Annotated in this window: 46 protein-coding genes, 1 tRNA gene and 1 riboswitch (1 of these 48 running past the window's edge); of the genes, 21 read left to right on the forward strand and 26 right to left on the reverse strand. The window is 65.6% G+C overall.

The features are described from left to right. Window positions 1-359: the 5' portion of a DJ-1 family glyoxalase III gene (locus P7A97_RS13980; RefSeq protein ID WP_277690568.1), read on the reverse strand. It extends 199 nt beyond the left edge of the window; the window shows 359 of its 558 coding nt (coding positions 1-359); its start codon is at window positions 357-359; its stop codon lies beyond the left edge, outside the window. 198 nt (window positions 360-557) lie between these two features. On the opposite strand from P7A97_RS13980, the gene P7A97_RS13985 reads away from it, so the two are divergent. The 3 genes from P7A97_RS13985 (at window position 558) to P7A97_RS13995 (ending at window position 3,780) form a co-directional block, all read left to right on the forward strand. After that, complete coding sequence (locus tag P7A97_RS13985) at window positions 558-1,853, forward strand: NCS2 family permease (protein WP_277690569.1); 1,296 nt, start codon at window positions 558-560, stop codon at window positions 1,851-1,853. Further along, window positions 1,850-2,935 (forward strand): tRNA (uridine(54)-C5)-methyltransferase TrmA, encoded by a 1,086-nt coding sequence (gene trmA, locus P7A97_RS13990; protein ID WP_277690570.1) that lies wholly within the window; start codon window positions 1,850-1,852, stop codon window positions 2,933-2,935. Before P7A97_RS13985 ends, trmA begins: the two co-directional genes overlap by 4 nt. 134 nt (window positions 2,936-3,069) lie before the next feature. After that, the gene (locus P7A97_RS13995; RefSeq protein WP_277690571.1) at window positions 3,070-3,780 is read left to right on the forward strand and encodes an endonuclease/exonuclease/phosphatase family protein; all 711 of its coding nucleotides are present in this window, start codon (window positions 3,070-3,072) and stop codon (window positions 3,778-3,780) included. Between the two features lie 96 nt (window positions 3,781-3,876). On the opposite strand, the gene adeC is transcribed toward P7A97_RS13995, so the two are convergent. The 3 genes from adeC to P7A97_RS14010 are packed head-to-tail and all read right to left on the reverse strand — an operon-like array spanning window position 3,877 to window position 9,605. Then, window positions 3,877-5,319 (reverse strand): AdeC/AdeK/OprM family multidrug efflux complex outer membrane factor, encoded by a 1,443-nt coding sequence (adeC, locus tag P7A97_RS14000; RefSeq protein ID WP_277690572.1) that lies wholly within the window; start codon window positions 5,317-5,319, stop codon window positions 3,877-3,879. Continuing rightward, window positions 5,316-8,453: an efflux RND transporter permease subunit gene (locus tag P7A97_RS14005; RefSeq protein WP_277690573.1), complete on the reverse strand. Its 3,138-nt coding sequence runs from the start codon at window positions 8,451-8,453 to the stop codon at window positions 5,316-5,318. The genes adeC and P7A97_RS14005 overlap by 4 nt, the downstream gene beginning before the upstream one ends. Before the next feature lie 12 nt (window positions 8,454-8,465). Continuing rightward, window positions 8,466-9,605, reverse strand: coding sequence for an efflux RND transporter periplasmic adaptor subunit (locus P7A97_RS14010; protein WP_277690574.1), 1,140 nt, complete (start codon window positions 9,603-9,605; stop codon window positions 8,466-8,468). A gap of 172 nt (window positions 9,606-9,777) precedes the next feature. Between P7A97_RS14010 and P7A97_RS14015 the strand changes: the two genes are divergently transcribed. Further along, on the forward strand, window positions 9,778-10,413 hold the full coding sequence (locus P7A97_RS14015) for a TetR family transcriptional regulator (protein ID WP_277690575.1): 636 nt from the start codon (window positions 9,778-9,780) through the stop codon (window positions 10,411-10,413). On the opposite strand, the gene P7A97_RS14020 is transcribed toward P7A97_RS14015, so the two are convergent. Then, entirely contained in the window at window positions 10,399-10,785 is a 387-nt protein-coding gene (locus tag P7A97_RS14020) for a DUF4345 family protein (protein ID WP_277690576.1), read from the reverse strand. The two genes, P7A97_RS14015 and P7A97_RS14020, sit on opposite strands and share 15 nt — an antisense overlap. Before the next feature lie 128 nt (window positions 10,786-10,913). Between P7A97_RS14020 and P7A97_RS14025 the strand changes: the two genes are divergently transcribed. Together P7A97_RS14025 and P7A97_RS14030 are read left to right on the forward strand one after the other, a co-directional pair. Continuing rightward, window positions 10,914-11,345, forward strand: a complete 432-nt coding sequence (locus P7A97_RS14025) for a DUF411 domain-containing protein (protein WP_277690577.1) — start codon at window positions 10,914-10,916, stop codon at window positions 11,343-11,345. A 69-nt stretch (window positions 11,346-11,414) separates the two neighbouring features. Then, window positions 11,415-12,299: a neutral zinc metallopeptidase gene (locus P7A97_RS14030; protein WP_277690578.1), complete on the forward strand. Its 885-nt coding sequence runs from the start codon at window positions 11,415-11,417 to the stop codon at window positions 12,297-12,299. Window positions 12,300-12,388: 89 nt separating this feature from the next. Here the strand turns inward: P7A97_RS14030 and P7A97_RS14035 are convergent, their stop codons facing one another. From P7A97_RS14035 to P7A97_RS14055, 5 genes are all read right to left on the reverse strand, one after another. Then, on the reverse strand, window positions 12,389-12,802 hold the full coding sequence (locus P7A97_RS14035) for an endonuclease domain-containing protein (protein ID WP_277690579.1): 414 nt from the start codon (window positions 12,800-12,802) through the stop codon (window positions 12,389-12,391). An 82-nt stretch (window positions 12,803-12,884) separates the two neighbouring features. Continuing rightward, window positions 12,885-13,439 (reverse strand): HAD family hydrolase, encoded by a 555-nt coding sequence (locus P7A97_RS14040; RefSeq protein WP_277690666.1) that lies wholly within the window; start codon window positions 13,437-13,439, stop codon window positions 12,885-12,887. Window positions 13,440-13,471: 32 nt separating this feature from the next. Next, on the reverse strand, window positions 13,472-14,341 hold the full coding sequence (gene tesB, locus P7A97_RS14045; RefSeq protein ID WP_277690580.1) for an acyl-CoA thioesterase II: 870 nt from the start codon (window positions 14,339-14,341) through the stop codon (window positions 13,472-13,474). A gap of 3 nt (window positions 14,342-14,344) precedes the next feature. Continuing rightward, window positions 14,345-15,952 (reverse strand): SagB/ThcOx family dehydrogenase, encoded by a 1,608-nt coding sequence (locus tag P7A97_RS14050; protein ID WP_277690581.1) that lies wholly within the window; start codon window positions 15,950-15,952, stop codon window positions 14,345-14,347. Continuing rightward, window positions 15,942-16,526: a GNAT family protein gene (locus tag P7A97_RS14055; RefSeq protein ID WP_277690582.1), complete on the reverse strand. Its 585-nt coding sequence runs from the start codon at window positions 16,524-16,526 to the stop codon at window positions 15,942-15,944. Before P7A97_RS14055 ends, P7A97_RS14050 begins: the two co-directional genes overlap by 11 nt. Between P7A97_RS14055 and P7A97_RS14060 the strand changes: the two genes are divergently transcribed. Together P7A97_RS14060 and ampC are read left to right on the forward strand one after the other, a co-directional pair. Beyond that, window positions 16,525-17,445, forward strand: coding sequence for a histone deacetylase (locus tag P7A97_RS14060; RefSeq protein WP_277690667.1), 921 nt, complete (start codon window positions 16,525-16,527; stop codon window positions 17,443-17,445). The two genes, P7A97_RS14055 and P7A97_RS14060, sit on opposite strands and share 2 nt — an antisense overlap. 58 nt (window positions 17,446-17,503) lie before the next feature. After that, on the forward strand, window positions 17,504-18,667 hold the full coding sequence (gene ampC / locus P7A97_RS14065) for a class C beta-lactamase (protein WP_277690583.1): 1,164 nt from the start codon (window positions 17,504-17,506) through the stop codon (window positions 18,665-18,667). A gap of 10 nt (window positions 18,668-18,677) precedes the next feature. Here the strand turns inward: ampC and P7A97_RS14070 are convergent, their stop codons facing one another. Next, the gene (locus tag P7A97_RS14070; RefSeq protein ID WP_277690584.1) at window positions 18,678-19,811 is read right to left on the reverse strand and encodes an aminotransferase class V-fold PLP-dependent enzyme; all 1,134 of its coding nucleotides are present in this window, start codon (window positions 19,809-19,811) and stop codon (window positions 18,678-18,680) included. Between the two features lie 108 nt (window positions 19,812-19,919). On the opposite strand from P7A97_RS14070, the gene P7A97_RS14075 reads away from it, so the two are divergent. Then, window positions 19,920-21,155 (forward strand): TIGR03862 family flavoprotein, encoded by a 1,236-nt coding sequence (locus tag P7A97_RS14075; protein WP_277690585.1) that lies wholly within the window; start codon window positions 19,920-19,922, stop codon window positions 21,153-21,155. Between the two features lie 97 nt (window positions 21,156-21,252). Here P7A97_RS14075 and P7A97_RS14080 read toward each other — a convergent pair whose 3' ends face one another. The 4 genes from P7A97_RS14080 to P7A97_RS14095 form a co-directional block, all read right to left on the reverse strand. Then, complete coding sequence (locus P7A97_RS14080) at window positions 21,253-22,170, reverse strand: transglutaminase family protein (protein WP_277690586.1); 918 nt, start codon at window positions 22,168-22,170, stop codon at window positions 21,253-21,255. After that, window positions 22,167-24,659, reverse strand: a complete 2,493-nt coding sequence (locus tag P7A97_RS14085) for a circularly permuted type 2 ATP-grasp protein (protein ID WP_277690587.1) — start codon at window positions 24,657-24,659, stop codon at window positions 22,167-22,169. The genes P7A97_RS14080 and P7A97_RS14085 overlap by 4 nt, the downstream gene beginning before the upstream one ends. Before the next feature lie 113 nt (window positions 24,660-24,772). Beyond that, window positions 24,773-28,087: a transglutaminase family protein gene (locus P7A97_RS14090; RefSeq protein ID WP_277690588.1), complete on the reverse strand. Its 3,315-nt coding sequence runs from the start codon at window positions 28,085-28,087 to the stop codon at window positions 24,773-24,775. 299 nt (window positions 28,088-28,386) lie between these two features. Beyond that, window positions 28,387-30,690, reverse strand: coding sequence for a YgiQ family radical SAM protein (locus P7A97_RS14095; protein ID WP_277690589.1), 2,304 nt, complete (start codon window positions 30,688-30,690; stop codon window positions 28,387-28,389). A 252-nt stretch (window positions 30,691-30,942) separates the two neighbouring features. On the opposite strand from P7A97_RS14095, the gene P7A97_RS14100 reads away from it, so the two are divergent. Beyond that, the gene (locus P7A97_RS14100; RefSeq protein WP_277690590.1) at window positions 30,943-32,790 is read left to right on the forward strand and encodes a diguanylate cyclase; all 1,848 of its coding nucleotides are present in this window, start codon (window positions 30,943-30,945) and stop codon (window positions 32,788-32,790) included. A 21-nt stretch (window positions 32,791-32,811) separates the two neighbouring features. Here the strand turns inward: P7A97_RS14100 and alr are convergent, their stop codons facing one another. The 8 genes from alr to rnr form a co-directional block, all read right to left on the reverse strand. Beyond that, window positions 32,812-33,891 carry an alanine racemase gene (gene alr / locus P7A97_RS14105; RefSeq protein ID WP_277690591.1) on the reverse strand — a complete coding sequence of 360 codons (1,080 nt, stop codon included), beginning with the start codon at window positions 33,889-33,891 and terminating at the stop codon, window positions 32,812-32,814. Window positions 33,892-33,974: 83 nt separating this feature from the next. Then, window positions 33,975-35,369 (reverse strand): replicative DNA helicase, encoded by a 1,395-nt coding sequence (gene dnaB, locus P7A97_RS14110; protein WP_277690592.1) that lies wholly within the window; start codon window positions 35,367-35,369, stop codon window positions 33,975-33,977. A gap of 153 nt (window positions 35,370-35,522) precedes the next feature. Continuing rightward, window positions 35,523-35,969, reverse strand: a complete 447-nt coding sequence (rplI, locus tag P7A97_RS14115) for a 50S ribosomal protein L9 (protein WP_277690593.1) — start codon at window positions 35,967-35,969, stop codon at window positions 35,523-35,525. A gap of 21 nt (window positions 35,970-35,990) precedes the next feature. Next, a complete protein-coding gene (locus P7A97_RS14120) occupies window positions 35,991-36,884 on the reverse strand; it encodes a hypothetical protein (RefSeq protein ID WP_277690594.1) in 894 nt (297 codons plus the stop codon). 36 nt (window positions 36,885-36,920) lie between these two features. Next, a complete protein-coding gene (gene rpsR / locus P7A97_RS14125; protein WP_043310391.1) occupies window positions 36,921-37,151 on the reverse strand; it encodes a 30S ribosomal protein S18 in 231 nt (76 codons plus the stop codon). A 28-nt stretch (window positions 37,152-37,179) separates the two neighbouring features. Continuing rightward, window positions 37,180-37,596: a 30S ribosomal protein S6 gene (gene rpsF, locus P7A97_RS14130; protein WP_277690595.1), complete on the reverse strand. Its 417-nt coding sequence runs from the start codon at window positions 37,594-37,596 to the stop codon at window positions 37,180-37,182. A gap of 217 nt (window positions 37,597-37,813) precedes the next feature. Then, window positions 37,814-38,566, reverse strand: coding sequence for a 23S rRNA (guanosine(2251)-2'-O)-methyltransferase RlmB (gene rlmB, locus P7A97_RS14135; protein ID WP_277690596.1), 753 nt, complete (start codon window positions 38,564-38,566; stop codon window positions 37,814-37,816). Then, window positions 38,563-41,067, reverse strand: coding sequence for a ribonuclease R (rnr, locus tag P7A97_RS14140; protein ID WP_277690597.1), 2,505 nt, complete (start codon window positions 41,065-41,067; stop codon window positions 38,563-38,565). Before rnr ends, rlmB begins: the two co-directional genes overlap by 4 nt. 199 nt (window positions 41,068-41,266) lie before the next feature. Between rnr and P7A97_RS14145 the strand changes: the two genes are divergently transcribed. Next, a tRNA-Leu gene (locus P7A97_RS14145) sits at window positions 41,267-41,353 on the forward strand. A 97-nt stretch (window positions 41,354-41,450) separates the two neighbouring features. Here the strand turns inward: P7A97_RS14145 and P7A97_RS14150 are convergent. Continuing rightward, on the reverse strand, window positions 41,451-43,385 hold the full coding sequence (locus P7A97_RS14150; RefSeq protein WP_277690598.1) for a methyl-accepting chemotaxis protein: 1,935 nt from the start codon (window positions 43,383-43,385) through the stop codon (window positions 41,451-41,453). A 146-nt stretch (window positions 43,386-43,531) separates the two neighbouring features. Beyond that, window positions 43,532-44,977, reverse strand: coding sequence for a TolC family outer membrane protein (locus P7A97_RS14155; RefSeq protein ID WP_277690599.1), 1,446 nt, complete (start codon window positions 44,975-44,977; stop codon window positions 43,532-43,534). A 223-nt stretch (window positions 44,978-45,200) separates the two neighbouring features. Next, a riboswitch (TPP riboswitch) is annotated at window positions 45,201-45,307 on the forward strand. A gap of 85 nt (window positions 45,308-45,392) precedes the next feature. Here P7A97_RS14155 and thiC point away from each other — a divergent pair. Continuing rightward, complete coding sequence (gene thiC / locus P7A97_RS14160) at window positions 45,393-47,279, forward strand: phosphomethylpyrimidine synthase ThiC (protein ID WP_277690600.1); 1,887 nt, start codon at window positions 45,393-45,395, stop codon at window positions 47,277-47,279. A 41-nt stretch (window positions 47,280-47,320) separates the two neighbouring features. Here thiC and P7A97_RS14165 read toward each other — a convergent pair whose 3' ends face one another. Continuing rightward, entirely contained in the window at window positions 47,321-48,064 is a 744-nt protein-coding gene (locus P7A97_RS14165; RefSeq protein WP_277690601.1) for a DUF3298 domain-containing protein, read from the reverse strand. A gap of 294 nt (window positions 48,065-48,358) precedes the next feature. Between P7A97_RS14165 and P7A97_RS14170 the strand changes: the two genes are divergently transcribed. The 9 genes from P7A97_RS14170 to P7A97_RS14210 all read left to right on the forward strand — a co-directional run bounded on the left by P7A97_RS14170 (window position 48,359) and on the right by P7A97_RS14210 (window position 57,646). Then, entirely contained in the window at window positions 48,359-48,958 is a 600-nt protein-coding gene (locus tag P7A97_RS14170; protein WP_277690602.1) for an NUDIX domain-containing protein, read from the forward strand. After that, window positions 48,949-49,401: a DUF1249 domain-containing protein gene (locus P7A97_RS14175; RefSeq protein WP_277690603.1), complete on the forward strand. Its 453-nt coding sequence runs from the start codon at window positions 48,949-48,951 to the stop codon at window positions 49,399-49,401. The genes P7A97_RS14170 and P7A97_RS14175 overlap by 10 nt, the downstream gene beginning before the upstream one ends. A gap of 96 nt (window positions 49,402-49,497) precedes the next feature. Next, a complete protein-coding gene (gene cpdA / locus P7A97_RS14180; RefSeq protein ID WP_277690604.1) occupies window positions 49,498-50,313 on the forward strand; it encodes a 3',5'-cyclic-AMP phosphodiesterase in 816 nt (271 codons plus the stop codon). A 62-nt stretch (window positions 50,314-50,375) separates the two neighbouring features. Then, window positions 50,376-50,984 (forward strand): YqiA/YcfP family alpha/beta fold hydrolase, encoded by a 609-nt coding sequence (locus P7A97_RS14185; RefSeq protein ID WP_277690605.1) that lies wholly within the window; start codon window positions 50,376-50,378, stop codon window positions 50,982-50,984. A gap of 18 nt (window positions 50,985-51,002) precedes the next feature. Continuing rightward, window positions 51,003-52,901 (forward strand): DNA topoisomerase IV subunit B, encoded by a 1,899-nt coding sequence (parE, locus tag P7A97_RS14190; RefSeq protein ID WP_277690606.1) that lies wholly within the window; start codon window positions 51,003-51,005, stop codon window positions 52,899-52,901. After that, the gene (locus P7A97_RS14195) at window positions 52,898-53,890 is read left to right on the forward strand and encodes an esterase-like activity of phytase family protein (protein WP_277690607.1); all 993 of its coding nucleotides are present in this window, start codon (window positions 52,898-52,900) and stop codon (window positions 53,888-53,890) included. The genes parE and P7A97_RS14195 overlap by 4 nt, the downstream gene beginning before the upstream one ends. Further along, window positions 53,887-54,408 carry a TIGR02281 family clan AA aspartic protease gene (locus tag P7A97_RS14200; protein WP_277690608.1) on the forward strand — a complete coding sequence of 174 codons (522 nt, stop codon included), beginning with the start codon at window positions 53,887-53,889 and terminating at the stop codon, window positions 54,406-54,408. Before P7A97_RS14195 ends, P7A97_RS14200 begins: the two co-directional genes overlap by 4 nt. Before the next feature lie 10 nt (window positions 54,409-54,418). Beyond that, window positions 54,419-56,680, forward strand: a complete 2,262-nt coding sequence (gene parC / locus P7A97_RS14205; RefSeq protein WP_277690609.1) for a DNA topoisomerase IV subunit A — start codon at window positions 54,419-54,421, stop codon at window positions 56,678-56,680. A 258-nt stretch (window positions 56,681-56,938) separates the two neighbouring features. Next, the gene (locus tag P7A97_RS14210; protein ID WP_277690610.1) at window positions 56,939-57,646 is read left to right on the forward strand and encodes an ABC-type transport auxiliary lipoprotein family protein; all 708 of its coding nucleotides are present in this window, start codon (window positions 56,939-56,941) and stop codon (window positions 57,644-57,646) included. Window positions 57,647-57,671 lie beyond the last annotated feature (25 nt).

Consider the following 57,671-nt stretch of genomic DNA (forward strand, 5'->3'; position numbering starts at 1 on the left):
CGCTGCCTGAGCACACCATAGTCCTGCAACGCCAGGGCCGGGGCGGCGCAGATGGCGGCGAACAGCTTGCCGGCCTTGGCCTGCGCCCGCACTTTCTCGGCCAGCGGCGCGTGCTCGGCCAGGTGCTGAGCCCCAGGCATGCCGCCAGGCAGCACGATCAGATCGAAATCCTGGGCCAGCACGTCGACCAGCATGGCGTCGGCGGTCAGCCGGGTGCCACGTGCGGCAGTAAACATGCGCCGGTTTTCGATACTGGCCACCACGGTTTCCACCTCGGCGCGGCGCAGCACGTCAATCAGGGTCACGGTTTCCAGGTCTTCCACGCCGTCGGCGACGGCGATCAGGGCTCGGGCAGTCATGGCGATGCTCCTCCTCGAACGGAAACCGACACAGTCCGTCCGGTCATAAATTCACCGTGCGAGGGTGAACTGGTATAGTGCGCGGCTTTTCCGGACCCAGCCAAAATTAGCCCTCGTCACTCTTCGAGCTGGCCGCCTTTGTGCTTTGCTTTTCGCAGTCCGCAGATCATTGCCGCACCAGCCCCAGGGGAGCTCACCATGCTGGAAAAGCTGTTCCAACTCAAGGCACACAACACCACGATCCGTACCGAGATCCTGGCGGGTGTCACCACCTTCCTGACCATGGCCTACATCCTCTTCGTCAACCCCAGCCTGCTGGCCGAGACGGGCATGGATCACGGCGCGGTCTTCGTCGCCACCTGCCTGGCCGCGGCCATCGGCTCGGCGATCATGGGCCTGGTCGCCAACTACCCGATCGCACTGGCGCCGGGCATGGGGCTCAATGCCTTCTTCACCTATACCGTGGTGCTGACCATGGGCTATAGCTGGCAGACCGCCCTGGGTGCGGTATTCCTCTCGGGCGCGATCTTCTTCGCCCTGTCGATCTTCAAGATCCGCGAGTGGATCATCAACAGCATCCCGCTGGCCCTGCGCTCGGGAATCGCCGCCGGTATCGGCCTGTTCCTGGCGATCATCGCCCTGAAGAACGCCGGCATCGTGGTCGACCACCCGGCCACCCTGGTCACCCTGGGCGACCTCAGCAGCGGCGGCGCCCTGCTCGCATGCCTGGGCTTCTTCGTCATCGCCGGGCTGTATTACCGCAAGGTCACCGGCGCGGTGATGATCGGCATCCTCCTGGTCACCGGTCTGTCCATCGCTCTGGGCCTGTCCAAGCTGGACGGCGTGGTGTCGATGCCGCCCAGCCTGATGCCGACCCTGCTGCAGCTGGATATCGCCGGCGCGCTGGATATCGGCCTGGTCAGCGTGATCTTCGCCTTCCTGTTCGTCGACCTGTTCGACACCTCCGGCACCCTGGTCGGCGTCGCGCAGAAAGCCGACCTGCTGGACAAGGACGGCAAGATGCCGCGCGTCGGCCGTGCCCTGCTGGCCGACAGCACCGCGACCATGGCCGGCGCCGCGCTGGGCACCAGCACCACCACCAGCTACATCGAATCCGCTGCCGGCATCAGCGCCGGCGGGCGTACCGGCCTGACCGCCGTGACCGTGGCCGCCCTGTTCCTGCTGGCGCTGTTCTTCGCCCCGCTGGCCGGCGCCGTGCCCGCCTTCGCCACCGCCCCGGCACTGCTGTTCGTTGCCGTGCTGATGACCAGCAGCCTGGCCAAGATCGACTGGGACGACCTCACCGTCGCCGCGCCGGTGGTGGTTGCCGCCCTGGCCATGCCGCTGACCTTCTCCATCGCCAACGGCATCGCCTTCGGCTTCATTGCCTGGACCGCCATCAAACTGCTGGCCGGTCAGTGGCGTGAGCTGAACCCGGCCCTGTGGATTCTCTCCGCGCTGTTCGTGGTCAAGCTGGGCTTCTTCAGCGCATGATCAGGATCGGTGACCAGGCGGCCTACGCCGCCCAGCTGGACGAGAAAGTCGCCCGCCTGCGCGAGCTGCTGGCGCCTTTCGCCGCCCCGGAGCCTGCGGTATTCGACTCACCGCGCGAGCACTACCGCCTGCGCGCCGAGTTCCGCCTGTGGCGCGAGCAGGAACAGCGCCACTACGCGATGTTCGAAGCGGGCGACAAGCACACGCCGATCCTGATCGAGCAGTTCCCCATCGCCAGTGCCCGCATCAACGAGCTGATGCCCCAGCTCAAGGCGGCCTGGCAGGCGAGCAAGGCCCTGTCGTTCAAGCTGTTCCAGGTCGAGTTCCTCACCACCCTGAGTGGCGACGCACTGATCACCCTTTGCTACCACCGCCCGCTGGATGCCGAGTGGCAGGCCGAGGCCGAGCAACTCGCGGCCAAGCTGGGTGTCAGCCTGGTCGGTCGTTCGCGCGGCCAGCGCCTGGTGATCGGCCGCGATTACGTCGAGGAAGAGATGAGCGTGGCCGGTCGCACCTTCCGCTACCGCCAGCCGGAGGGCGCTTTCACCCAGCCCAACGGCACGGTCTGCCAGAAGATGCTGCAGTGGGCCTATGACGCCCTCGGTGAGCGCCAGGACGACCTGCTGGAGCTGTACTGCGGCAACGGCAACTTCACCCTGCCGCTGTCCACCCGCGTGCGCCAGGTGCTGGCCACGGAGATCAGCAAGACCTCGGTCAACGCCGCACTGGCCAACCTGGCCGACAACGGTATCGACAACATCGAGCTGGTACGCCTGTCGGCCGAAGAGCTGACCCAGGCCCTCAACGAAGTGCGCCCGTTCCGCCGTCTGGCCGACATCGACCTGAAGTCCTATGACTTCGGCACGGTATTCGTCGACCCGCCGCGCGCCGGCATGGACCCGGACACCTGCGAACTGACCCGGCGCTTCGACAACATCCTGTACATCTCCTGCAACCCGGAGACCCTGGCGGCCAACATCGCCCAGCTGGGCGATACCCACCGTATCGAGCGCTGCGCCCTGTTCGACCAGTTCCCCTGGACCCATCACATGGAAGCCGGGGTGTTGCTGGTGCGGCGCTGAGCGCTCATCTGTCAGGCACTACACACTGTTTCGTGGGAGCGGCTTCAGCCGCGATGCTTTTGGCTTTCCACCATCGCGGCTGAAGCCGCTCCCACGATAAAGCAGCACCGTAATGCCAGGGGAATGTCGCCTGAATGAGAATTGTGAGCTGGAACTGCAACGGCGCCTTGCGGAAAAAACTCCACCTATTGGAAGAGCTGAGCGCAGACATCCTTGTCATTCAGGAGTGTGAAAATCCAGCTCAGACTCAGGATGCTCACTACAAGCATTGGGCAACCAATTACCTCTGGACTGGGGATAACAAGAACAAGGGACTAGGTGTCTTTGCAAAGCCGGACGTCCGTTTAGAGCGGCTGAATCTCGACTCAGGGGGCTTGCAGCTATTTCTGCCGCTTATAGTCGATGAAATCACGCTTCTAGCGGTTTGGACAAAAGAAGCAGACTCCCCAACGTTCAAGTACATCGGCCAACTGTACAAATGGCTTGAAGTCCACAAAGCTCGCTTGGCTACACCTAAAGCTGTCGTGATCGGGGATCTCAACAGCAATGCCTGTTGGGATGTTTGGGATCGTTGGTGGAACCACTCTGATGTGGTTAGAGAGCTTGAGCACCTGGGTCTTCATAGTCTCTACCACGCACAAACTGGTGAAGCCCAGGGCGCCGAGGCCCAGCCAACATTTTTTCTGCACCGAAAGCGAGAGAAGCCGTATCACATCGATTACGCATTCCTGTCTGAAATGCTTCAGATCGGCGCACGCATATCAATCGGAGCGACAGAGCACTGGCTAGAGCACAGCGACCATCTGCCACTCATCGTCGATATCACACCCGATAACGCCAAGTAACCCATTGAGGCCAATGGCATTAGGTCTCTGCTACACAAAGACGACGACAATGAAAAAGCCCCGGCATGCCGGGGCTTTTTCGTTTCAGGCAAACACTCAGTCCGCAGACGCCGTGGCCACCTGAGTCTGCTCGTGCCAGCCGCCGCCGAGGGCCTTGTACAGGTTGACCTCGCTGGTCAGCTGGTTGAGGCGGTCGCTGATCAGCTGCTGCTTGGCGCTGAACAGCTGGCGCTGGGCGTCGAGCAGGGTCAGGTAGCTGTCCACGCCTGTGCGGAAGCGGCGCTCGGCGAGGCGGTAGTACTCCTCGCTGGTTTCCACCAGGGCGCGCTGGGCGTCCAGCTGCTGGGCGTAGGTGGTGCGCGCGGCGAGGCCATCGGCGACTTCCTGGAAGGCGGTCTGGATGGCTTTCTCGTAGTTCGCCACCTGGATGTCCTGCTGCACCTCGGCGTAGTCGAGGCTGGCCTTCAGGCTGCCGGCGGTGAAGATCGGCAGGTTGATCTGCGGCTGGAACAGCCAGGTGCCGGAGCCCCCGTCGAACAGACCGGACAGCTCGCTGCTCGCACTGCCGGCATTGGCGGTCAGGCTGATGTTGGGGAAGAACGCCGCACGCGCTGCGCCGATGCTGGCGTTGGCCGCCTGCAGCGAGTGCTCGGCCTGGAGCAGGTCGGGGCGCCGTTGCAGCAGGTCCGACGGCAGCCCGGCGGGCACCTCGGCCAGCAGGTTCTGCTCGAGCACCGCGCCCTCGGGCAGGTCGCCCGGCACGCCGGCGCCGAGCAGCAGCGCCAGGGCGTTGCGGTCCTGGGCCACCAGGCGGGTGTACTGCGCCAGGCTGGCCTCGGCGCTCTGCACCGCGGTGCGCGCCTGGCTCAGCGACAGGGCATCGGCCACGCCGACATTGAAGCTGCGCTCGGTGAGGGCATAGCTCTTGCGGTAGGTGTCCAGGGTGTCGCGGGTCAGCTGTAGCGACGCCTGGTCGGCCTGCAGGCTGAGGTAGGCGCTGGCCACGCTGGCCACCAGGGCGATCTGCGTGCTGCGCTGCGCCTCCTCACTGGCCAGGTACTGCTGCAAAGCCTGCTGATTGAGGCTGCGCAGGCGCCCGAAGAAGTCGATCTCCCAGGCACTGGTACCCACCGTGGCGCTGTATTGGCCGCTGGTGTTGGGCGACCCGGTAGCGGACAGGTCGCCCGGCAGGCGCTGGCGGGTGCCCTCGCCGCCCGCCGAGATGCTCGGGAACAGTTCGGCACGCTGGATGCGGTGCTGGGCGCGGAAGGCCTCGACGTTGAGCGCGGCGATGCGCAGGTCGCGGTTGTTGGCCAGGGCGGTTTCCACCAGGCGCTGCAGCGCCGGGTCGCGGAAGAACTCGCGCCAGCCCAGGGCATCGGCCGCGGTTTGGGTTTCGCTGACGCCGCTGGCGGTGTAGGCCTCGCCTACCGGCCACAGGCCGTCTACCGGCGCCTGTGGGCGCTGGTAGTCGGGAATCAGGCTGCAGCCGCCGAGCAGAACGCTGGCGACGGCGAGGGACAACAGGGACTGCCTCACTGGACGGCCTCCTTCGACTCGGTGGCCTGGGCGCGCTTGTCCTTGAACAGCGCGCTGACCAATACGTAGAACAGCGGCACCCAGAAGATCGCCAGCACCGCCGCGGTGAGCATGCCGCCGATCACCCCGGTACCGATGGCGTGCTTGCTGCCAGCACCGGCACCGCTGGAGATGGCCAGCGGCACGACGCCGAGGATGAACGCCAGCGAGGTCATGATGATCGGGCGCAGACGCATGCGGCAGGCCTCCACGGCCGCCTCGACGTAGCTCTGACCCTGCTCGTGCAGCGCCTTGGCGAACTCGACGATAAGGATCGCGTTGCGCGCCGACAGGCCGATGGTGGTGATCAGGCCGACCTGGAAGAACACGTCGTTGGACAGCCCGCGCGCCAGGGTGAACAGCAGCGCGCCGAACACGCCGAGCGGCACCACCAGCATCACCGAGAAGGGGATCGACCAGCTCTCGTACAGCGCCGCCAGGCAGAGGAACACCACCAGCAGCGACAGGGCGTAGAGCGCCGGTGCCTGGGAACCGGACAGGCGCTCCTCGTAGGACTGGCCGGTCCACGAATAGCCGACGCCGGCCGGCAGTTGCTGGGTGATCTCCTCGACCGCGGCCATGGCATCGCCCGAGCTGTAGCCCGGCGCCGGCTCGCCGAGGATCTCGATGGCGCTCACACCGTTGTAGCGCGACAGCTTCGGTGCGCCGTAGACCCACTTGCCGCTGGCGAAGGCGCTGAACGGCACCATCTGCCCGGCGTCGTTGCGCACGAACCACTTGTCCAGGTCTTCCGGGTTCATCCGCGCGCTGGACACGCCCTGCAGGTAGACCTTCTTCACCCGCCCCTGGTCGATGAAGTCGTTGACGTAGCTGCCGCCCCAGCCGATGGACAGGGTGGCGTTGACGTCGGACAGCGACACGCCGAGGGCGCGCACCTTCTCGTCGTCGATCAGCAGCTGGTACTGCGGCTCGTCGCGCAGGCCGTTGGCCCGCACGCGGGTCAGCACCGGATTCTGCCCGGCCAGTTCGAGGAACTTGTCCCGCGCCTGGTTGAGGGTCTCATGGCCGACACCGGCACGGTCCTGCAGGAACAGGTTGAAGCCGGTGGCGTTACCCAGCTCCATCACCGCCGGCGGGGCGAAGGCGAACACCATGGCGTCGCGGAAGCCGAAGAAGTGCTGCTGGGCGCGCTGGGCCAGGTCGAACACGCTCTGCCCCGCCGCACTGCGCTCGTCCCACGGGCGCAGCATGATGAAGGCCATGCCCGAGCTCTGACCGCGGCCGGCGAAGTTGAAGCCGGTGACGGTGAACACCGACTTGACCGTATCGCCCTCGTCTTCCAGCAGGTACTGGCGCATGTCGTCGACCACCGCCTGGGTACGTTCGGCACTGGCGCCGGAAGGTGTCTGTACCTGGGCGAACAGCACGCCCTGGTCCTCGTCGGGGAGGAATGCGGTGGGGATCTTGGTGAACATCCAGGCCATTACCCCAACCAGCACCGCGTACATCAGCAGGTACGGTGCCTTGCGCTTGAGCATGGCGCGCACCCCGCGCTCGTAGCCGTCGACGCTGCGCTCGAAGGTGCGGTTGAACCAGCCGAAGAAGCCGCGCTTCTCGTGGTGCTCGCCCTTGGCGATGGGCTTGAGCAGGGTGGCGCACAGCGCCGGGGTGAAGATCAGGGCGAGGATCACCGAGATCACCATGGCCGAGACGATGGTGACGGAGAACTGCCGGTAGATCACCCCCACCGAGCCGCCGAAGAAGGCCATCGGCAGCAGCACCGCCGAGAGCACCACGCCGATACCGACCAGCGCGCCCTGGATCTGACCCATGGACTTGCGCGTCGCCTCCAGTGGCGACAGGCCCTCCTCGCGCATCACCCGCTCGACGTTCTCCACCACCACGATGGCGTCGTCCACCAGCAGGCCGATGGCCAGGATCATGGCGAACATGGTCAGGGTGTTGATGCTGTAGCCGAACACCGCCAGCACGCCGAAGGTGCCGAGCAGCACCACCGGCACCGCCAGGGTGGGGATGATGGTGGCGCGGAAGTTCTGCAGGAACAGGAACATCACCAGGAACACCAGCACGAAGGCTTCGACCAGGGTATGCAGCACCCCTTCGATGGAGGCGGAGATCACCGGCGTGGTGTCGTAGGGATAGACCACCTTCATGCCGGGCGGGAAGAACGGCTCCAGCTCGCCGATGGTCTGGCGGATCGCTCTGGCGGTGTCCAGGGCGTTGGCACCGGTGGCCAGCTTGACCGCCAGGCCCGAGGCCGGCAGGCCGTTGTACTGGGCGTTGATGCTGTAGTTCTCGCCGCCCAGCTCGACCTTGGCCACGTCGCCCAGGCGCACCTGGGAGCCGTCGCGGTTGACCTTGAGCAGGATGTTGCGGAACTCCTCGGGGGTCTGCAGGCGGGTCTTGCCGATGATGGTGGCATTGAGCTGCTGGCCCTCGCCGGCCGGCAGGCCGCCGAACTGGCCGGAGGAAATCTGCACGTTCTGCGCCTGGATCGCGCTCTTCACGTCGACCGGGGTCAGCTGGAAGTTGTTCAGCTTGGCCGGATCTAGCCAGATACGCATGGCGTACTGCGCGCCGAACACCTGGAAGTCGCCGACGCCCTTGGTCCGCGAAATCGGGTCCTGCATGTTGGAGACGATGTAGTTGGCCAGGTCGTTGCGGTCCATCGAACCGTCTTCGGAGACCACGCCGATGACCATCAGGAAGTTCTTCACCGACTTGGTCACGCGAATGCCCTGCTGCTGCACTTCCTGCGGCAGCAGCGGCGTGGCCAGCTGCAGCTTGTTCTGCACCTGGACCTGAGCGATGTCCGGGTTGGTGCCCTGGTCGAAGGTCACGGTGATGCTCATGCTGCCGTCGGAGTTGCTCTCCGAGGACATGTAGCGCAGGCCGTCGATGCCGTTGAGCTGCTGCTCGATCACCTGCACCACGGTGTCCTGCACCGTCTGCGCCGAGGCGCCGGGATAGCTCACCTGGATGCCCACCGCGGGCGCGGCGATGCTCGGGTACTGGTTGATCGGCAGCTTGAGCACGGACAGGCCGCCGGCCAGCATGATCACCAGGGCGATCACCCAGGCGAAGATCGGCCGGTCGATAAAAAAGTTAACCATGGTCGTCGTTCCTTAGCGGCTGGCCTGATCCGGCTTGGCGGACGGCACGTCAGCGACGTTCTGCGCCGGCCCGGCCTCGACCTCGTCACCGGGACGGATGAACTGCAGGCCTTCGGTGATCAGCCGGTCGCCGGCCTTGAGGCCCTCGGTCACCAGCCAGCGATTGCCGCTGGTGCGCTCGGCCGCCAGGGTGCGCAGCTCGACCTTGTTCTCGCCGTTGACCACCAGCGCAGTGGGCTGGCCCTGACCGTTACGGGTCACACCTTGTTGCGGGGCAAGAATCGCCTCCCGGTCGACGCCGGCATTGAGCCGGGCGTGGACAAACATGCCTGGTAGCAGCAGCTGGTCCGGGTTGGGGAACACCGCGCGCAGGGTCACCGAGCCGGTCCCTTCGTCGACCGTCACCTCGGACACCTCCAGGGTGCCCTCATGCTCGTACTGGCTGCCATCGTCCAGGGTCAGGCTGACCTTGGCCGCGTTGTCGCCGACCTTCTCCAGCTGCCCGCTGGCCAGCTCGCGACGCAGGCGCAGCAGTTCCTTGATCGGCTGAGTGACGTCGACGTAGATCGGATCGAGCTGCTGGATGGTCGCCAGGGCGGTGGCCTGACCATTGCTCACCAGCGCCCCCTCGGTCACCGCCGAGCGCCCCACGCGGCCGGAAATCGGCGCCAGCACCTTGGTGTAGCGCAGGTCGATGCGCGCCTTCTCCAGCGCCGCCTCGGCGGAAAGCCGGGCGGCCCGCGCCTCGTCATAGGCCTGCTTGCTCACGGCCTGGTCCGTGACCAGATCGGCATAACGCTCGGCCAGCGAGCCAGCTGAAGCCAGGGTGGCCTGGGCACTCTTGTAGCTGGCCTGATAGACGGCGGCGTCGATCTGATACAGCTGCTGCCCGGCCTTCACTTCCGAGCCTTCCTTGAACAGACGCTTCTGCAGGATGCCATCGACCTGCGGCCGCACCTCGGCGACGCGAAAGGCGGCGGTACGCCCCGGCAGCTCGGTGGTCAGGGTGAACGGCTGCGGCTGCAGCGTGACGACGCCCACTCGGGGCTTGGGCTCGGCACTCGGTGCAGCACTCTCCTGGCACCCGGCGAGCAGCACCGACGTCACGGCAACAACGCCTACCATCGCAGCGAAGGCTGGCTTCTTCTGCATCTCAATCGACCTCATGTCAGAAATAACGGCCCGGTCAGAGCAGACCCGGCGCGGGGAAACGGCACATTGCTTAGCTGGCTAAGAAATATACTTACGTACTAGAATGTTTGTAAATGAGAAAAATTCACTCCAGGTGTAACTTTTCCCAACCTTTACAAATCGCTGCCCCGCCATGGTCCGACGCACCAAAGAAGAAGCTGAACTGACTCGTCAACGCATCCTCGATGCGGCCGAGCACCTGTTCCACCAACAGGGGGTTTCGCGCACCTCGCTGACAGATATCGCCAACGGTGCCGGGGTGACGCGTGGCGCCATCTACTGGCACTTCGAGAACAAGGTCGACCTGTTCCAGGCCATGCTCGAACGCCTGCACCTGCCCCTGGAGGAGCTGGCCCAGGCCAGCGAACGCGAGGACGAACCCAACCCCCTGGGGCATACCCGCGAGTTGCTGGTGCGCCTGTTGCGCAATGTGGAACTGGACGAGCAAAGCCGGCGCATCCAGGAAATCCTGGCGCACAAATGCGAGTACACCGACGACCTCGGCGACCTGCGACAGAAGATGCAGGCGCTGCACGTGGAGTGCGACGAGCGCATCGAGAAGTCGCTGCGCAACGCGGTCAGCAAGGGCCAGTTGCCCGCCGACCTCGACTGCCGCCGCGCCACCCTGTGCCTGCACGGTTACATCCACGGCCTGCAGGCCAACTGGCTGCTGGCCCCGGGCGACGACTCACTGGCGGCCCAGGCGGATCAACTGGTCGACGCCCTGCTCGACATGCTGCGCTGCAGCCACGCCCTACGCCGACGTTGAACGGCGCAGCAACCAGAATGCCAGGCCGGCCGAAACGCCTTCGAACAGCATGGCGTAGAGGTTGAAGGTCTGCTGGGCGCCGCCGTCCAGCCACAGGCCGCCGAGACGGGCGAGCAGCAGCGCGCTGTAGAGCAGCACCAGCAACATCAAGGCCGGGCGCAGCAGTTCGCCGCGCAGCAGCGCCAGGCCCAGCCACATCGCCAGCCCCAGTTGCAGGCCGCCGTAGTAAGCCCGCACATCGGTGACCGCCGCCGGCGCCATCAGCAGCATGCCGCTGAGGTTGGCGGTCTCCTGCGGGTAGATGAAATAGGCCAGGCCGAAGCCGGCGAGCGACAGGATCTGAACAAGCAGGAACAGGCGAACGGGCAGCATCGGCAGTCTCCATGACAGGCGCCAGGCCAGCATAGGCCGAGCCGACGCAGACGGAAACAGTCGCAGCCTGGGACAGACGACGAGCCAAGGCTATCCTGCGCAACACGCCCCACTTCGAGGAAATCCCCATGCGCCTGCTTCCCCTAGCCGCCCTGCTCTTCGCCAGCGTCACCCAGGCCGCCGAGCCCGTCACCATGGACGTGCACCGCGACGCCAACTGCGGCTGCTGCAAGGCCTGGATCAGCCATCTCGAAGAGAACGGCATCCAGGTCAACGATCACGTCGAAACCGACATGACGGCAGTCAAACAACGCCTCGGCGTGCCGCCGCGCCTGGCCTCGTGCCACACCGGCGTGATCGACGGCAAGTTCGTCGAAGGCCATGTGCCGGCCCGCGACGTGCTCGCCCTGCAAGGCCGCCCCGACCTGCTCGGCGCCGCCGTACCGGGCATGCCCCATGGTTCGCCCGGCATGGAAACCGGCCGGATCGATGCCTATCAGGTGATCGGTCTGGGCAAGAACGGCCAGGAAAGCGTGCTGGCCGATTATCCGGCCAACTGATGACCGGACTGGCGCCCTTCGTTGCCGCGGACGACACTGTCAGCCTCGGACGAATGAAGGAGCCCAACCATGCGCTGGGAACGCGGCAGACGCAGCGACAATGTGGTGGATGCCCGCGGTAGCGGCAGAAGTGGCATGCGCCTGGGCGGCGGCAAGGGCCTGAGCCTGGGTGGCATTGCCGTGGTGGTGGTGATCGGCCTGCTGATGGGCCAGGACCCACTGACCATCCTCGGCAACGTGGTCAACCAGGGCATGCAGGGCGGCGTCACCAGCCATGCGCCCGAACAGGGCCAGGCACCAGCGGCCAACGACCCGCAGAGCGAGTTCGTCCGCGCCATCCTCGGTGACACCGAAGACACCTGGCGAGCCATCTTCCAGGCCTCCGGCAAGCAGTACCAGGATCCCAAACTGGTGTTGTTCAGCGGTGGCGTACGCTCGGCCTGCGGCTTCGCCGATGCCGCCGTCGGGCCCTTCTACTGCCCCGGCGACCGCCAGGTGTACCTCGACCTGAGCTTCTTCCGCGAAATGGAAACCCGCTTCGCCGCCGCCGGCGACTTCGCCCAGGCCTACGTCATCGCCCACGAGGTCGGCCACCATGTGCAGACCCTGCTCGGCGTCTCGGCCAAGGTCAACGCAGCGCGCCAGAGCGGCCAGAAGCTGGAAGGCGACAACGGCCTGCTGGTGCGTCAGGAACTGCAGGCGGACTGCTTCGCCGGCGTCTGGGCCAACAACGCGCAGCAGCGCCTGAACTGGCTGGAGCCGGGCGACGTGGAAGAGGCACTGAACGCCGCCAACGCCATCGGCGACGACCGTCTGCAGAAACAGAGCCGTGGCACCGTGATGCCGGACTCCTTCACCCACGGCACCTCCGCCCAGCGCGTGCGCTGGTTCAAGGTCGGCTTCGAGAGTGGTCAGCCGGGGCGCTGCGATACCTTTGCCGCCGCCCGACTCTAGGTGCGGTAAAGGCCCAACGTCTTGGCCATGGACCTGAAGCCCGCTCACCCCGACCTCTCCCATGGGGAGAGGGGCGAGCTGGAGTGAAGCTACCTGTGGGACTCCCCCTCTCCCTCCGGGAGAGGGGCTAGGGGTGAGGGAGCGGAGACCTCCTGGTAAATCCGCTCCAGCACAGCCGGTAACTCCAGTAGCACCTCACGGTTACTAAAGCGCAGCAGCCGGATACCACTGCCGAGCAACCTCTCGGATCGCCAGTGATCATGCTTCGCGCCTTCCTCCGCATAGTGCTGCCCACCATCCAACTCGATGCCGAGATGCAGCTCCTCGCAATAGAAATCCAGAACATAAGGCGAGACCGGATGCTGACGACGAAACTTTCGCCCGGCCAACTGCCGACCACGCAAATGGCGCCAGAGTAGAGTCTCGGCATCGGTAGCTGCGCGCCTGAGCTGACGAGCAAACTCAAGTTGGCAGGGGTCGAGCGGTGATTTGTAGTGGGGCATGGCAGGCGTCCTTTCCTGATGGTCCGGTTGGCCTAGCAGTCCCTCACCCCTGCCCCTCTCCCAAGGGGAGAGGGGAAATCCACTAGGCCAGCAATTGCAGCAGCGCCGCGCAATCCGCCGCATGCATCTCGGTCAACTCCGGCCAGGGATTGTCCGGCAGGTTGACCAGTACGCCGCGCGCGCCGGCGGCCTGGGCGCACTCGAGGTCGAAGCGGTAATCGCCGACCATCACCAACGCATCCGCCGCCACGCCCCAGCGCGCTGCCAGCTGCAGCAGGCCATCCGGGTGCGGCTTGGGGATCGCCTCTCCGCGACCGAGCACATCGTCCGTGGCGAAGCAGTCGCCCAGGCCGATGGCGGCCAGGGTCAGCAGCGCCAGTTCGTGGGCATTGCGGGTAAGGATGCCGAGGCGGCAGCCACGCCGATGCAGTTCGCGCACCAGCGCCACCGCACCGGGCGCCGCCACCGAGCCGATGGCCAGCTCGCGCTCATGCTCGAGCAGCCAGTCGTGCTTGGCCTGCGCCTCAGCCTCGGGCAAGCCGGCCAGGTGATGGAGGATGTCGTCCTCCTGGGGAATGCCCAGGGCGCGCTTGATCGCCGGGAAGTCATGCACCGCCACGGTCAGGGTGCCGTCCATGTCGAATACCCAGTGGCGGCAGGCGGCCAGACTCACTTCCAGTCCTCGCGCTCGCGGATCAGCCCTTCCTGGGTCGCCGAGGCCACCAGCTGACCGGCACGGTTGAAGATGCTGGCGCGGGAGAAACCACGGGCGTTGCCGGCCCAGGGGCTGTCCATGGCGTACAGCAACCAGTCGTCCATGCGCAGGTCGGCGTGGAACCACAGGGCGTGGTCGAGGCTGGCGACCTGCATGAACTTCTGAAACACCGAGACACCGTGCGGCAGCATCGAGGTGGTCAGCAGGTTGAAGTCGCTGGCGTAGGCCAGCAGCAGCTTGTGCAGCTGCGGCTCGTCCGGCAGCGGGCCGGCGGCGCGGAACCAGATGTACTTGACCGGTTCGGCCGGCTCGGGGGCGAAGGGATTGATCATCGTCACCGGGCGAATCTCGATCGGTTTGGCGCTGAGCATGCGGTCGCGCATGCGCTCGGGGATCAGGTGCGCCACTTTGCTGGCGATATCGGTCTCGCTCGGCAGGCCTTCGGGGCCGGGCACATCCGGCATCGGCAACTGGTGATGGAAACCTGCCTCGTCGGCCTGGAACGAGGCCGAGCAGAAGAAGATCGGCTTGCCCTTCTGCACCGCCGTGACCCGCCGCGTGCTGAAACTGCCACCGTCACGCACGCGGTCGACGTGATACACGATCGGCAAGGTGGCATCGCCCGGGCGCAGGAAGTAGCCATGCAACGAATGCACGTGGCGAGCCGGGTCGACCGTCTGGTTGGCCGCCGACACACACTGACCAAGCACCTGACCACCGAACAGCTGACGGAAACCGAGGTCCTGGCTGCGGCCACGGAACAGGTTTTCCTCGATCTGCTCCATGCTCAGCAGGGACACCAGATCATCCAGCACTTGGCTCATACATCACTCCTCGGGCAGCACACGCAATTCGTTATAGGCCGGCGCGCTGGTGAGGCGTTCATCCCACACCGCGCGGCCGATGGTGAAATGGTAAAGGCTTTGCCAGCGACTGTCGGCCAGTTCCAGCAATTCATGCACCTGATCGTCGAAGAAGCAGCCAATGCCCGTGCCGGACAGCCCCGCGGCTTCGGCCTCCAGATACAACAGCTGGCCGATCTGCCCACATTCCCAGTACAGCCGCGGGTAGTGCCAGGCGCCAGCGGCCAGCCCCGCGTCGAAACGCGCCAGCATGGCCAGGGCCACACAGCCGTCACTGGCGATGTCCTGGCCGCAGGCGAGGAAACCGGCCAGGCCACGGGCATCGCCTTCCAGCAGGCGGTACAGCGGCAGCTCGTCATGCGCGCGCTGCCAAGTGAAGTCGCCGCGCAGCCCCTGCGGCTGGGGCTGACCATCGCAACGGGCCAGCCAGTACAGACCTGGCTCCAGCCCCTGGACGCGATGGACGAACAGCAGCAGGTCGACCCGGGGCTTCTCACCGGTGACAGCGAAAGGCACCGCCGAGTTGACCGGCATCAGCCGCCGCAGCCAGGCGAACAGCAACGCGGCCTGGATGCCGCTGCGGCCATCGAAGGCCTGGGCGCTACGCCGCCGATGCAGGATCGGCCGCAGCGGCAGGCCGGGATTGTCGCTGGTGCTGTGGCCACTCGGTGTCTGCCAGCTCAGGGTCGGCAAGGCAGGCGCCCGGCACAGCGCATGTACCCGCGCCAGCTCCGGCCACTCGCGGTACTGACGCGACAGGCGATTGGGCGCGCCACTCAGTTCCAGCGCCGCCAGGCTGCGCAGCAATGCCTCAGGCAAAGCGAACTCTTGCGTCTGAGCAGGCCCAACCCAGAGCAAACAGTCGCCATGCTCGGCCTCATGAAACCCATCACGGTACAGCCCCAGCAGACCGTCCAGCCGCGTCTCGGCCACACCGCGCAGCAGGCGCACCTGCCAACCCTGGAGGGCGGCGGCGATGCTCAGGCAGGCCAGCGCGTGGCCGAGGTCGTGCTGGCAGTAGCGATAGGCACGCTCGCCGTACTTCCAGGCCTCGCGCCAGGGGATGCTGGCCAGGCCGAGCAGAAAGCCGCCGGGCGGCAATGCCTGCGCCAGCTGATCAGCCAGCGGCGCCGGCAGCTCGGCGCGCACCTCCAGGCCATGGGCATCCGGCGCGTAATGCGCCAGCAGCCCCGACGCCTCGACGCTGCCCGGTGGCAACAGCAGGTAAGCCTCGGTCGGGTGCAGGTTGCCCGACGACGGATTGACCCGCAGCGCCCAGCGACTGCCACCGGCCTCCTTCCAGGCGGACAGCGCCAGGCTGTCGTACAGCAGTTGCGAGAGGCTGGCGCGATTGAGGGGGGCCGGCGAACCCACGGGCCCGGCAAACGGCGTGTCGTAACCCGGCGTTTCTTCCAGCGGGCGTTGCCACAGCTCAATCAGGCGGCATCCGGCGTAGCGGCGAAACGGCGCCGGCTGGGTCGCCCAGTCGAGCTGACCGGGCCCCGGCGCATAGCCGCTAGGCGCGTGCTTGCTCAGCGCATGGTAGGCACGCACCTGCTGCTCAGCGTCCATGCCAGGCCTCCCGGGCGATGCGGTAGAGCAGATGCGGACGCAGCGGATGGCCCTCGGGCAAACTCGGGTGTTCAAAGTCACCGGCCAGATCACGGCGCATGCCCAGGCGCTGCATCACACCCCAGGAACGGTGATTGGCCGGCACGGTGAAGGACACCACCTCAGCCAGCGCCAGCTCATCGAACGCAAAGCACAAGGCGCGCTGCGCCGCCTCCAACGCATAGCCCTGCCCCCAGAAGGGACGCGCCAGGCGCCAGCCAATTTCCACCGCCGGCACGAAGGGTGCGTCGAAACTCACCCGCGCCAGGCCGGTAAATCCGATTACCTGATCATCTAACTGACGCTGCAACGCCCAGAAGGTGAAACCATGCTCGGCCTGGTGCGCCTGCAGACGCGCCAACAGGTCGGCACTGCCGCTGCGATCCAGCACGCTGGGAAAATGCGCCATCACCTCGGGATCGGCACACAGGGCTGCCAGGGCGTCAAGGTCATCGTCATGCCAGGGGCGCAGGATCAGGCGTTCGCTGCTCATGGTCACAGTCATATACTGGGCTCGAATTCGTGAGTCATTCATTATGCTGCCGCTGATCTACCACGACGACTACAGCCCGCCCTTCCCAACCAATCACCGCTTCCCCATGGCCAAGTTCCGCCTGTTGCGCGACCACCTGGTGGACAGCGGCCTGGTCCGTGACGAAGCGCTGCATCGCCCGCAGATCTGCCCAGCGGACATCCTCGCCCTGGCCCACTGCCCTGACTACATCGAACGCTTCGCCAGCGGCGAGCTGACCTATCATGAGCAACGTCGCCTTGGCCTGCCCTGGAGCGAAGCGCTGGCCCGGCGTACCGTGCGCGCCGTCGGCGGCTCGCTACTGACCGCCGAACTGGCCCTGCAGCACGGCATGGCCTGCCATCTGGCCGGCGGCACCCATCACGCCCACTACGACGAAGCCTCCGGCTTCTGCATCTTCAACGATCTGGCGGTGATCGCCCGCTACCTGCTGGAAAGCGGCCGGGTCGGCCGGGTGCTGATCTACGACTGCGACGTGCACCAGGGCGACGGCACCGCACGGCTGCTGGAGCAGGTGCCGGACGCCATCACCGTATCGCTGCACTGCGAGAAGAACTTCCCGGCGCGCAAGGCCAGGAGCGACTGGGACATCGGCCTGCCCATCGGCATGGGCGACGCCGACTACCTGAAGGTGGTGCACGACAGCCTGGGCTACCTGCTGGCCCTGTACCAGCCGGACATCGTGCTCTACGACGGCGGCGTCGATGTGCACAAGGACGACCGTCTCGGCTACCTGCAACTGACCGACGCCGGTATCGCCGCCCGCGACGAGGCGGTGTTCCGCCACTGCCTGGAACGCGATATCCCGGTGGTCGGGGTGATCGGCGGCGGTTACGACCAGGACCACGCCCTGCTCGCCCGCCGCCACGGCATCCTGCATCACAGCGCAGCGCGGGTATGGCAGGCGCATGGCCTGGGATAAAAACGCCGCGCAGACTGTCCCATCGGTCGACAGAAGAATCCCGGAAGATCCCCCCCCTATGCGCACCAAGCTCTTTCTGCTGAGCACCCTGGCGCTGGTCACGCCACCGAGCCTTGCCGCCATGCCTACGCAACAGGAGCTGCAACGCCTGGTAGACGCCAACATCGCGCCATTGATGCAGGCATACGATATCGCTGGCATGGCCGTGGCGATCAGCCTCCACGGCCAGGCTCACTACTTCAACTATGGCCTGGCGCGCCTGGACGACCAGCAGCGCGTCAACAGCGATACCCTGTTCGAGATTGGCTCGCTGAGCAAACCCCTGACAGCCACCCTCGCCGGCCTGGCCCAGGCCAGCGGCAACCTGAACCTTGCCGACAGCGCCGAGCAGCACTGGCCGGCCCTGCGTGGTAGCCCATTGGGACAGGCCAGCCTGCTGGACCTCGGAACCTACACGGCCGCCGGCCTGCCGCTGCAGTTTCCCGACCCGGTACGCGACCCGACCAGCCTGCTGGCCTACTACCGTCAATGGCAGCCTGCTCATCGACCCGGCAGCTACCGGCGCTACTCCAACCCCAGCATCGGCCTGCTGGGGTTGCTCACCGCCAGGAGCCTGGATCAGCCCTTCGCGAAGCTGATGGAACAACGGCTTTTCCCGGCCTTGGCCATGTCGAACAGCTACGTCCAGGTACCAGACGCCCGCATGGCCGACTATGCCTATGGCTATAACCAGTACGGTCATCCGCTGCGGGTCACTCCAGGCATGCTCGATGCCGAGGCCTACGGGGTGAAAACCAGCGCCAGGGATATGCTGCGTTTCGTTCAGGCCAACCTCGACCCGAGCCACCTGAGCCCGGTGCTGCAGCGCGCCATCGCTACCACGCAAACCGGCTACTACCGGGTCGGCGAAATGACCCAGGGGCTCGGTTGGGAACGCTATCCCTACCCGATCAGCCTGGAGCGCCTGCAAGCCGGCAACTCGCCAGCCATGGCCCTGGAGCCACAGCCAGCCAGCCGCCTGCTCCCCCCCGAGCAAGCGACCCGCGACAGCCTGTTCAACAAGACCGGCTCGACCGGCGGCTTTGGCGCCTATGCGGTATTTATCCCCAGCCAACAGCTGGGCCTGGTTCTGCTGGCCAACAAGAACTACCCAAACGCCGCCAGAATCCAGGCCGCCTACAGCTTGCTGAACGCGCTCACCGTGCCCCCGGGCACGAGGTGAGCTGAGCCGGCTAGTCCGCCAGAACCTTGTCCAGCGCCTGCTCCAGCGTGGCCACGGTGCGCTCGACATTGCCCAGCTTGTCCAGGCCGAACAGACCGACGCGGAAAGTCTGGAAGTCGGCCGGCTCGTCGCACTGCAGCGGCACGCCAGCGGCGGTCTGCAGGCCCTGGGCGGCGAACTTGCTGCCGTTCTTGATCTGCGCGTCGTCGGTGTAGCAGACCACCACGCCCGGCGCCTCGAAACCCTCGGCGGCGACGCTCTTGAAGCCCTTGGCCGCCAGCAGCGCGCGCACGCGGCGACCCAGCTCGCGCTGCTGCTCGCAGACGGTGGCGAAGCCATTGGCCTCGGCCTCCTGCATCGCATCACGGAAACGCGCCAGAGCGTCGCTGGGCATGGTCGCGTGGTAGGCGTGGCCGCCCTGTTCGTAGGCCTGCATGATCTGCAGCCACTTCTTCAGGTCGCAGGCGAAGCTGCTGCTCTGGGTCGCCTCGACGCGCGCCTGGGCGGCTTCGCTGAGCATCACCAGGGCGCAGCACGGCGAGGCGCTCCAGCCCTTCTGCGGCGCACTGATCAGCACGTCGACGCCGCACGCCTGCATGTCCACCCAGAGGGTGCCGGAGGCGATGCAGTCGAGCACGAACAGGCCACCCACCGCGTGCACGGCATCGGCCACGGCGCGCAGGTAATCGTCCGGCAGGAGCATGCCCGAGGCGGTTTCCACATGCGGGGCGAACACCACCTGCGGCTTCTCGGCGGCGATGGTCGCCAGCACCTCGGCCAGCGGCGCCGGAGCGAAGGCCGCTTGCGGCTCATCACTGACCGGGCGCGCCTTGAGCACGGTGGAGGCAGCGGGAATCTGGCCCATCTCGAAGATCTGCGTCCAGCGGTAGCTGAACCAGCCGTTACGGATCACCAGGGTCTTCTGCCCGGTCGCCAGCTGGCGCGCCACCGCTTCCATGCCGAAGGTGCCGCTGCCCGGCACCACGGCCACGGCGTGGGCGTTGTAGACCCGCTTCAGGGTGTTGGAAATATCCCGCATCACGCCCTGGAAGGACTGCGACATATGGTTGAGGGAACGGTCGGTGTAGACCACCGAGTACTCGATCAGACCTTCGGGGTCGACGCTGGGATAGAGGCCGGACATAGCGCAATCTCGTCACTGGAGGAATGTGCGACGACCCTGCCCTAAGCCCGCGCAGATGACAAGGCTGGCGGGTAGAATGGCGCCTTCCGCCGCCCAGCCACACACGCCATGACCGACTCCAACGCCCGCCCCACTCCCCTCGTCGCCGTTATCGGCGGCGGCCCCGCCGGGCTGATGGCCGCCGAAGTGCTGGCGGCCGGCGGCGCGCGGGTCGAGCTGTTCGACGCCATGCCCTCGGTGGGACGCAAGTTTCTCCTGGCCGGGGTCGGCGGTATGAACATCACCCACTCCGAGGCCAAGGCGCCGTTTCTCGCCCGTTACCGCGAGCGCGAAGGCGAAATCGCCAAGCTCCTGCAGGACTTCGACGCCGAGGCCCTGCGCATATGGATTCACGGCCTGGGCATCGACACCTTTGTCGGCACCTCGGGACGGGTGTTCCCCACCGATATGAAGGCCGCGCCGCTGCTGCGCGCCTGGCTCAAACGCCTGCGCGAGGCGGGCGTAACGATCCACACGCGCAGCCGCTGGCTGGGCTGGCATGACTCCGGTGCGCTGCGTATTGCCACCTCCGATGGCGAGCGGTTGCTCAAGGCCGACGCCTGCGTGCTGGCCCTGGGCGGCGGCAGCTGGGCACGGCTCGGTTCGGATGGCGCCTGGGTGCCGTTGCTGGAGCAGCGCGGGGTCGAGGTATCCAAGCTGCGACCGGCCAACTGCGGCTTCGAAGTGGCCGGCTGGAGCGAGCACCTGCGCGGCAAGTTCGCCGGCGCGCCGCTGAAGAACGTCACCCTGGCGCTGGACGACAAGGCGCCACGGCGTGGCGAGTTCGTGCTGACCGAGCATGGCGTGGAGGGCAGCCTGATCTATGCGCTGTCCGCCGCCATTCGCCAGCACATCGAGCAGCACGGCCAGGCGCGGGTTTATCTGGATCTACAACCGGACAGGACGTTGGATAAAGTCGCAGCGCTGCTCAGCAAGCCGCGCGGCTCGGCGTCGATGGCCAAGCACCTGCACCGCCAGCTCGGTCTGGACGGTGCCAAGGCCGCGCTGCTGCGCGAGCTGACCCGTGCCGAGGACTTCGCCGACATGGTCCGCCTCGCCCACGCGATCAAGGCCCTGCCCATCGAACTGTTGCGCCCCCGTCCGCTGGACGAAGCCATCTCCAGCGCCGGCGGCGTGCCGTTCGAAGCGCTGGACAAGCAGCTGATGCTCCACGCCCTGCCCGGCACCTTCTGCGCCGGCGAAATGCTCGACTGGGAAGCCCCCACCGGCGGCTACCTGCTCACCGCCTGCTTCGCCAGCGGGCGCGCGGCCGGACTCGGCGCGCTGGCGTGGCTCAAAAGGTAGCCCGGATGCAATCCGGGAAGCAGGCGACTCCGGCCCCGGATTGCATCCGGGCTACGGGCTGACGTCCCCTCTCCCGCATGTGGGAGAGGAGTGCACTTCACCCCGCCGCCGGTAACGGCGCCTCCAACGGCATCACCGTCACCCGCACCTCCGGATCGTGCTCGCCACCGCCGAGGATCACACCGCGCAGGGGTGAAACGTCGGAGAAGTCGCGGCCCCAGCCGAGGGTGATGTGTTCCAGGTTCGGGCGCAGGTTGTTGGTCGGGTCGAAATCCACCCAGCCCTGTTGCGGGCAGTACAGCGAGATCCAGGCATGCGAGGCGTCGGCGCCGATCAGGCGGGGCTGGCCGGGCGGCGGCTGGGTCAGCAGATAGCCGCTGATATAGCGCGCCGACAGGCCCAGCGAGCGCAGGCAGGCGAGCATCAGGTGGGCGAAGTCCTGGCACACGCCGCGGCGCTCCTCCAGCACCTGAAGCAGCGGCGTCGCCACCTGGGTGGCGCTGGCATCGAAGGTGAACTCGCGGAAGATCTTCTGCATCAGCGCATCGGCCGCCTCCAGCAGCGGGCGGCCCGGGGTGAAGCAGTCGGCGGCGTAGGCGGCGAAGCGGCTCTTCAGGTGCACGTAGGGCGACTGGTAGCGATAGCGCGCCGCCTCCAGCAGCTCGGCGGACAATGGCTGGCCGGAATAACCAAGAGCGCTGACCACACGCTCCCAGGCCGGTGAATCGACCAGTTCGAAGTTGTCGCGGGCCAGCACCTCCACGCGCAGGCTGGCAATCACCCGCAGCTGCTGGTGCGGGCGTTCGAAGGCCAGTCGGGTCAGTGGATTGCCGAAGGCATCCTGGTCGTCATGGCGGTGACAGGGCTGCGGCGTGACGGTGAGGTGACGGTCCAGACAGCGCTGCCAGGGACACTCGCGCGGCCACAGATGGGCCTGCTGCTGGGCCAGCGACACCGGCTCGGTGTAGCGGTAGTGGGTATCGTGGAGCACCTGGTAGTGGGCGCTGCGGCTCATAGCGATTGGGTCCTGCGGCTGGCATCGACGTGGACGAAAAAGCGCAGGGCCAGGCGGTCGGAGACTTCGCCAGCAGCGGCGGAAATCTGCTCCAGCAGCTCGGCCAGCCCGCCCAGCACGGCGCGCACGCCAGCCGGGCCGAACAGGTTGCCTTCGAGGTTTTCCAGACGCAAGGTCACCAGCCGCTGCTCCAGCTCGCCCAGGCGATGGTCGGCCACCAGGTCATAGGCGTCGCCCAGGCGCGCCAGCGAGTGCTGCAGCTGGCGCAGCTGGAAGATCACCGCGTGGGGGTTCTGCGCATCGAGCAACAGCAGGTCGAGCACCGGGATCAGCTGGGCGCTGGCCAGGTAGCGGGTGCGGTAGGTGATGCTGCTGTTGCCCAGCTCCAGCAGCCACTCCAGGGCCGACTGGTCCTGCACCGCGCGGCTGCGCAGGAAGCTGGCCAGGCTGTCGCAGAGAAACTGCAGGCGCTCGATGCAGCGACCGATCATGAGAAAGCGCCAGCCGTCGTCACGGGTCATGTCATCGAGGGCGAAACCGGACAGCGCCGCCATCGACATCTGCAGGCGGCTGAGATATTCCAGCAGCTCGCCCAGGTCGGCGTCCTGGCCGTCCAGCTCCTGCGCCTCGCGCTGCAGCTCCAGCAACTCCTGCCAGTTGGCCTGGGACAGCTTGCCGCGCACGCTGCCGGCGGCCCATTGCAGACTCTGCAGACAGCCGCGCAGGCTGGCCGGCCAGTTGGCGCCGAGGGTAGCGTCGAACAGGCGCTGCTCCAGGCTGCCGTGACCGGCGTCGGGCAGCAGGCCCAGGCCTTCGGCCAGGCTGAGGGCCGCCTGCAGCGCCTGCGGATCGTCATCGTCGTCGATATAGCGGCCCAGCATGATACGCAGCAGGCGCGCACTGTCTTCGCAGCGCTCGGAATAACGGCCGAACCAGAACAGGTTTTCCACCACCCGCGACGGCAGGTAGGGGTCGCTACGTACCAGGTCGGCCACGCCGAGCGGACGCAGCCACTGCCAGGGCTCACCGCCGGGGTTGCGCTCGCCGAGCACCCAGGTGTCCTTGCTCGCCCCGCCGCGCTGCATCGACACCACCTCGGCGTCGGCGTCGGCGGCCACCCGGGTCAGGCCGCCGGGCAGCACGCGGTAGCCGTCGGCACTGGCCACGGCGAACACGCGCATGCCGATGGCACGCGGCGCAAGGCCGGTCGTGGCGCCCTGCCACACCGGCGCCTGCGACAGCTGGGCACGGGCCTGGGCGACATAGGCATAAGGCCTTGCGCGGATGCGCTCGGCCAGCGCCGCTCGGCCGGCTGCATCGAGGTCGCGGCCAAACACCGGGACGAAGCTCTGCGACGGAAAAGCCGGGCGCACCAGCAGCTCGTCGAGCTTTTCCAGCGCCTCGTCAAGCACCGGCGGCTCGCCGCACCACCAGCTGGCGATGGACGGCAGCAGCAACTCTTCGCCCAGCAGCTTCTCGGCGATGCCGGGCAGGAAACCCGGCAACCCCGGGGATTCCAGCACGCCGCTGCCGAGGGCATTGGCGACCAGCACATTGCCCTGGCGCACCGCATCGAGCAGGCCGGGCACGCCGAGGGCCGAGTCGGTGCGCAGCTCCAGCGGATCACAGTAGTCATCGTCCAGGCGGCGCAGCACCGCGTGCACCCGGCGCAGGCCGGCCAGGGTCTTGAGGTAGAGCTTGGCGTCGCGCACGGTGAGGTCGCTGCCCTCGACCAGCGGATAGCCGAGCTGGCGCGCCAGGTACAGGTGCTCGAAGTAGCTTTCGTTGAAGCGCCCCGGGGTCAGCAACACCACCAGCGGCGTCTCGCCGTCTGCCGGTGCCTGGCGCGCCAGGGTGTCCTGCAGGGTGCGGAAGAAGCCGGCCAGGTACTGCACACGCAGGTCGCGGTACAGTTCGGGAAAGGCGCGCGAGAGGATCTGCCGGTTCTCCAGGGCGTAGCCGGCGCCGGAGGGCGCCTGGGTGCGGTCGGCAGTGACCCACCAGCGCCCGTCCGGCGCGCGGGCCAGGTCGACGGCGTACAGGTGCAGAAAGGTACCGCCCGGCGGCTGGATGCCCTGGCACGGCCAGAGGAAATTGTCGTGGCCGAACACCAGTTCGGCCGGCAGCAGGCCGTCGGCGAGCAGCTGCTGCGGGCCGTACAGGTCGGCGAGCACGGCATTCAGCAGGCCGGCGCGCTGGGCCACGCCGGCGGCGATCTGCTGCCACTCCTCGGCGGGAATCAGGTTGGGCAACAGGTCCAGCTCCCAGGGGCGATCGGCGCCATCCGGGTCGGCATAGACGTTGTAGGTCACGCCGTTTTCCTGGATCTGCCGCTCCAGCAGAGCCTGACGCTGTTGCAGCAGCGCCGGGCTGCTGCGCTGCAGGTGTTCGAACAGGCGGCGCCAGTACGGACGGACCTGGCCCTGGGCATCGAGCAGTTCGTGGTAGGCCGCGCTTGGGCGCGGGTAGTCGGCAAGCAGGTTAGGCATGGCAGGCTCGATGGGGCGCAGCACTCCCCTCGCCCATTTATGGGAGAGGGGCTGAAGGAGAGGGCAGCAGTCCGCCCCTCTCCCCAACCCTCTCCCGCAAGCGGGAGAGGGAGCTAGACGCGGCGCAGGTCCAGGGTCATGGGCAATTCATTATTGTGGATGGCTTCAGCCACTGTCAGTTCGCCCGGGCTATGCCCGTGACGGAAGAAGCGCGCAAGGCGCCGGCTCTCCGCAGCATAGGCATTGACCGGTAGCGCCTCAAAATTGCGCCCACCAGGATGGGCTACATGGTACTGGCAGCCGCCGAGGGAGCGTTGCATCCAGGTGTCGACCAGGTCGAACACCAGCGGTGCCTGCACGCCGATGGTCGGCTGCAGGCAACTGGCTGGCTGCCAGGCGCGGTAGCGCACGCCGCCGACGAACTCGCCCACGGTGCCGGTGGGCCGCAGCGGCACCGGCGCGCCGTTGCAGGTGAGCTGGTAGCGATCCGGCGCCAGGCCGCTGAGTTTGACCTGCACCCGCTCCAGCGACGAATCGACATAGCGCACCGTGCCGCCAATGGCGCCCTCCTCGCCCAGCACGTGCCAGGGCTCGAGAGCCTGGCGCAGCTCCAGGTCGATGCCCCTGACCGCGTAATCGCCGATCTTGGGGAAGCGGAACTCCAGGTGCGGGGCGAACCATTCGGCGCGCAGCGGATAGCCGGCGCCGTTGAGCTCGAAGATCACGTCGGCGAAGTCCTGCTCGACGAAATGCGGCAGCAGGAAGCGGTCGTGCAGTTCGGTCCCCCAACGCGCCAGGCGCTGCGGGCGATACGGCTCGTTCCAGAAGCGCGCCACCAGCGCGCGCAGCAACAGCTGCTGGGCCAGGCTCATGCGCGCGTGCGGCGGCATCTCGAAGGCGCGCAGTTCGAGCAGGCCGAGGCGGCCGCTGGAAGAATCCGGCGAGTACAGCTTGTCGATGCAGAACTCGGCGCGGTGGGTATTGCCAGTCACATCCACCAGTAGGTGACGCAGCAGGCGGTCGACCAGCCAGGGCGGGCATTCGCGGCCCGGCTCGGGCATCTGCGCGAAGGCGATCTCCAGCTCGTAGAGGGCATCGTTGCGCGCCTCGTCCACGCGCGGGGCCTGCGAGGTCGGGCCGATAAACAGGCCGCTGAACAGGTAGGACAGCGACGGGTGGTTGTGCCAGTAGCTGATCAGGCTGCGCAGCAGATCGGGCCGACGCAGGAAGGGCGACTCGGCGGCGGTGGCGCCACCGAGGACGAAGTGATTGCCGCCGCCGGTGCCGGTGTGGCGGCCGTCGAGCATGAACTTCTCGCTGGACAGGCGGCACTGGCGTGCTGCTTCGTAGAGAAACTCGGTGCGCTCGACCAGCTCATCCCAGCTGCTGGCCGGGTGGATGTTCACCTCGATCACGCCTGGGTCCGGGGTGACGCGGAAGTGGATCAGGCGCGGGTCCTGCGGCGGCTCGTAGCCTTCCAGCAGCACCGGGCAGCGCAGTTCGCGGGCGGTGGCCTCGATGGCGGCGACCAGCTCCAGGTAGTCATCCAGCCGATTCAGGGGCGGCATGAACAGGTACAGGCGACCGTCACGCGGCTCGGCACACAGCGCGGTACGCACGATGCCGCTGGCCGACTCGAACAGCCCCGGCGCCTGCGGCCCCTCGCCCTCGGCCAGCGCCTTGCCGTGGCCATTGCCCGGGTGCAGCGGCGTGCGCAGCTGCTGCTGGATGCTCTGCCGGCTGGGCAGCGGCGGGAAGCTCTGGTGCGGGTCCTGCGGGGTGACGTAGGGGTAGTCCAGCTCGCCGACCCAGGGTTGCGAATCCAGCGGCAGGCGATAGCCCAGCGGCGAGTCGCCGGGAATCAGCCGGCAGTGTTCGTCGCGCAGGAACCAGGGGCCGGTCAGCCAGCTGGAATCATCGGCGCTGCGCATCAGCGGCAGCACCTGCCCGACCACCTCGCCCAGGCCACGGCAGAACACCTTGCGCAGGCGCTCACGCTCCAGCGGGTCGGCCAGGCGCGGATCGTCCGGGCTGACGTTGGCCGGCAGGCGGCGCTCGCGCCACAGGTAGTAGAGCCAGTCCTCGTAGGCCGGAAACACGTGTTCGGCCTCCAGCCCCAGGCGTCCGGCCAGGTTGTGCAGAAAGCGGGCGGCGAGGCGGGCATCGGCGCCGTAGTAACGGGTTTCGTCGGCGTACAGGGCGGCGTCCTGCCAGATCGGCTCGCCATCCTTGCGCCAGAAGCAGTTCAGCGACCAGCGCGGCAGCTGCTCGCCCGGGTACCACTTGCCCTGGCCAAAGTGCACCAGCGCCTGCGGTGCGTAATGCTCGCGCAGGCGGTGGAACAGCTCGCTGGCCAGGCGCCGCTTGTTCGGCCCCATGGCCTCGGTGTTCCACTCGGGGTCGTCCGGGTAGTCGAGGGCGACGAAGGTCGGTTCGCCACCCATGGTCAGGCGCACGTCGCCATAGGCCAGCTCGGCATCGACCTGGCGGCCGACGGCGAGGATGTCCTGCCACTGTTCGTCGCTGTAGGGCTTGGTGACCCGCGGCGCCTCCCAGATGCGCTCGACGCGCATCTCGTGCTCGAACTCGCATTCGCACTCGTCGAGCAGGCCGCTGATCGGCGCCGCCGAGGACGGCTCCGGGCTGCAGGCGAGAGGAATATGGCCTTCGCCGGCGAACAGACCACTGGTGGGGTCGAGGCCGATCCAGCCGGCGCCGGGCAGGTAGACCTCGCACCAGGCGTGCAGATCGGTGAAATCCACGTCGGTGCCACTGGGGCCGTCCAGCGACTTCTGGTCGGCCGTGAGCTGGATCAGGTAGCCGGAAACGAACCGCGCCGCCAGCCCCAGATGCCGCAGCAGCTGCACCAGCAGCCAGGCCGAGTCGCGGCAGGAGCCGGAGCCCAGTTCAAGGGTTTGCTCGGGGCTCTGCACGCCCGGCTCCAGGCGAATCAGGTAGCGCACGTCGCTGGCCACGCGCTGGTTGAGCGCCACCAGAAAGTCGACGCTGGGGGTCGGCGTACGCTCGACCTTGGCCAGGTAATCGGCGAACAGCGGGCCGCCCTTCAGCGTCGCCAGATAAGGTGCCAGCTCGCGCTGCTCATCCTGGCCATAGGCGAAGGGGATCTTCTCGGCATGCGGTTCGAGGAAGAAGTCGAAGGGGTTGAACACCGCCATCTCGGCAACCAGGTCGACGCAGACCTTGAGCTGCTCGGTCTTGTCCGGGAACACCAGGCGCGCCAGGTAGTTGCCCTGCGGGTCCTGCTGCCAGTTGACGAAGTGCTCGCCCGGCTCGACCTGCAGCGCGTAGGAGAGAATGCGCGTGCGGCTGTGCGGGGCCGGGCGCAGGCGAACCACCTGCGGGCCGAGGTTGATCGGACGGTCGTAGCGGTAGTGCGTGACGTGCTGCAGTGCGACATGAATCGACACGGCGTGCCTCCTGCGAGCCAGGGCGATACTTGAGCAGCGCAAGAGTTATGCCAGCGGGTTTTTCAGGCTTTATGCGGCTCGCGGCGAATTGCCAGCACCAGAATGGGGCAGCCGCAGAGAGCGCACGGAAAAGGCGCACGGAAAAGGCGCCAGCAACAGACGTAGCCCGGATGCGATCCGGGATGCGGGGCACTTCCCCCTCTCCCGTTCACGGGAGAGGGCTGGGGAGAGGGAGTGCTACGCGGTAAGGCCCTCTCCCCCGGCCCCTCTCCCACAAGTGGGCGAGGGGAGAAAGCTCATCAGCGTGGCGCCACCGGGCGCTTGCTCGGCTTCTTGTTGCCCGACTTGCCGGCACCGGCCTTTTCCGCCTTGCGCCTTGCCTCGGCGGCGGCCTTGGCCTGCTCGCGCTTGTCCCAGGCCTTGCTGCCGTCGCTGCCGCGCGGCGGCAGGCCGGTGTGCTGGGTGAGGATCTTGCCGACCGTCTTGCCTTGGGCGCCGGCCTTCTTACTGCCGGCCGGAGTCGAGTTCTTGCGCCGGGCGCTCTGGTACTCGTCGGTGTTCGGCTGGTAGGTCGGGATCAGGTGGTGCTTGCCGTTGCCGATCAGATCGCTGCGACCCATGCGCTCCAGCGCCTCGCGCAGCATCGGCCAGCCCTTCGGGTCGTGGTAGCGCAGGAAGGCCTTGTGCAGGCGGCGCTGCTGCTCGCTCTTGACGATCTCGACGCCATCCGACTTGTAGGTGACCTTGCGCAGCGGGTTCTTGCCCGAGTGGTACATGGCCGTGGCGGTGGCCATCGGCGAGGGGTAGAAGGCCTGCACCTGGTCCGCACGGAAGCCATTGCGCTTGAGCCACAGGGCGAGGTTCATCATGTCCTCGTCGGTGGTGCCCGGGTGCGCGGCGATGAAGTAAGGAATCAGGTACTGCTCCTTGCCCGCTTCCTTCGAGAACTTCTCGAACATCTGCTTGAAGCGGTCGTAGCTGCCGATGCCCGGCTTCATCATCTTGTCCAGCGGGCCGCGCTCGGTGTGCTCCGGGGCGATCTTCAGGTAGCCACCGACATGGTGGGTGACCAGCTCCTTGACGTACTCCGGCGACTCCACGGCCAGGTCGTAGCGCAGACCCGAGGCGATCAGGATCTTCTTCACACCCGGCAGGGCACGGGCCTTGCGGTACAGCTCGATCAGGGACGAGTGGTCGGTGTTCAGGTTTTCGCAGATGCCCGGGAACACGCACGAGGGCTTGCGGCAGTGCTTCTCGATTTCCGGGTCCTTGCAGGCGATGCGGTACATGTTGGCGGTCGGCCCGCCAAGGTCGGAAACCACGCCGGTGAAGCCTGGCACCTTGTCACGCATCTCCTCGATCTCGCGGATGATCGAGTCGTGGGAGCGGTTCTGGATGATGCGGCCCTCGTGCTCGGTGATCGAGCAGAAGGTGCAGCCGCCGAAGCATCCGCGCATGATGTTGACCGAGAAACGGATCATCTCGTAGGCCGGGATTTTCTCCTTGCCATAGGCCGGGTGCGGCACGCGCGCGTAGGGCATGCCGAACACGTAGTCCATTTCCTCGGTGGTCATCGGGATCGGCGGCGGGGTGAACCAGACGTCGACGTCGCCGTGCTTCTGCACCAGGGCGCGGGCGTTGCCCGGGTTGGTTTCCAGGTGCAGCACGCGGTTGGCGTGGGCATAGAGCACCGGGTCGTTGCGCACCTTCTCGAAGGACGGCAGGCGGATCACGGTCTTGTCGCGGGTCATCTTCGGGCTGGGCAACAGCTCGATAACCTTGGCTTCGTTAGCGTCTTCGACCGGTGCACCCTTTTCCTGCTCGATGGCGCAGGCGGCGGTGTCCTGGGTATTCACATAAGGGTTGATGATCTTGTCGACGCGGCCCGGGCGGTCGATGCGGGTGGAGTCCACCTCGTACCAGCCTTCGGGGGTGTCACGGCGGATAAAGGCAGTGCCGCGTACATCGGTGATGTCCTCGACCTTCTCGCCGAAGGCCAGGCGCTGGGCGATTTCCACCACGGCGCGCTCGGCGTTGCCATAAAGAAGGATGTCGGCGGTCGCGTCCATCAGGATCGAGCGACGTACCTTGTCCTGCCAATAGTCGTAGTGTGCGATGCGCCGCAGCGAGGCCTCGATGCCACCTAGAATCACCGGCACGTGGCTGTAGGCCTCCTTGCAGCGCTGGCTGTAGACCAGGCTGGCGCGGTCCGGGCGCTTGCCGGCGACGCCGCCGGGGGTATAGGCGTCGTCGCTGCGGATCTTCTTGTCCGCGGTGTAGCGGTTGATCATCGAGTCCATGTTGCCGGCGGCGACACCGAAGAACAGGTTCGGCTCGCCGAGCTTCATGAAGTCGTCTTTGGAGCGCCAGTCCGGCTGCGCGATGATGCCGACGCGAAAGCCCTGGGCTTCCAGCAGGCGGCCAATGATGGCCATGCCGAAGGACGGGTGATCAACGTAGGCATCGCCGGTAACGATGATGATGTCGCAGGAATCCCAGCCAAGCTGATCCATCTCTTCCCGGCTCATCGGCAGGAAGGGTGCAGGCCCGAAACACTCGGCCCAATATTTGGGATAGTCGAACAGCGGCTTGGCGGCTTGCATATTTTTTGATCAACAGGGATTCACAGGGGGCGCGGAATATAGCACAAAAAACATACAGACTCAGCGCCAGCCAGCGTGATGCGGCTGGCGCTGAGATGATGTCAGTTTGTGATCACAGGCCGAGTTGTGCCTATACTCCAGCCTGATTGCCAGTTCCCCGCCTATTGGCCATTAGGAGCCCGAATTTTGCGGTGCAATCTTCTGCAAGGACTGCTGTTGTTGCTCTGCCTGGCCCTCGCGAGCGGCCGGACCATGGCCGCGCCTATAACGCTGCAAAGCGACAGCAGCGGCGTGGAACTGAACGGGCAGATCGAACTGCTCGAAGACGTTGGCGGCACACTCAGTATCGCCGACATGGCCGATCCAGCCGTGCAGCAGCGCTTCGCGCCAGCCAACGGCCGCGCCAGCGTCGGCCAGAACCCCAACCCCTGGTGGATCAAACTGCAGTTGCAACGCAGCGCCGATGCGCCGGCGCAGTGGTGGCTGGAAAACGGTGCGGTAACCCAGCTCGACCTGCAGCTCTACAGCCCTGACGGCCAGGGGGGCTGGACACTACGCCAGTCCGGCCAGCGCGTCAGCTTTGCCGACGGCCGCGACCATGAATACCGGCGCATCGTGCTGCAACTGCCGTCCCTAGGTGAAACGCCGCAGACCTTCTACCTGCGCAGCCATGACCCGGCCGGCAACTCTTTCCCGCTCAGGGTCTGGCAACTGGAAGACCTCGATCACCTGGCCATCCAGGAAAACCTCGGCCTGGGCCTGATCTACGGCATCATCGCCGCGCTGCTGCTGTACAACCTGTTCATCTTCTTCAGCCTGCGTGACAAGGCTTACTTCTGGTACGTGCTGACCACCACCGGCGCCCTGCTGATGATCGTCAGCATGAGCGGCCACGGCTTCCAGTACCTGTGGCCCAACCACCCGGTGCCCTTCTGGCTCGACCGCATCACCCTGCCTTCGCTCTGGGGTTTCGCCGCCTGCCGCTTCACCCAGACCCTGCTGCAGACCCGCCAGCATGTACGCTGGGCGCACCATCTGCTGACCTTCGCCTGTGTCTGCTACGTCATTGCCATCACCCTGGAAGCCCTTGGCCAGCGCGGCTTGGCGGCCTGGATCATCGCCCTGCTGTCGCTGACCAGCATTCCGGCCGCCCTCGGCTCGGCGCTGGTTCGCTGGCGCCAGGGCTATTTCCCCGCCCTGCTCTACCTCTGCGGCTACGGCCTGATTCTCGGCAGCATCAGCCTGGCACTGATGCGTTCGACCGGGCTGGTGCAACCGGCCACCTGGAATGCCTATGTGTTCCCCCTGGCGGTGGCTGCGGAGTCGATCCTGTTTTCCTTCGCCCTGGCCTACCGCATTCAGATGCTCAAGCAGGAAAAAGCCACGGCCATCCTCCAAGCCGACCGCGAGAAGACCGCGCGCATCGCGCAGATGCAGAGCAGCGCCGAAGAGTTGCAGGAAGCCGTACGCCTGCGCACGGCGGAACTGGCCGAGGCCAATCGGCAACTGAGCGAACGCGAGCAACTGCTGCAGTTCGCCGCCTTCCATGATCCGCTCACCGAGCTGCCCAACCGACGCTACCTGGTTGAGCGCGCCGAAACGGCCCTGGCCGACGCCCAGCGACGCGAGGAGTCGATAGCCCTGATGCTGGTCGACCTCGACCACTTCAAACCCATCAACGACCGCTACGGCCACGATGCCGGCGATCTGTTACTCCGCACCATCGGCCAGCGCCTTCGCGAACACGTTCGCATCAACGACATGGTGGCGCGCCTGGGCGGTGACGAGTTCGCCGTGCTGGTCTGCGGCCCGGAAGCCGAGTGCCATGCCCAGGAAATCGCCGAACGCCTGCTCGCCGAACTGGCCAAGCCAGTGATGTATGGCGCCAACCGCCTGGCGGTAACCATCAGTATCGGCGGGGCGCTCTATCCGCAGCATGCGCAACAGTTCAGCGGCTTGTACAAGGCCGCCGACGAGGCCATGTACCGCGCCAAGCAGAAGGGCCGCTCGGGTTTCGTACTACAGGGCTGTGATGGCGAGCTGAGCCCGCAGGCCTGCCTGATGCTCGACGTGCTAAAAGTACCCAGCGGCCTGAGCTAGGGCCCAGGAGACAAGACGTAGTTATCCTGAGAGGTAACGCCGCGGCACCCGCGCGGTGACCTTGGTCAGCAGCTCGTAGCCAATGGTGCCGGCAGCGCGCGCCACCTCGTCGACCGGCAGGTTGGCCCCCCACAGCTCCACCGCATCGCCGACCGCCGTCTCGGGCAGATCGCTGAGATCCACCGTCAGCATGTCCATCGACACCCGCCCGGCCAGCGCTGCTCGCTGTCCCGCGACCAGCACCGGCGTGCCGTTGGGCGCATGGCGTGGGTAGCCGTCGGCGTAACCGCAGCTGACCGTACCGATGCGCGACGGGCGCTCGGCGACCCAGCTCGCGCCATAGCCGACGCTCTCGCCCGGGGCGACCTCACGCACAGCGATCAGTTCGCCACTCAGGCTCATGGCCGGGCGCAGGCCCAGCTCGGCCGCGCTCAGATCGGCGAAAGGCGAAGCGCCGTAGAGCATGATGCCGGGACGCAGCCAGTCCATATGCGCCGCCGGAATCATCAGCAGCGCCGCCGAATTGGCCAGGCTGCGCTGGTCGAAGTCGAGATCGAGCAGGTCGAGGAAAGACTCCAGCTGCACCTCGGTCAGCGAGTGGCCGCGCTCGTCGGCACAGGCGAAGTGACTCATCAGGTTCAGCTCGGCGACCTGGGCCGCAGCGCGCAGACACGGGAACTGCCGACGCACCTCGTCGGCCGAAAGCCCCAGGCGGTGCATGCCGGAATCCAGCTTGAGCCAGACATTCAGCGCCCGCGGCAGTTCGGCGGCGAGCAGCGCCTCGGCCTGCTCGGCACCCTGGATGACCAGATCCAGGCCCAGATGCGCGGCCATCGGCAACTCGGCGGCGGCGAAACAGCCTTCCAGCAGCAGGATGCGCGCCTCGCCGTGCATCGCCCGCACTTCGGCGGCCTCTTCCAGGCTGGCGACGGCAAAGCCATCGGCCTCGTCATGCAGGGCGCTGACCACTTCGCGCACACCATGGCCGTAGGCATTGGCCTTGACCACCGCGAACGCCTGGCGCCCTGGCGCACAGCGCTTGGCCAGCCGGTAGTTGTGGACGATGGCGGCCAGATCGATGGTGGCGACGAGGGGGCGCATGGCAAGCTTCCGAAAACAGAACGGGCGCCCATCTTAACCGCTGGGCGCCCGTTTTCATTGAGCCTGATCAGCCTCGCGAGGCGTCAGTCCTCTTCGAAGTTGTACATACCCGGCGCCAGGTTGTCGAAGCGCGTGTACTTGCCGATGAAGGCCAAACGGCAGGTGCCGATGGGGCCGTTACGCTGCTTGCCGATGATGATCTCGGCGACGCCCTTGTACTCGGTCTCCGGGTGATACACCTCGTCCCGGTAGACGAACATGATGATGTCGGCGTCCTGCTCGATCGCCCCGGATTCACGCAGGTCGGAGTTGACCGGGCGCTTGTTGGGGCGCTGTTCCAGCGAGCGGTTGAGCTGCGACAGGGCAATCACCGGGCAGTTGAACTCCTTGGCCAGCGCCTTGAGCGAGCGCGAGATCTCGGAAATCTCGTTGGTGCGGTTGTCGCCACTGGAGCCCGGGATACGCATCAGCTGCAGGTAGTCGACCATGATCATGGCGATCTCACCATGCTCACGAGCCAGGCGACGGGCGCGGGCACGCATCTCGGTCGGCGAGATGCCGGCGGTATCGTCAATGAACAGCTTGCGCTCGTTGAGCAGATTGACCGCCGAGGTCAGGCGCGGCCAGTCGTCATCGTCCAGCTTGCCCGAACGCACCTTGGTCTGGTCGATGCGACCGAGCGACGACAGCATACGCATCACGATCGAGTCGCTGGGCATTTCCAGGGAGAACACCAGCACCACCTTCTCGGTGCGCAGCACGGCGTTTTCCACCAGGTTCATGGCGAAGGTGGTCTTACCCATCGACGGACGGCCGGCAACGATCACCAGGTCGGCCGGCTGCAGACCGCTGGTCATGCCGTCCAGGTCGGTGAAACCGGTGGAAATACCGGTCAGGCCCTCGTTGGTGTTGAAGAGTTCGTCGATGCGGTCGATGGTCTTGACCAGGATCTCGTTGATCCCCACCGGGCCGCCGGCCTTGGGCCGCGCCTCGGCGATCTGGAAGATCTGCCGCTCGGCCTCGTCGAGCACTTCCACCGCGCTCTTGCCCTGCGGCGCGTAGGCCATGTCGGCGATGTCGTTGCTGATGCCGATCAGCTGACGCAGGGTGGCCCGCTCGCGGATGATCTGCGCATAGGCCTTGATGTTGGCCACCGACGGGGTGTTCTTGGCCAGCTCACCAAGGTAGCCAAGGCCGCCGACCTGGCTCAGGTGGCCCTCCTTGTCCAGCTGCTCGGACAGGGTCACCACGTCGAACGGCGAGTTGCGCTCGGCCAGGGTGAAAATGGCGCGGAAGATCAGGCGGTGGTCATGGCGGTAGAAGTCGCCGTCGGACACTGCATCGGAGACGCGCTCCCAGGCGTTGTTGTCCAGCATCAGGCCGCCGAGCACGGCCTGTTCGGCCTCGATGGAATGCGGCGGCACCTTGAGGGCTGCGGTTTCCAGATCGTACTGCTGAGGGACACTGATATCGTTCATGGCACCTGTAATTCCGGAAAACACAGAGGCTTTGGCAAAGTGCATCTTTGCCAAAGGCTCTGAAAAAACAACGGGCACTCACCACTGACGCAGTGAGTGCCCGATTGTCAGCAGGCTGGCATTTTCATGCAAGCCCACGGGTAGCAGCCCAAATTAGGCAGCGACCACGATCACCTTGACGGTGGCTTCGACGTCGGTGTGCAGGTGCAGTGCAACGTCGAATTCGCCTACCTGGCGAATGGTGCCGTTCGGCAGGCGCACTTCAGCCTTGGCCACTTCAACGCCGGAGGCGGTCAGGGCGTCAGCGATGTCGTGAGTACCGATGGAACCGAACAGCTTGCCTTCGTCACCAGCAACAGCAGTGATGGTAACTTCCAGCTCGGCCAGTTGAGCGGCACGGGCTTCGGCGGAAGCTTTCTTGGCGGCAGCAGCAGCTTCCAGCTCAGCGCGGCGAGCTTCGAACGCAGCAACGTTCTCGGCGGTGGCAGCGGTGGCCTTGCCCTGCGGCAGCAGGTAGTTACGGCCGTAGCCGGACTTGACGTTCACTTTGTCGCCCAGGTTGCCCAGGTTGGCGATTTTTTCCAGCAGGATGACTTCCATTTGGGTCTTACCTCTTAACTTTTAACCTTCACCGTTCGCAGGCCCGGCGCCGTTGTTACGCGCACGGCGGCCGCGAAAATCAATCAGACTGTCGACGATGGCCAAGACCACCAGTAACGGATAAATCAGCTGCAAAAACAGCAGCAGCGACACGTACAGCCCCACCAGCCAGAACCGGCCCAGTCGCCCGGAAGCGGCCAACCCATGCAGCAGAGCCACACCGGCAAACACCAGCGGCACACTGCACAGCGGCGTCAGCATGGCCAGTTCCAGCCCCAGATTGGGTCCCAGAACAATGACCGCCAACAGGCCGAAGGCCAGGGCAGGCGGCAGTCGCAAGGCCCGAAACTCGAGCCCGAAACCACCCGGGTTGTACAGCGCCGCCTGCCAAAAACGCCCAAGCATCAGGCAGAGCAGGCTGACGATCTGCAACAACGCAGCCATCAGTCCGGTGAGTACCGGGGCAACCAGCGCCTGCAGGCGGGTCTGCTCGTCTACCGACATCTTTTGGTAGACCCCATCGAACATCTGCGGCATCAGCTTGTGCAGCTCGGCCGCCAGTTCGTTGATGGGTTGGCTAAACACCGCGCCCAACGTCACGCCATACACCAGACCGAGCGCGATGCTGGCCAGCAGCACGCGAGCCCAGGACCACCCAGCGCGCAACAACAGCGCCAGGCTCAGCGTACCGAGCATCACCAGAAGGACGCGCGGATCACCGAAGTGCCACCAGCCCAAAGCCGGTAACACCGCCCAAGCCAGAATGCCTACAGCATCTCTTGGCCCCCGCCGCAGCAGCACCAGGCTACTGGCGGCGGCACTCAACCAGAACAACAGCGGCAACGCCGCAGAACCGACCACCACCAGGGTGGCCTGCATGCGGCCGCGCATGATGAACTCAGCCAAGGCGCGCATGCGATCTATCCCTTACAACTTGTCGACACTCTGTTCTCAACGGCCGTGGCTGTCGGTGTAGGGCAGCAGGGCCAGGTAGCGGGCGCGCTTGATAGCGACAGCCAGCTGACGCTGGTACTTGGCCTTGGTACCGGTGATACGGCTAGGAACGATCTTGCCGGTTTCGGAAACGTAGGCTTTCAGGGTGTTGAGATCTTTGAAGTCGATCTCTTTCACGCCTTCAGCGGTGAAACGGCAGAATTTACGACGACGGAAGAAACGTGCCATGAATGTGGCTCCTCAATAGATCCGTGGATTACTCGTCAGCGTTGTTGTCGCTGTTGTCACCGTCTTCGCCTTCGGCGGATTCGGTTTCAACGCGCTCACGGCGCTCGCGGCGCTCGCTGCGGTTTTCTTCGGCCTTGAGCATCTCGGACTGACCGGTAACGGCTTCGTCGCGACGGATGATCAGGTTACGGATTACTGCGTCGTTGTAGCGGAAGTTGTCTTCCAGCTCGGCCAGGGCTTTGCCGCTGCACTCAACGTTCAGCATCACGTAGTGAGCCTTGTGAACGTTGTTGATGGCATAGGCCAGCTGACGACGGCCCCAGTCTTCCAGACGGTGGATTTTGCCGCCGTCTTCTTCGATCAGCTTGGTGTAACGCTCAACCATGCCGCCGACTTGCTCGCTCTGGTCCGGGTGAACCAGAAAGATGATTTCGTAATGACGCATGAATGCTCCTTACGGGTTGTAGCCTGCCAACAAAAGGTGGTCAGGCAAGGAGTGAATGACTCGTTCTGACTTGCCGAAGTGAAGGCGCACAAGCGCCTGCCATGGCGGCAAGGGGCGACATTCTAGAGAAGCCCCCCGCCACACGCAAGGTAAACTGGTGATTATTTGAACAGTCCGCGAGACCAACTCAACAAGCGCCGGGCGACGCCCATCGAGCCTACGCCTTGCGCGCGGCCTGGCGCTGGCGCACGGCTTCGAACAGGCACACGCCGGTGGCGACCGAGACATTGAGGCTGCTGACGCTGCCGCTCATGGGCAGCTTCACCAGATAATCGCAGTGCTCGCGCGTCAGGCGACGCATGCCCTTACCCTCGGCGCCCATGACCAACACAGTGGGCCCGGTCATATCCAGCTGGTAGAGCTCCTGCTCGACCTCGCCAGCCGTACCGACCACCCACAGCCCCTTCTTTTGCAGCTTCTCCAGGGTGCGTGCCAGGTTGGTCACCGCCACCAGCGGGATGACCTCGGCGGCCCCGCAGGCAACCTTGCGCACGGTGGCATTGAGCGTCGCCGACTTGTCCTTGGGCACAATCACCGCCTGAGCACCGGCCGCGTCGGCCGTGCGCAGACAAGCGCCCAGATTGTGCGGATCGGTCACACCGTCCAGCACCAGCAATAGCGCCGGGCCTTCGCCACGCTCGAGCAACTCGTCGAGCATGTTCTCACCCCAGACCTGGCTGGGGCTCACTTCGGCAACCACGCCCTGGTGCACGCCCTCTGCCCACTCGTCCAGCTCCTGGCGCTCCTTCTGCCCGACCGGCACCCGCTGCTGAGCAGCCAGCGCCAGCAGCGCCTGCACCCGCGGCGCGCTACGGCTCTCGGCCAGCCACAACTGCTTGACCCGCTTGGGATGGTGGCGCAGCAGCGCCTCGACGGCATGAACGCCGTAAACCTTTTCCAGCTGACTCATCGCTTAGCCTTGCGCTTGCTCGGTTTGCCAGTGGCCGGTTTGTCAGTCTTAGGCGCACCCTTGCGATGACTGGATGTCTTGCCTGCAGCACCACTCTTGCCGCCGGCGGGCTTACCACCACCTTTTTTCGCACCGTCGAGCAGAGCTTTTTTCACATCGCGACTCTTCTGCACATCGGTATTGCCCACACCCGGAGCCTTGGCTGCGGGTTTGCGCCCGGTCGAGCCAGCTTTGCCGCGCGACTCGGTCTTACCCTCAGCCAGTTCGAAGTCGATCTTGCGCTCATCCAGATCGACGCGCATGACCTTGACCGCCACGCTGTCGCCCAGACGGAAACTGCGTCCGCTGCGCTCGCCAGCCAGGCGATGGTGCACCGGGTCAAAGTGGTAGTAGTCGGCGGGCAATGCGGTGACATGCACCAGGCCTTCGACATAGATATCCTTCAGCTCGACGAAGATACCGAAACCGGTCGCTGCAGTGATGACGCCTTCGAAGATCTCGCCGACGCGATCCTGCATGAACTCGCACTTGAGCCAGTTGACCACGTCACGGGTCGCCTCGTCAGCGCGCCGCTCGGTCATCGAGCACTGCTCTCCCAGCTGCTCCAGCGCCGCCTCATCGTAGGGATAGATACGCGCCTTGGGCATGCTCGCCGCACCCGCGCGCTGCACATGCTTGGTCTCGCGCTTGGAGCGAATCACACTGCGGATGGCACGGTGCACCAGCAGGTCCGGATAGCGGCGGATTGGCGAAGTAAAGTGGGTATAGGCCTCGTAGTTGAGACCGAAGTGGCCGTTGTTGTCGGCGCTGTACACCGCCTGACTCAACGAGCGCAGCATCACGGTCTGGATCAGCTGGAAGTCCGGACGCTCCTGAATGCTGGCCAGCAACTTCTGGTAATCCTTCGGCTTCGGCCCCTCCTTGCCCTTGTGCAAAGCCAGCCCCAGCTCGCCGAGGAACGCCTTGAGCTTCTCCACCCGCTCGGCCGGCGGGCCGTCGTGCACCCGGTACAGCGAGGGAATGGAGTGATCCTGCATGAAGCGCGCAGTGGCCACGTTGGCCGCCAGCATGCACTCCTCGATCAGCTTGTGTGCGTCGTTGCGCTGGGTCGGACGGATCTCGTCGATCTTGCGATCGGTGCCGAAGACAATGCGGGTCTCCTGGGTCTCGAAGTCGATGGCGCCGCGCTCATGACGCGCCGCCAGCAACACCTGATACAGGGCGTAGAGCTGCTTGAGGTGCGGCAGCACCTCTTTATATTCCTCGCGCAGCGACTTGCCTTCGCTGCTCTTCGGCTGCTCCAGCATGTAGCTGACCTTGTTGTAGGTCAGACGCGCATGGGAATGGATGACCGCCTCATAGAACTGATAATCAACCAGCTCGCCGGACTTGGACATGCTCATTTCGCAAACCATAGCCAGGCGGTCGACATGCGGATTCAGCGAGCACAGCCCGTTGGACAGCTCTTCCGGCAGCATCGGCACCACGCGTTCGGGGAAATACACCGAGTTGCCACGCTTCTGCGCCTCTTCATCCAGCGCCGAGCCGACCTTGACGTAGTGCGACACGTCGGCGATGGCGACATACAGCTTCCAGCCGCCGGAGAACAGCTTCCAGCGGCTGCTGTTTTTCTCGCAGTACACGGCATCGTCGAAGTCGCGGGCATCCTCGCCATCGATGGTGACGAACGGCAGGTGGCGCAGATCGACCCGGTTTTCCTTGTCCTTCTCTTCCACCTGCGGCTTGAGCTTGCGCGCTTCTTTAATGACAGCCTCGGGCCAGACATGCGGGATGTCATAGCTGCGCAGAGCCACGTCGATTTCCATGCCCGGCGCCATATAGTTGCCGATCACTTCGACGATATCGCCCTGCGGCTGGAAGCGTGCAGTGGGCCAGTGCGTAATCCTGATCTCGACGAACTGACCGACCTTGGCGCCCGCGGTACGCCCGGGGGTGACCAGCACTTCCTGCTGAATCTTCGGGTTGTCCGCCTCGACGAAGCCGATGCCGGCCTCCTCGAAATAGCGCCCGACGATGGTTTCGTGAGCCCGCTCGATCACCTCGACCAGGGCGCCTTCACGACGACCACGGCGATCCAGGCCGGCAACCCGCGCCAGTGCACGGTCGCCATCGAACACCAGACGCATCTGTGCGGGGCTGAGGAACAGGTCGTCGCTGCCGTCATCCGGAATCAGGAAGCCAAACCCATCGCGATGGCCGCTGATACGACCCCGGATCAGGTCGAGCTTGTCCACCGGAGCATAGGTGCCGCGACGCGTATAGATAAGTTGGCCATCACGCTCCATGGCGCGCAGGCGACGACGCAACGCTTCGAGTTGCTCGTCGGTGGTCAGCCCGAACTCTTCCACTAGCTCTTCACGAGCAGCAGGCGAACCGCGCTCGGACAGATGCTGGAGAATCAGCTCACGGCTGGGAATGGGGTTTTCGTACTTTTCCGCCTCGCGGGCGGCCTCGGGATCGAGGGATTGCCAATCGGCCATTAAATGAAAATACCTGTATGCATAAGTTTGCCTTCTGTCTATTGAAGCGCGAAACGGCACCGGGGGTCAGCTTTTCCCGCGACAATAATTTTTTCAGCGTCAGGGGTTTACAAGCAAAAACCGCGTCCGTATAGTTCGCGCCCACAACGTTGCTGAGACGTTGTAACACGGAAGCGACTGAGTAATCATAGTTTCCCGTGCCCAGGTGGCGGAATTGGTAGACGCACTAGGTTCAGGTCCTAGCGGTGGCAACACCGTGGAAGTTCGAGTCTTCTCCTGGGCACCACTCTTCAAGAAAAAACCGAGCTTAGGCTCGGTTTTTTCGTTTCTGCTCAGCGGAAAATCTTGCAGCAACGGAGCACGCCGCTGCTGCAGAAAGCCCCTCAGACCTTGAACTGGGCGAAACTAGCCTTGAGCTGGGCCACGAGAGCATCAACCACACGCCCGCTCGCCGCCGTTTCGCTCACCGCCTGAGCCGCCCGTTGCGCCTCGCTGTGGATCACTTCGACGCGGCCGCGCACCGCGCTGGCACCGTCAGCCTGATGCGCAGCGGAACGGGTCGCCGCATCGATGGCATCATGCACCTCGTCTACCGACGCCTGCACCGACTGCTGCAGACGCGCACTGTCGCGCAGCGCCTGCAGACCTTCCGCCGCTTGCCCGCCGGCCTGGCCAATCACGGCCACCGCTTCGCGCGCGCCCTGCTGCAAGGCCGTGATGTGCGCCTGGATATCGCCGGTGGACTGCTGGGTCTTACTGGCCAGGGCGCGCACTTCGTCGGCCACCACGGCGAAGCCGCGACCACTCTCACCCGCCCGCGCCGCTTCGATGGCCGCGTTCAGTGCCAGCAGGTTGGTCTGCTCGGCAATGGACTGGATCACGGTGAGCACCACCTCGATCTGCTCGCTCTGCTGGGCCAGTTTCTCGATCACCGCCGAGCCGTTCTCCACCCGCGCCACCAGCGCCTCGATCAGACCGCCAACCTTGGTTGCAATGGCCGCATTCTCGTGAGCCGCCTGGCGGATCGCCGTGACGCGCTGCTGGGCATCGTGCATGGCCTGACTTTCGGTCTGCGCCGCTGCAGCCATCTCTTCCAGCGCCTGCAGGCTGCCAGCCACCTCGTCGCGCTGCCGCTCGGCCGCCGCCTCGGCTGCGGCGCTGCGCTGCGCCAAGCTGCGAATCTCCTCGCCAGTGCGCTGCGCCACTTCGCCCGCCTCACGCACGATCGGCTGCAGCTTGGCGATGAACTGATTGACCGCCGTGGCCATTTCGCCGACTTCGTCGCGACTGTCCAATTGCACGCGCCGCGTCAGATCACCCTCGCCCGCCGCCAGATCCTTGAGCGCGGCAATCAGCAACTGCAGACGACTCAACACCCGCCACCCCAACACCAGCGCCACAGCAGCCAGCGTCAACAAGCCCACCACCAGCAAGCCACTGGCGATACGCCAGCGCAGATCACTCGCGGCCTGCTGCACGGTCTCGCTACCGTTGCGCGCCATTTCCTCAGTGGCCTGTTCGGCTGCCTGCAGACGCTGCTGCAGAGCCTGGGTACTTTCCTGTGCCGCCCCGGAAAGGCTCTGATCGACCAACTGACCGGCATTGCCGACCAGACCGGCGAAGCGGGTGTCCAGAGCCGCCAGCTCCTGCTCGATGGCGTCCAGCGACATGCCCAACTGCACCTTGCCGATGGGCGACCCCATGGGATTGATCTCAACCTCGATCATGTACACCTTGGGATCGCGCGAGGCGCCATCCACCAGTTTGTCCAGCCCGGTCTTGCCCTGGCCTGCCGCGATCAGCTCACGCACCCGCGGATTGCTGCGATCGAAATTGCGCGTCAGGCGCTTGCCCTCCGCGTCATAGAACACCGCAAACAGCACCGCCGGATCACGCTGAACGATACGGGTCAGCGCCGTTAGCGCGGGGGCGTCATTATCCCAGATGGCCTTGGGCGCCACCCCGGCAAGCATCTGCGCGATGGAGTTGCCCGACTGTTTTAGGTTTTCTTCCAGCACTTGGCGCAGCTGCACCTGCTCGCTCTTCAGCTGACTGCTCAGGCCATCACCGAGGCGCTCGCGGGTATTGCTGGACAGAGCCGCCAGCCCCGTGCGCATTTCCTCTTCCGCACTGCCGAGCTCGTCGGCCAGACGCTGACTTTCGCCACTCAGACGCCGAGTGAGGTCGTTGACCAGCTCGTCGACCGTGGCACGGGTCAACCAGACGGCTACCCCTACCTGAGCCAACATCGCCAGGCCCAGAGCAATGAATACCGGGCGCAGCAGACGGCTGCGCAACAGCGAAAACAGAACGGACACTGCGGGAACTCCTTCCGGTCAGACGACCTTGATGCCAGTTGCATCGGCCGCCTTTTAAAAAGCTGTAATAAAGCAAAGCACAGGCCAGATGCCAGTATAAAAAAGCCCCGCTCGAAGGCGGGGCTTTGTCGAAGAGGCGGCGTGAATCAGTATTGCGGATTACCGCGCAACTGCGCCTCGGCAGCCTTGGCCAGGTCCGGCGGCAGGAAGTCCTTGTCCGGATCGTAGTCAGGCTTGAGGAAACCGGACAGCGCTTCCAGATCAGACGGCGCCAGGGTGCCTGCCGCCTGTTTCAGGCGCAGGTTGTTGAGGATGTAGTCGTAGCGGGCGTCGTTGTAGTTGCGTACCGAGCTATACAGCTGGCGCTGGGCATCGAGCACGTCGACGATGTTACGGGTACCGACCTGGTAGCCGATCTCGGTGGCTTCCAGTGCGCTCTGGTTGGAAATGATCGACTGCTTGCGCGCCTGCACGGTTTCCACGTCGGTATTCACCGCGCGGTGCAGGTTGCGGGTGTTTTCCACCACCTTGCGACGCAGGCTCTCACGCTCCTGCTCGGTCTGGCTCAGACGCTGGTAGGCTTCGCGCACCTGCGAGCTGGTCAGGCCGCCGCTGTAGATGGGGATATTCAGCTGCAGGCCGATGGTGGTCTGTTCGGCATCACCGTTGTAGGGCGAAGACAGGTCGCTGTTGCTGAAGCCCAGGGAGTCATTGTCACCTTTCTGGTACTGGGCAACGGCATCCAGAGTTGGCGCGTGGCCGGACTTGCGCTGGCGCAGGGTTTCTTCGGCCGCATCCACTGCATAGTTGCTGGCCTGGAGATTGAGGTTCTGCTGGGCGGCAGTATCGACCCAGGCCTTGGCATCGTTAGGAGTAGGCACCAGCACCGGCAGACTGTGCTTCACACCTTCCAGCGAGCTGTACTCATGCGTCGTCAGGGTCACCAGCGCCTGGAAGGCGTCATCCACGGCACGCTGGGCAAGAATGCGGTTGGCGCGGGCAGTATCGAAGCCGGCCTGAGCTTCCAGCACGTCAGTCTTGTCCGACAGACCGACATCGAAGCGCTCATTGGCCTGATCCAGCTGGCGTTTGAACGCGGCTTCCTCGGCCTTGGTCGAGGCTAGGGTGTCCTGAGCGCGCAGGACGGCGAAATAGGTTTCAGCACTCTGCAGAATCAGGTTCTGCTCGGTGGCGGAAAGCTGCAGGGCGGCCTGCTGATCAGTAGCCTTGGCCGCCTGGAACTGGAACCAGCGATCGGCACGGAACAGCGGCTGGGCCAGGCTGGCACGGTAGGAAAGACCGCTACGATCGGCATCCACATCATTGGCCAGACGGGTATCCACCTGGGTATTGGTGTCGGTCAGATCGGCCCCGCCGGACAGGTTGGGCAGCAGGCCGGCACGTGCCTGAGGCACCACCTCGCTGATGGCCTGGTAGTTGGCGCGGGCAGCAGCCAGGTCGGCGTTGTTCTTCACCGCTTCGTTATAGACAGTGACCAGGTCGGTCTTGGTCGCCAGGGAAGCGTCTTCGGCCCAGGCCATTGCGGAGGTGGCAGCAGCTACTGCGAGCGCCAGCGAGAGTCTGCGTAGCATGATCAGTCCTAGATGCAGGGAAGTCGGGCAAGGCTAAGGCTGCCGCTGGCGGTGGTCAAGGCGAGCGCAGCGCAACGGCAGGCCGGTTTACGGCAAGCTTTGTTGCCCAGCCGCAACAATGCCAAGGCTTTATGTAGACCAGCCCCCAGCAACTGCCGACGAAAGGCAAGGTAGAAACGAGCCCGCAATTGCTGTTGTGTACAATTTTTGATTAGACTGCCGCCAGTTCTTGTCGGGGTGCCCAGAGTCGTGGGCTGAGATCGGAGAGTTCCGGATCCCGTTGAACCTGATCAGGTTAAGGCCTGCGTAGGGAACAAGATGTCCTCGCCCGCTTTCGGCGAGTCCTCTCGGCACCACCCGTGGTGCGCCTTCCGCCTTCAGGTTCGCTCCGACATCCCACCGAGGAGCCGAGCCGATGAGCGTCAAACAACAAGCGAAGAACCTTAGCGAGTCCGCCCAGGTCGACCAGCAGTCGATCCAGCCTTTCCCCCGTTCGCAGAAGGTTTATGTGCAGGGTTCGCGCCCGGACATCCGCGTGCCGATGCGCGAGATCAGCCTGGACGTCACCCCGACCGCCTTCGGCGGCGAGATCAACGCCCCGGTCACCGTCTACGACACCTCCGGCCCGTACACCGACCCGAACGTCACCATCGACGTGCGCAAGGGCCTGGCCGACGTGCGCAGTGCCTGGATCGAAGACCGTGGCGACACCGAGAAACTGCCCGGCCTGTCCTCCGAGTTCGGCCAGCGCCGCCTGAACGACGCCGAACTGGCGGCGATGCGCTTCGCCCATGTGCGCAACCCGCGCCGGGCCAAGGCCGGCAGGAACGTCAGCCAGATGCACTACGCCAAGCAGGGCATCATCACCCCCGAGATGGAATACGTCGCCATCCGCGAGAACATGAAGCTGGCCGAGGCGCGCGAGGCTGGCCTGCTCAAGGAGCAGCATGCCGGGCAGAGCTTCGGCGCCTCGATCCCGAAAGAGATCACCCCCGAGTTCGTGCGCAGCGAGATCGCCCGCGGCCGCGCCATCATCCCGGCCAACATCAACCACGTGGAGCTGGAGCCGATGATCATCGGCCGCAACTTCCTGGTGAAGATCAACGGCAATATCGGCAACTCGGCGCTAGGCTCCTCCATTGAAGAGGAAGTGGCCAAGCTGACCTGGGGCATCCGCTGGGGCTCGGACACGGTCATGGATCTGTCCACCGGCAAGCACATCCACGAGACCCGCGAGTGGATCATCCGCAACTCGCCGGTGCCGATCGGCACAGTGCCGGTCTACCAGGCGCTGGAGAAGGTCGGCGGCATCGCCGAGGACCTGACCTGGGAGCTGTTCCGCGACACCCTGATCGAACAGGCCGAGCAGGGCGTGGACTACTTCACCATTCACGCCGGCGTGCTGCTGCGCTATGTGCCGCTGACCGCCAAGCGCGTCACCGGCATTGTCAGCCGTGGCGGCTCGATCATGGCCAAGTGGTGCCTGGCGCACCACAAGGAGAATTTCCTCTACACCCACTTTGAGGAAATCTGCGAAATCATGAAGGCCTACGACGTCAGCTTCTCGCTGGGCGATGGCCTGCGTCCCGGCTCGATTGCCGACGCCAACGACGCCGCGCAGTTCGGCGAGCTGGAGACCCTCGGCGAACTGACCAAGATCGCCTGGAAGCATGACGTGCAGACCATGATCGAAGGCCCCGGCCACGTGCCGATGCAGCTGATCAAGGAGAACATGGACAAGCAGCTGGAATGCTGCGACGAGGCGCCGTTCTACACCCTCGGCCCGCTGACCACCGATATCGCCCCGGGCTACGACCACATCACCTCCGGCATTGGCGCGGCGATGATCGGCTGGTTCGGCTGCGCCATGCTCTGCTACGTCACGCCCAAGGAGCACCTGGGCCTGCCGAACAAGGATGACGTGAAGACCGGCATCATCACCTACAAGATCGCCGCCCATGCCGCCGACCTCGCCAAGGGCCACCCGGGCGCGCAGATCCGTGACAACGCCCTGAGCAAGGCGCGCTTCGAGTTCCGCTGGGAAGACCAGTTCAACCTCGGCCTCGATCCGGACACCGCGCGCAGCTTCCACGACGAGACCCTGCCGAAGGACTCGGCCAAGGTGGCGCACTTCTGCTCCATGTGCGGGCCGAAGTTCTGCTCGATGAAGATCACCCAGGAAGTGCGTGACTACGCCAAGGAGAACGGCCTGACCGATGAGCAGAAGGCCATCGAGGCCGGCTTCGCCGAGCAGGCCGAGCGCTTCAAGGGAGAAGGTTCGGTGATCTACAAGCAGGTCTGACCGGCTCCGCTACCAGGCCCCGCGCTGCTCGCGGGGCCTTTTTATTGGCCGGGGAAATAGATGGGCTTGAGTACGCCCTTGAGCTTGGCGTAGGGGATGTACAGGGTCGGATGGCCGCTCTCGTAGGGCGCGATACGCTCGATCTCGTACTTGAGCATCACCGCGTTGCGCAGCGGCGCCACATTGGCGGTACGCACGAAGGGCCAGACCGCCTGAAATTCGGCGTTCTCAGCCAGGCCATTCTGCTTCAGCCACTCCTGGTGGGCCTGACGTACCTTCTCCCAAAAGGCCTCCTGCAACCCCGGCACCAGCAGGTCGTCAAGGCTGACCACCCGGTCAAGCTCACGGTCGTAGGTCAGGTAGGCACGCCCTGGCACACCACGCTTACCACCATTGAAGCGATAACTGGACAGCTCGATCACCACCAGGCGGTCGTGCTGCTCCAGCACCTTGGCCTGCAAATAGCTCATCCAGCCGGGCTTGCCGCCAGCCAGGAACTCACGCTCATGGATGGCCAGCGACGGCGGCGGCGGGTCGCCCGGAAGCTCGATGGTCAGCTTGAGCAGCTCGCGCTCGATACGGGCATTGAGCGCCGGCATGCCGTCGAGCAGTTGCAGGTCGATATTGACCAGCGGGCAATCCTTTTCCAGGCACCCGGCGGGGCGATGCTCCCAGGCCTGGCGCGTGGTCGGCAAGGGCTGGCTGGCGCTGCCCGAAAGCAGCGACTGGCAGCCCGTAAGCAAGAAAGACAGGGATAGCAGGCTGGCAACGGCGATGGAGCGCATGAACATTCCTTGAGCGGCGACGGGCGTTTCGACTGCAGGCGCCGGCATCTGTTCCGAGCGCAGGCGCCATTGTGGCTGGCGGCATGCTTCCATCCAAGCCCAGATCGGCGCCCGCAGAAAATCCACAGCGACGGAACGCCTCCATGTTCCTCTTGTCGCAATTGCCGGCGAAACTGTTTAGTCAGGGCCCGCCGCGAGGCTACCATCGTGCCGCCGGACACTTGCCAAAGCCGCCGTGCGGCGCGCACATTCGTCATCAGCCAGCCGTACCATGCCGCATCAGAGGGAACATGCATGACCACACACGACGTCGAGGTGCTTCAGCGCGAGACCTGTTTCAAGGGTTTCTACCGCCTGGATCGCCTGCACCTGCGTCATCGCCAGTTCGCCGGCGGCATGGGCCCGCAGCTCAGCCGTGAACTGTTCGTGCGCCACGACGCCGTCTGTGTGCTGCCCTATGACCCGCAACGCGACAACGTGGTGCTGATCGAGCAGTTCCGCGTCGGCGCCCTGGAGAAATCCGCCAACCCCTGGCTGATCGAGCTGGTTGCCGGCCTGATCGACAAGGATGAGGAACCAGAAGAGGTCGCCCGTCGCGAAGCCGTCGAAGAAGCCAATCTGACGCTCACGTCGCTGTGGCCCATCACCACCTACTTTCCCTCGCCCGGAGGCTCGGACGAGCGCGTCTATCTCTACGTCGGCCGCTGCGACAGCGAAGGCGCCGGCGGCGTTCACGGCCTGGCCGAGGAAGGCGAAGACATCCGCGTACATATCTGGCCACTGGAAGATGCCCTGCAGGCCGTGCGGGACGGGCGCATCAACAACGCCGCCAGCATCATCGCCCTGCAATGGCTGGCCCTGAACCGCGCCGAAGTGCGGGGGTTGTGGTCATGAACCTGCTGCGCGAGCGCTACCGGGTCGACCTGGTCGAGCTGCAGGCCGCTTGCGAAGCCAACTATGCGCGCCTGTTGCGCCTGCTGCCGGACATGCGCGCCGCCGAGGGCGAACGCCGCGTGGCACTGAGCCAGGGCGACCAGCTGCTGGGCGTACTGGCGCTGCGCATCACCGAAAACTGCCCTTACACCACCACCCTGGAAGTACGCCAGGAGCACAGCTTGAGCTGGCTGCCGGTGCCGCGCCTGGAAGTGCGTGCCTACCATGACGCGCGCATGGCCGAGGTGACGGGCGCGGAAAACGCCCGTCGTTTTCGCAGCGTCTACCCCTACCCCAACGCCGCCATGCACCAGCCGGACGAGAAGAGCCAGCTCAATCTGTTTCTCGGCGAGTGGCTGAGTCACTGCATCGCTTGCGGTCACGAGCTGGAACCCGTCCTGTAATCGCAACCACACAAATGTGACCTGTTCGCGCTTGTCGGGTTTACCGAATCACGTTTCACCCACCATAATCCTGAGACCTCGCTCAGGAGTAGGCCCTTGTCGCGCCCGTCATCCCTTGCCTCTGACCGCCCGATGCTGCTGGTGCAGCTGTCGGACAGCCATCTTTTTGCCGAGGACGATGGCAAGTTGCTGGGCATGAATACCCGCGACAGCCTGGAAAAGGTGATCGAAAAGGTCCAGGCCGAACAACCCGACATCGACCTGATTCTCGCCACCGGCGACCTGTCCCAGGATGGCAGCCTGGCTTCCTATCAGCGTTTCCATCACCTCACCACCGACCTCGGCAACGCGGCACGCTGGCTGCCCGGCAACCATGACGAAGTGCCGATCATGCGCAGTGCCTGCGCCAACAGCGACCTGTTGCAGTCCGTGGTGGATCTGGGCCACTGGCGCATCATCCTGCTCGACTCCTCCATTCCCGGCGCCGTGCCCGGCTACCTGGCCGATGATCAGCTGGAGCTGCTGGAGCTGGCCCTGAGCGAAGCGCCGCAGCGCCATCACCTGATTTGCTTTCATCACCACCCGGTGTCCATCGGCTGTGCCTGGATGGAACCCATTGGCCTGCGCAATGCGGACGCCCTGTTCGCCGTGCTGGATCGCCACCCGCAGGTCAAGGCGCTGCTCTGGGGGCACATCCACCAGGAGTTCGACCAGCAACGCAATGGCGTTCGCCTGCTCGCCTCACCGTCCACCTGCGTACAGTTCGCTCCAGGCAGCGAGGAGTTTCAGGTCGACACTACGGCGCCCGGCTATCGCTGGCTGCGTCTGCACGCCGACGGGCAACTGGAGACCGGTGTGTCGCGGGTCACCGGCATCGACTTCGAGGTGGATTACAGCGTCAAGGGCTACTAAGCCTGCACGTCCGCGTGTCAATGCTTGCGGCTAGCGCCGCCTAGCTTGTAGCCTCCCGCTCCATGAATCCCAGCATCCTCTATATCCACGGCCTCAACAGTTCGCCGGCCTCGACCAAGGCCAGCCAGTTGCTGAAAGTCGCCGAATACTGCGGTATCGCCCAACAGGTGCGCGTGCCGGCCCTGCACCATCATCCGCGCCAGGCCCTGAGCCAGCTGCAGGCGGCCATCGGCGAACTGGGCCGCCCCCTGCTGGTCGGCAGCTCGCTGGGCGGCTACTACGCCACCGTGCTGGCCGAGCAGCATGGCCTGGATGCCGTCCTGATCAATCCGGCGGTACGCCCGCACCGGCTGTTCGGCGGCAAGGAACTGGAGCAGACCAACCACTACACCGGCGAAACCTGGCTGCTGACCCACGACCATGTGGCCGCCCTGCATGAGCAGGAAGTAGCCGAGCCGCGCGATGCCGAGCGTTATCGCGTATGGCTGCAGACCGCCGACGAAACCCTCGACTACCGCCAGGCCGAAGCCTTCTACCAGGGCTGCCTGCTGGATATCCAAGCCGGCGGCGACCACAGCTACCAGGGTTTCGCCCAACGCATCCCGGAAATCCTCGAGTTGGCCGGCTTCGCCCCGGCGCTCTGGGTCGATTTCGACTTTTCCACACTTTGAAGAAGACCTGAACCGCTTATGGCCCAGCAGAACGCCTACAACGCCGATGCCATCGAAGTCCTCTCCGGTCTTGACCCGGTGCGCAAGCGCCCGGGCATGTACACCGACACCGCGCGGCCCAACCACCTGGCCCAGGAAGTCATCGACAACAGCGTCGACGAAGCCCTGGCCGGCCACGCCAAGGTCATCCAGGTCATCCTGCATGACGACAATTCGCTGGAAGTGATCGACGACGGCCGTGGCATGCCGGTCGACATCCACCCCGAAGAAGGCATCCCCGGCGTCGAGTTGATCCTCACCAAGCTGCACGCCGGCGGCAAGTTCAGCAACAAGAACTACCAGTTCTCTGGCGGCCTGCACGGCGTGGGCATCTCGGTGGTCAACGCGCTGTCCAACCAGGTCGAAGTACGGGTCAAACGCGACGGCAGCGAATACCGCATGACCTTCGCCGATGGCTTCAAGGCCACCGACCTGGAAGTCGTCGGTACGGTGGGCAAGCGCAACACCGGCACCAGTGTGCGCTTCTGGCCCGATGCGCAGTATTTCGATTCGCCGAAGTTCTCCATCAGCCGTCTCAAGCACGTGCTGAAGGCCAAGGCGGTGCTCTGCCCCGGCCTGGAAGTCACCTTCACCGACAAGAGCAACAACGAGACCACCCGCTGGTACTTCGAGGACGGCCTGCGCTCCTACCTCACCGACGCGGTGAGCGAGTACGCGCGCCTGCCCGATGAGCCGTTCTGCGGCTCGCTGGCCGGCAACAAGGAAGCGGTGGACTGGGCCCTGCTGTGGCTGCCGGAAGGCGGCGAGAGCCTGCAGGAAAGCTACGTCAACCTGATCCCCACCGCCCAGGGCGGCACCCATGTCAATGGCCTGCGCCAGGGGCTGCTGGACGCCATGCGCGAGTTCTGCGAGTTCCGCAACCTGCTGCCGCGCGGCGTGAAGCTCGCCCCGGAAGACGTCTGGGAACGCATCGCCTTCGTCCTCTCGATGAAGATGCAGGAGGCGCAGTTCTCCGGCCAGACCAAGGAACGCCTGTCGTCCCGCGAGGCGTCGGCCTTCGTCTCCGGCGTGGTCAAGGACGCCTTCAGCCTGTGGCTCAACGCTCACCCGGAGCTGGGCCAGCAGCTCGCCGAACAGGCCATCAGCAACGCAGGCCGCCGCCTCAAGGCCGGCAAGAAGGTCGAGCGCAAGAAGATCACCCAGGGCCCGGCACTGCCCGGCAAGCTGGCCGACTGCGCCGGCCAGGACCCGATGCGCGCCGAGCTGTTCCTGGTCGAAGGTGATTCCGCCGGCGGCTCCGCCAAGCAGGCCCGTGACAAGGAATTCCAGGCCATCATGCCGCTGCGCGGCAAGATCCTGAACACCTGGGAAGTCGATGGCGGCGAAGTGCTGGCCAGCCAGGAAGTGCACGACATCGCCGTGGCCATCGGCCTCGATCCCGGCTCCAGCGACCTCTCCCAGCTGCGCTACGGCAAGATCTGCATCCTCGCCGACGCCGACTCCGACGGCCTGCATATCGCCACCTTGCTCTGTGCATTGTTCGTGCGCCACTTCCGCCCGCTGGTGGACGCCGGCCACGTCTACGTGGCCATGCCGCCGCTGTACCGCATCGACCTGGGCAAGGAGATCTACTACGCCCTCGACGAGGCCGAGCGCGACGGCATCCTCGACCGTCTGGTGGCCGAGAAAAAACGCGGCAAGCCGCAAGTCACCCGCTTCAAGGGCCTCGGCGAGATGAACCCGCCGCAGCTGCGCGAAACCACCATGGACCCCAACACCCGCCGTCTGGTGCAGCTGACCCTGGAAGACTTCGAGGGCACCCGCGAGGTGATGGACATGCTGCTGGCCAAGAAACGCGCCGGTGATCGCAAGAGCTGGCTGGAAACCAAGGGCAACCTGGCCGAGGTCCTGGCGTGAGGCTGAGCCTCGCCCTCGCCGGTCTGCTGCTCGCCGGCACGACTGTCGCGGCCGAAAAGCCCGTCGAACTCGCACAGTTGGAGCTGCTGGCCGAGCACCCGGTGGACGGCATGAGCGGCGGCAATCTGTCCGGCCTGACCCGCTGCGGCGAGCAATGGCTGGCCGTGTCCGACCGCGAGGACGACCGTCTGTATGTCCTGCAGCCCGGCGATACGGCCTGGCAGGCCGAGCCGGAAACCTTCGTCGCCCCGCCGGTGCCGCCCAGCGCACTGCCCTGGGGCCTGCGCATGCGCACCTGGCTCGCCAACCGGGTGCGTGGCGGCGAGCTGGATTTCGAGAGCATCAGCTGCGATGACAAGGGCAATCGCTATCTGCTCAGCGAGGCGCATACCGCGCTGCTGCAGATCGGCCCCAGTGGCCTGACCGAATGGCTGCAACTGCCGGACAGCCTGATCCGCCAGGCCCGTGCCAGTGGCATGCTGCTGCGCCATAACGCCTTGCTCGAAGGCCTGGTCATCGAGCCGAACGGCGCTCGCCTGTGGCTGGCTGCCGAACGAGAGCGCCGCGGCCTGCTGGTCATGCACTGGGAGAAAGGACGCTGGCGCTGCACCGGGGGCTGCGTGCTGATGTCCGAGGCCGGCCTACGCCGCTCACCGCTGACACCTGACAGCGACAAGCGCTACCCGCGCAGCTTCGGTGACCTGGCGCTGCACGGCGGCAAACTGTTCAGCCTGGAGCGCCTGGAGCACCGCATCTGCCGGCGTCATCCAAGCACTGGCGCGGAGGAAAAGTGCTGGTCGTTCAGCACCATCGCCCAGGGCGAGAGTCGCGTTCATCCTGAACCCTACGGCACCGCCGAAGCGCTGTGGCTGGACAAGAACAGCGCCTGGGTGGGCCTGGACAACAACGACCTGGCCCGCGCCGATGGCGAGCAGCGCCCGCTGATCTGGCAACTCAAGGCACCGCAGGGCGGCTGGAGCGCGAAATGAGCGAACCGGTCGCCGGCCAGCGCGCCGCCCGCATCATGCTGATCCTGGCCTGGGTCGCCGCCCTGGCCCTGGCCACCCACTGGTTCGGCGACTGGGAAGACGAACGCGCCAACCCCAACCGCAATCCCCAGTCGGTGCACGGCACGGACTTCATCGAAGTGCGCCTGGCCGCCGGCCCTGGCGGTCACTACCTGCTGGACGGGCAGATCGACGGCACCACCCTGACCTTTCTCCTCGACACCGGCGCCACCGCCGTCGCCGTGCCGCTGAAAGTCGCCGAGCGCCTCAACCTTGAGCGCGGCGCGCCGGTGCAGATTCGCACCGCCAACGGCACCGTCACCGGCTGGCGCACACGCCTGGGCCTGCTGCAGCTGGGCGATATCCGGCTGCACGACGTCGCCGCGCTGATCACCCCCGGCATGGACGGCGAACAGGTACTGCTCGGTATGAGCGCCCTCAAACAACTCGAATTCACCCAGAAGGGCGGCACCCTGGTGCTGCGCCAATCAACCCGCTAATGAGGCACGCATGAGCGACACCCTCGACCTGAGCCTGGAAGGCGTCGAACGCCGGTCCCTGGCCGATTTCACCGAGCAGGCGTACCTGAACTACTCCATGTACGTGATCATGGACCGCGCCCTGCCGCATATCGGCGACGGCTTGAAGCCCGTGCAACGGCGCATCGTCTATGCCATGAGCGAACTGGGTCTGGACGCCGACTCCAAGCACAAGAAGTCGGCGCGTACCGTCGGTGACGTGCTCGGTAAGTACCACCCGCACGGCGACAGCGCCTGCTACGAGGCCATGGTGCTGATGGCGCAGCCGTTCAGCTACCGCTACACCCTGGTCGACGGCCAGGGCAACTGGGGTGCGCCGGACGATCCCAAGTCCTTCGCCGCCATGCGTTATACCGAGGCGCGCCTGTCGCGCTACTCCGAGGTGCTGCTGTCCGAACTGGGCCAGGGCACCGTGGACTGGGTGCCGAACTTCGACGGCACCATGGACGAGCCGGCGACCCTGCCGGCACGGCTGCCCAACCTCTTGCTCAATGGCACCACCGGTATCGCCGTGGGCATGGCCACCGACGTACCGCCGCACAACCTGCGCGAAGTGGCGACCGCCTGCGTGCGCCTGCTCGACGAGCCGGGCGCCAGCGTCGAACAGCTGATGGAACACGTGCAGGGCCCGGACTTCCCCACCGAGGCGGAAATCATCACCCCGCGCAGTGATCTGCTGAAGATCTACCAGACCGGCCGTGGCTCGGTGCGCATGCGTGCCGTGTATCGCGTCGAAGACGGCGACATCGTGGTCACCGCCCTGCCGCACCAGGTCTCCGGCTCCAAGGTGCTGGAGCAGATCGCCGCGCAGATGCAGGCCAAGAAGCTGCCGATGGTCGCCGACCTGCGCGACGAGTCGGACCACGAGAACCCCTGCCGCATCGTCATCATCCCGCGCTCCAACCGCGTGGATGCCGACGAGCTGATGACCCACCTGTTCGCCACTACCGATCTGGAGTCGAGCTACCGGGTCAACACCAACGTCATCGGTCTGGACGGCAAGCCGGCGGTAAAAGACCTGCGCACCCTGCTGACCGAATGGCTGCAGTACCGCGTCGGCACCGTGCGACGGCGCCTGCAGTTCCGCCTGGACAAGGTGGAGAAGCGCCTGCACCTGTTGGAAGGCTTGCTCATCGCCTTTCTCAACATCGACGAAGTGATCCGTATCATCCGCACCGAGGATCAGCCCAAGCCGGTGCTGATGGCCACCTTCGGTCTAACCGAGATCCAGGCCGACTACATCCTCGACACCCGCCTGCGTCAGCTGGCGCGTCTGGAAGAGATGAAGATCCGTGGCGAGCAGGACGAGCTGGCCAAGGAACGCGACAAGCTGCTGGCCCTGCTCGGCAGCGACACCAAGCTGAAGAAGCTGGTGCGCAGCGAAATCCTCGCCGACGCCGAGAAGTACGGCGACGACCGTCGCTCGCCGATCATCGAGCGTGCCGAGGCCAAGGCCCTGTCGGAAACCGAGCTGATGCCGACCGAACCGGTCACCGTGGTGCTCTCGGAGAAAGGCTGGGTGCGCTGCGCCAAGGGCCACGACATCGACGCGACGGGGCTTTCCTATAAGGCTGGCGACGGCTTCAAGACCGCCGCGCCGGGTCGCTCGAATCAGTACGCGGTGTTTATCGACTCCACCGGGCGCAGCTATTCGCTGGCGGCCCACAGTCTGCCGTCAGCCCGCGGCCAGGGCGAGCCGCTGACCGGCCGCCTGACCCCGCCACCGGGTGCGACCTTCGACTGCGTGCTGCTGCCGGACGACAGCGCCCTGTACGTGATCGCCTCCGACGCCGGCTACGGCTTCGTGGTCAAGGGCGAAGACCTGCAGGCCAAGAACAAGGCCGGCAAGGCCCTGCTGACCCTGCCCAACGGCTCACTGGTCGTGCCGCCCAAACCGGTGGCCAATCTGGAAGACAACTGGCTGGCCGCAGTGACCACCGAGGGCCGCCTGCTGCTGTTCCCGGTGCGCGACCTGCCGCAACTGGGCAAAGGCAAGGGCAACAAGATCATCGGCATCCCCGGCGAGCGCGTGGCCAGCCGCGAGGAATACCTCACCGACCTGGCCGTGCTGCCGTCTGGCGCCGCGCTGGTGTTGCAGGCCGGCAAACGCACCCTGACGCTGAAGGCCGACGACCTGGAGCACTACAAGGGCGAGCGCGGGCGGCGTGGCAACAAGCTGCCGCGCGGCTTCCAGCGGGTCGACTCGCTGCTGGTCGAGCCAGCCTCGAGCTGACGGCCAGCGGAAATCCAAAAGAGGCGCAGATTGCGCCTCTTTTTTGCCCCATATCCCAAGACCGGCGTGGGAGCGACTTCAATCGCGATGCTTTGCCGTTGCCCCAATCGCGGCTAAAGCCACTCCCACACACACGCAGGCCCGCACCAAACACCGCAGCCGAGCGCTTCGGGCTGGAGTCTCGACGCGGTTTGGCGGATGATACGCGGCCGCCTCGCACTCGTTCTTCGGCCGCTCACTTCGGCCCAGGATAAACAGATGAAACCTCTGCGCCTCGCTTTCGTACTGCTGCTGACCGGCATGATCGGCCTGGTCGGCTGTACGGCGCACCAGCCTGTACCGCTCTATCAGCTGGATAACGCCAACGTCGGCGTGCCCACCCAGGAACAGGGCCTGGCCGTCCTGCTCGGCCCGGTCTCCATCGCCGACTACCTGCAGCGCGAAGCCCTCCTGCAGCGCCAGCTCGACGGCAGCCTGCTGGCCGCCGACAACGCCCGCTGGGCCGGCAGCCTGGCCGCCGATATCGACCAGCTGCTGCTGCGCCAGCTGGCCTGGCGCCTGGACAGCCAACGTACCGTCCTGGCCCCCGCCACGGGCGAGTTCAAGCCCGAAGTGCAGGTACTGCTGAGCATCATCCGCCTGGATTCCGGCCCGGCCCAACCGGCCATTCTGGAAGCCCAGTGGCGCCTGCTGGACAAAGCCGGCAACCTGCGCGACAGCCGCCTGCTGCGCCTGGAAGAAAGCCACAGCGGCACCCCGGCCGATCAGGTGCAGGCGCAGAGCCGCCTGCTGCGTCAGCTGGTGGCCGACCTGGCCAAGGCCATCGAGCCACTGCGCAACCAGCCGGTGGCCGAAGCGAGCAAGCCTGCCCCCGCACCACAGCGCCCGGCCAAGCCGCAAACGCCGCAGCCGCAATTCCCGATCATCGGGCCGACCCGCAGCAACGGCGACGTGCTACGTTTCTGACCCAGACCTTGGTCGTCTGGTCAGC

The sequence above is a fragment of the Pseudomonas sp. GOM6 genome (assembly GCF_029537485.1).
In the GTDB taxonomy this organism is placed as follows: domain Bacteria; phylum Pseudomonadota; class Gammaproteobacteria; order Pseudomonadales; family Pseudomonadaceae; genus Aquipseudomonas.

What these genes read in the sequence shown, in the direction of transcription:
- P7A97_RS14040 (WP_277690666.1), bottom strand. Translation starts at nt 13,439, where the DNA reads ATGGACGGCACCCTGACCGTGGCGGTGCATGACTTCCCGGCGATCAAG.
- rpsF (WP_277690595.1), bottom strand. Translation starts at nt 37,596, where the DNA reads ATGCGTCATTACGAAATCATCTTTCTGGTTCACCCGGACCAGAGCGAG.
- P7A97_RS14035 (WP_277690579.1), bottom strand. Translation starts at nt 12,802, where the DNA reads ATGCCCCACTACAAATCACCGCTCGACCCCTGCCAACTTGAGTTTGCT.
- ampC (WP_277690583.1), top strand. Translation starts at nt 17,504, where the DNA reads ATGCGCACCAAGCTCTTTCTGCTGAGCACCCTGGCGCTGGTCACGCCA.
- P7A97_RS13995 (WP_277690571.1), top strand. Translation starts at nt 3,070, where the DNA reads ATGAGAATTGTGAGCTGGAACTGCAACGGCGCCTTGCGGAAAAAACTC.
- P7A97_RS14100 (WP_277690590.1), top strand. Translation starts at nt 30,943, where the DNA reads ATGGCCGCGCCTATAACGCTGCAAAGCGACAGCAGCGGCGTGGAACTG.
- P7A97_RS14075 (WP_277690585.1), top strand. Translation starts at nt 19,920, where the DNA reads ATGACCGACTCCAACGCCCGCCCCACTCCCCTCGTCGCCGTTATCGGC.
- alr (WP_277690591.1), bottom strand. Translation starts at nt 33,891, where the DNA reads ATGCGCCCCCTCGTCGCCACCATCGATCTGGCCGCCATCGTCCACAAC.
- P7A97_RS14155 (WP_277690599.1), bottom strand. Translation starts at nt 44,977, where the DNA reads ATGCTACGCAGACTCTCGCTGGCGCTCGCAGTAGCTGCTGCCACCTCC.
- rnr (WP_277690597.1), bottom strand. Translation starts at nt 41,067, where the DNA reads ATGGCCGATTGGCAATCCCTCGATCCCGAGGCCGCCCGCGAGGCGGAA.
- P7A97_RS14185 (WP_277690605.1), top strand. Translation starts at nt 50,376, where the DNA reads ATGAATCCCAGCATCCTCTATATCCACGGCCTCAACAGTTCGCCGGCC.
- P7A97_RS14015 (WP_277690575.1), top strand. Translation starts at nt 9,778, where the DNA reads ATGGTCCGACGCACCAAAGAAGAAGCTGAACTGACTCGTCAACGCATC.
- P7A97_RS13985 (WP_277690569.1), top strand. Translation starts at nt 558, where the DNA reads ATGCTGGAAAAGCTGTTCCAACTCAAGGCACACAACACCACGATCCGT.
- trmA (WP_277690570.1), top strand. Translation starts at nt 1,850, where the DNA reads ATGATCAGGATCGGTGACCAGGCGGCCTACGCCGCCCAGCTGGACGAG.
- P7A97_RS14095 (WP_277690589.1), bottom strand. Translation starts at nt 30,690, where the DNA reads ATGCAAGCCGCCAAGCCGCTGTTCGACTATCCCAAATATTGGGCCGAG.
- P7A97_RS14020 (WP_277690576.1), bottom strand. Translation starts at nt 10,785, where the DNA reads ATGCTGCCCGTTCGCCTGTTCCTGCTTGTTCAGATCCTGTCGCTCGCC.
- P7A97_RS14200 (WP_277690608.1), top strand. Translation starts at nt 53,887, where the DNA reads ATGAGCGAACCGGTCGCCGGCCAGCGCGCCGCCCGCATCATGCTGATC.
- rplI (WP_277690593.1), bottom strand. Translation starts at nt 35,969, where the DNA reads ATGGAAGTCATCCTGCTGGAAAAAATCGCCAACCTGGGCAACCTGGGC.
- tesB (WP_277690580.1), bottom strand. Translation starts at nt 14,341, where the DNA reads ATGAGCCAAGTGCTGGATGATCTGGTGTCCCTGCTGAGCATGGAGCAG.
- P7A97_RS14030 (WP_277690578.1), top strand. Translation starts at nt 11,415, where the DNA reads ATGCGCTGGGAACGCGGCAGACGCAGCGACAATGTGGTGGATGCCCGC.
- P7A97_RS14070 (WP_277690584.1), bottom strand. Translation starts at nt 19,811, where the DNA reads ATGTCCGGCCTCTATCCCAGCGTCGACCCCGAAGGTCTGATCGAGTAC.
- parC (WP_277690609.1), top strand. Translation starts at nt 54,419, where the DNA reads ATGAGCGACACCCTCGACCTGAGCCTGGAAGGCGTCGAACGCCGGTCC.
- P7A97_RS14055 (WP_277690582.1), bottom strand. Translation starts at nt 16,526, where the DNA reads ATGAATGACTCACGAATTCGAGCCCAGTATATGACTGTGACCATGAGC.
- dnaB (WP_277690592.1), bottom strand. Translation starts at nt 35,369, where the DNA reads ATGAACGATATCAGTGTCCCTCAGCAGTACGATCTGGAAACCGCAGCC.
- P7A97_RS14170 (WP_277690602.1), top strand. Translation starts at nt 48,359, where the DNA reads ATGACCACACACGACGTCGAGGTGCTTCAGCGCGAGACCTGTTTCAAG.
- P7A97_RS14005 (WP_277690573.1), bottom strand. Translation starts at nt 8,453, where the DNA reads ATGGTTAACTTTTTTATCGACCGGCCGATCTTCGCCTGGGTGATCGCC.
- P7A97_RS14025 (WP_277690577.1), top strand. Translation starts at nt 10,914, where the DNA reads ATGCGCCTGCTTCCCCTAGCCGCCCTGCTCTTCGCCAGCGTCACCCAG.
- rpsR (WP_043310391.1), bottom strand. Translation starts at nt 37,151, where the DNA reads ATGGCACGTTTCTTCCGTCGTCGTAAATTCTGCCGTTTCACCGCTGAA.
- P7A97_RS14050 (WP_277690581.1), bottom strand. Translation starts at nt 15,952, where the DNA reads ATGGACGCTGAGCAGCAGGTGCGTGCCTACCATGCGCTGAGCAAGCAC.
- thiC (WP_277690600.1), top strand. Translation starts at nt 45,393, where the DNA reads ATGAGCGTCAAACAACAAGCGAAGAACCTTAGCGAGTCCGCCCAGGTC.
- P7A97_RS14165 (WP_277690601.1), bottom strand. Translation starts at nt 48,064, where the DNA reads ATGCGCTCCATCGCCGTTGCCAGCCTGCTATCCCTGTCTTTCTTGCTT.
- P7A97_RS14080 (WP_277690586.1), bottom strand. Translation starts at nt 22,170, where the DNA reads ATGAGCCGCAGCGCCCACTACCAGGTGCTCCACGATACCCACTACCGC.
- parE (WP_277690606.1), top strand. Translation starts at nt 51,003, where the DNA reads ATGGCCCAGCAGAACGCCTACAACGCCGATGCCATCGAAGTCCTCTCC.
- P7A97_RS14210 (WP_277690610.1), top strand. Translation starts at nt 56,939, where the DNA reads ATGAAACCTCTGCGCCTCGCTTTCGTACTGCTGCTGACCGGCATGATC.
- P7A97_RS14010 (WP_277690574.1), bottom strand. Translation starts at nt 9,605, where the DNA reads ATGCAGAAGAAGCCAGCCTTCGCTGCGATGGTAGGCGTTGTTGCCGTG.
- rlmB (WP_277690596.1), bottom strand. Translation starts at nt 38,566, where the DNA reads ATGAGTCAGCTGGAAAAGGTTTACGGCGTTCATGCCGTCGAGGCGCTG.
- P7A97_RS14120 (WP_277690594.1), bottom strand. Translation starts at nt 36,884, where the DNA reads ATGCGCGCCTTGGCTGAGTTCATCATGCGCGGCCGCATGCAGGCCACC.
- P7A97_RS14085 (WP_277690587.1), bottom strand. Translation starts at nt 24,659, where the DNA reads ATGCCTAACCTGCTTGCCGACTACCCGCGCCCAAGCGCGGCCTACCAC.